This window comes from Burkholderia sp. L27(2015), assembly GCF_009765705.1.
Classification (GTDB): domain Bacteria; phylum Pseudomonadota; class Gammaproteobacteria; order Burkholderiales; family Burkholderiaceae; genus LMUX01.
The window spans coordinates 171,792-229,462 of record NZ_LMUX01000020.1 but is presented as its reverse complement, the minus strand read 5'-3'; the positions used below and the strand labels follow the sequence as shown (position 1 = coordinate 229,462).

The 57,671-nt window shown below is 59.9% G+C and carries 48 protein-coding genes and 1 tRNA gene (2 of these 49 cut by a window edge); 19 read left to right on the top strand and 30 right to left on the bottom strand.

Going from position 1 to position 57,671, the window contains the following annotated elements:
* The 3 genes from GSQ77_RS18005 to GSQ77_RS17995 all read left to right on the top strand — a co-directional run.
* Positions 1-790: the end of a M3 family metallopeptidase gene (locus tag GSQ77_RS18005; protein ID WP_158904143.1), read on the top strand. 1,331 nt of this gene lie to the left of the window's left edge; 790 of the gene's 2,121 nt are visible here — the last part of the coding sequence; the start codon falls outside the window, past its left edge; its stop codon occupies positions 788-790.
* Between the two features lie 387 nt (positions 791-1,177).
* Positions 1,178-2,560 carry an autotransporter strand-loop-strand O-heptosyltransferase gene (locus GSQ77_RS18000; protein ID WP_158904142.1) on the top strand — a complete coding sequence of 461 codons (1,383 nt, stop codon included), beginning with the start codon at positions 1,178-1,180 and terminating at the stop codon, positions 2,558-2,560.
* Between the two features lie 101 nt (positions 2,561-2,661).
* Positions 2,662-5,595, top strand: a complete 2,934-nt coding sequence (locus GSQ77_RS17995; protein ID WP_158904141.1) for an autotransporter outer membrane beta-barrel domain-containing protein — start codon at positions 2,662-2,664, stop codon at positions 5,593-5,595.
* 51 nt (positions 5,596-5,646) lie between these two features.
* Here the strand turns inward: GSQ77_RS17995 and GSQ77_RS17990 are convergent, their stop codons facing one another.
* Positions 5,647-6,531: a sterol desaturase family protein gene (locus GSQ77_RS17990; protein WP_158904140.1), complete on the bottom strand. Its 885-nt coding sequence runs from the start codon at positions 6,529-6,531 to the stop codon at positions 5,647-5,649.
* A gap of 254 nt (positions 6,532-6,785) precedes the next feature.
* On the opposite strand from GSQ77_RS17990, the gene GSQ77_RS17985 reads away from it, so the two are divergent.
* Both GSQ77_RS17985 and xth read left to right on the top strand, forming a co-directional pair.
* Positions 6,786-7,214, top strand: coding sequence for a 2,4'-dihydroxyacetophenone dioxygenase family protein (locus GSQ77_RS17985; protein WP_254067685.1), 429 nt, complete (start codon positions 6,786-6,788; stop codon positions 7,212-7,214).
* A 237-nt stretch (positions 7,215-7,451) separates the two neighbouring features.
* Entirely contained in the window at positions 7,452-8,228 is a 777-nt protein-coding gene (xth, locus tag GSQ77_RS17980; RefSeq protein WP_158904138.1) for an exodeoxyribonuclease III, read from the top strand.
* Positions 8,229-8,313: 85 nt separating this feature from the next.
* On the opposite strand, the gene ntrC is transcribed toward xth, so the two are convergent.
* The 3 genes from ntrC to glnA all read right to left on the bottom strand — a co-directional run bounded on the left by ntrC (position 8,314) and on the right by glnA (position 12,590).
* The gene (ntrC, locus tag GSQ77_RS17975; RefSeq protein ID WP_158904137.1) at positions 8,314-9,822 is read right to left on the bottom strand and encodes a nitrogen regulation protein NR(I); all 1,509 of its coding nucleotides are present in this window, start codon (positions 9,820-9,822) and stop codon (positions 8,314-8,316) included.
* A gap of 63 nt (positions 9,823-9,885) precedes the next feature.
* Positions 9,886-11,019: a nitrogen regulation protein NR(II) gene (glnL, locus tag GSQ77_RS17970; protein ID WP_158904136.1), complete on the bottom strand. Its 1,134-nt coding sequence runs from the start codon at positions 11,017-11,019 to the stop codon at positions 9,886-9,888.
* 155 nt (positions 11,020-11,174) lie between these two features.
* Positions 11,175-12,590, bottom strand: coding sequence for a type I glutamate--ammonia ligase (gene glnA, locus GSQ77_RS17965; RefSeq protein WP_158904135.1), 1,416 nt, complete (start codon positions 12,588-12,590; stop codon positions 11,175-11,177).
* A gap of 401 nt (positions 12,591-12,991) precedes the next feature.
* Here glnA and GSQ77_RS17960 point away from each other — a divergent pair, with 401 nt between their 5' ends.
* A complete protein-coding gene (locus tag GSQ77_RS17960; protein WP_158904134.1) occupies positions 12,992-13,456 on the top strand; it encodes a rhodanese-like domain-containing protein in 465 nt (154 codons plus the stop codon).
* Here GSQ77_RS17960 and GSQ77_RS17955 read toward each other — a convergent pair.
* The 5 genes from GSQ77_RS17955 to hrpA form a co-directional block, all read right to left on the bottom strand.
* Positions 13,453-14,262, bottom strand: coding sequence for a molybdopterin-binding protein (locus GSQ77_RS17955; protein ID WP_158904133.1), 810 nt, complete (start codon positions 14,260-14,262; stop codon positions 13,453-13,455). The two genes, GSQ77_RS17960 and GSQ77_RS17955, sit on opposite strands and share 4 nt — an antisense overlap.
* Before the next feature lie 30 nt (positions 14,263-14,292).
* On the bottom strand, positions 14,293-15,192 hold the full coding sequence (locus GSQ77_RS17950) for an EI24 domain-containing protein (protein ID WP_158904237.1): 900 nt from the start codon (positions 15,190-15,192) through the stop codon (positions 14,293-14,295).
* Between the two features lie 17 nt (positions 15,193-15,209).
* Entirely contained in the window at positions 15,210-16,259 is a 1,050-nt protein-coding gene (locus GSQ77_RS17945; protein ID WP_158904132.1) for a sterol desaturase family protein, read from the bottom strand.
* A 79-nt stretch (positions 16,260-16,338) separates the two neighbouring features.
* Positions 16,339-17,310, bottom strand: a complete 972-nt coding sequence (locus tag GSQ77_RS17940) for a beta-propeller fold lactonase family protein (RefSeq protein ID WP_158904236.1) — start codon at positions 17,308-17,310, stop codon at positions 16,339-16,341.
* Between the two features lie 226 nt (positions 17,311-17,536).
* Positions 17,537-21,871, bottom strand: a complete 4,335-nt coding sequence (hrpA, locus tag GSQ77_RS17935) for an ATP-dependent RNA helicase HrpA (RefSeq protein ID WP_158904131.1) — start codon at positions 21,869-21,871, stop codon at positions 17,537-17,539.
* A gap of 22 nt (positions 21,872-21,893) precedes the next feature.
* Between hrpA and argA the strand changes: the two genes are divergently transcribed.
* Both argA and GSQ77_RS17925 read left to right on the top strand, forming a co-directional pair.
* Positions 21,894-23,240, top strand: coding sequence for an amino-acid N-acetyltransferase (argA, locus tag GSQ77_RS17930; protein ID WP_158904130.1), 1,347 nt, complete (start codon positions 21,894-21,896; stop codon positions 23,238-23,240).
* A gap of 81 nt (positions 23,241-23,321) precedes the next feature.
* Positions 23,322-23,597, top strand: coding sequence for an oxidative damage protection protein (locus GSQ77_RS17925; protein ID WP_158904129.1), 276 nt, complete (start codon positions 23,322-23,324; stop codon positions 23,595-23,597).
* Positions 23,598-23,691: 94 nt separating this feature from the next.
* Here the strand turns inward: GSQ77_RS17925 and rpiA are convergent, their stop codons facing one another.
* Entirely contained in the window at positions 23,692-24,387 is a 696-nt protein-coding gene (rpiA, locus tag GSQ77_RS17920; protein WP_158904128.1) for a ribose-5-phosphate isomerase RpiA, read from the bottom strand.
* 123 nt (positions 24,388-24,510) lie between these two features.
* A complete protein-coding gene (locus GSQ77_RS17915; protein WP_158904127.1) occupies positions 24,511-27,267 on the bottom strand; it encodes a UPF0182 family protein in 2,757 nt (918 codons plus the stop codon).
* 254 nt (positions 27,268-27,521) lie between these two features.
* Between GSQ77_RS17915 and GSQ77_RS17910 the strand changes: the two genes are divergently transcribed.
* Entirely contained in the window at positions 27,522-27,755 is a 234-nt protein-coding gene (locus GSQ77_RS17910) for a hypothetical protein (RefSeq protein WP_158904126.1), read from the top strand.
* Between the two features lie 153 nt (positions 27,756-27,908).
* Here GSQ77_RS17910 and rlmB read toward each other — a convergent pair whose 3' ends face one another.
* On the bottom strand, positions 27,909-28,658 hold the full coding sequence (gene rlmB, locus GSQ77_RS17905; RefSeq protein ID WP_158904125.1) for a 23S rRNA (guanosine(2251)-2'-O)-methyltransferase RlmB: 750 nt from the start codon (positions 28,656-28,658) through the stop codon (positions 27,909-27,911).
* A 197-nt stretch (positions 28,659-28,855) separates the two neighbouring features.
* Entirely contained in the window at positions 28,856-31,330 is a 2,475-nt protein-coding gene (rnr, locus tag GSQ77_RS17900; RefSeq protein ID WP_158904124.1) for a ribonuclease R, read from the bottom strand.
* Positions 31,331-31,615: 285 nt separating this feature from the next.
* On the opposite strand from rnr, the gene GSQ77_RS17895 reads away from it, so the two are divergent.
* Positions 31,616-31,700, top strand: a tRNA-Leu gene (locus tag GSQ77_RS17895).
* A 112-nt stretch (positions 31,701-31,812) separates the two neighbouring features.
* Here the strand turns inward: GSQ77_RS17895 and GSQ77_RS17890 are convergent.
* From GSQ77_RS17890 to GSQ77_RS17875, 4 genes are all read right to left on the bottom strand, one after another.
* Positions 31,813-32,424, bottom strand: coding sequence for a PolC-type DNA polymerase III (locus tag GSQ77_RS17890; RefSeq protein WP_158904123.1), 612 nt, complete (start codon positions 32,422-32,424; stop codon positions 31,813-31,815).
* A 93-nt stretch (positions 32,425-32,517) separates the two neighbouring features.
* On the bottom strand, positions 32,518-32,934 hold the full coding sequence (locus GSQ77_RS17885; RefSeq protein ID WP_158904122.1) for a type II toxin-antitoxin system VapC family toxin: 417 nt from the start codon (positions 32,932-32,934) through the stop codon (positions 32,518-32,520).
* Entirely contained in the window at positions 32,921-33,157 is a 237-nt protein-coding gene (locus GSQ77_RS17880; protein ID WP_158904121.1) for a DNA-binding protein, read from the bottom strand. The genes GSQ77_RS17885 and GSQ77_RS17880 overlap by 14 nt, the downstream gene beginning before the upstream one ends.
* A gap of 199 nt (positions 33,158-33,356) precedes the next feature.
* A complete protein-coding gene (locus tag GSQ77_RS17875) occupies positions 33,357-33,998 on the bottom strand; it encodes a thiol:disulfide interchange protein DsbA/DsbL (protein WP_158904120.1) in 642 nt (213 codons plus the stop codon).
* Between the two features lie 478 nt (positions 33,999-34,476).
* Here GSQ77_RS17875 and GSQ77_RS29590 point away from each other — a divergent pair, with 478 nt between their 5' ends.
* The gene (locus tag GSQ77_RS29590; protein WP_367889680.1) at positions 34,477-34,695 is read left to right on the top strand and encodes an IclR family transcriptional regulator C-terminal domain-containing protein; all 219 of its coding nucleotides are present in this window, start codon (positions 34,477-34,479) and stop codon (positions 34,693-34,695) included.
* A gap of 278 nt (positions 34,696-34,973) precedes the next feature.
* Positions 34,974-35,990 (top strand): LacI family DNA-binding transcriptional regulator, encoded by a 1,017-nt coding sequence (locus GSQ77_RS17865; protein WP_158904119.1) that lies wholly within the window; start codon positions 34,974-34,976, stop codon positions 35,988-35,990.
* A 29-nt stretch (positions 35,991-36,019) separates the two neighbouring features.
* Here GSQ77_RS17865 and GSQ77_RS17860 read toward each other — a convergent pair whose 3' ends face one another.
* A complete protein-coding gene (locus GSQ77_RS17860) occupies positions 36,020-36,757 on the bottom strand; it encodes an enoyl-CoA hydratase/isomerase family protein (RefSeq protein ID WP_158904118.1) in 738 nt (245 codons plus the stop codon).
* Between the two features lie 15 nt (positions 36,758-36,772).
* Positions 36,773-38,104 carry an MFS transporter gene (locus tag GSQ77_RS17855; protein ID WP_158904117.1) on the bottom strand — a complete coding sequence of 444 codons (1,332 nt, stop codon included), beginning with the start codon at positions 38,102-38,104 and terminating at the stop codon, positions 36,773-36,775.
* A 301-nt stretch (positions 38,105-38,405) separates the two neighbouring features.
* Here GSQ77_RS17855 and GSQ77_RS17850 point away from each other — a divergent pair, with 301 nt between their 5' ends.
* Positions 38,406-39,275 (top strand): oxaloacetate decarboxylase, encoded by an 870-nt coding sequence (locus GSQ77_RS17850; protein WP_158904116.1) that lies wholly within the window; start codon positions 38,406-38,408, stop codon positions 39,273-39,275.
* Between the two features lie 137 nt (positions 39,276-39,412).
* Positions 39,413-40,447: a TRAP transporter substrate-binding protein gene (locus GSQ77_RS17845; protein WP_158904115.1), complete on the top strand. Its 1,035-nt coding sequence runs from the start codon at positions 39,413-39,415 to the stop codon at positions 40,445-40,447.
* Between the two features lie 170 nt (positions 40,448-40,617).
* Here the strand turns inward: GSQ77_RS17845 and GSQ77_RS17840 are convergent, their stop codons facing one another.
* Positions 40,618-41,460 (bottom strand): DMT family transporter, encoded by an 843-nt coding sequence (locus GSQ77_RS17840; RefSeq protein WP_158904114.1) that lies wholly within the window; start codon positions 41,458-41,460, stop codon positions 40,618-40,620.
* 99 nt (positions 41,461-41,559) lie between these two features.
* Between GSQ77_RS17840 and gcvA the strand changes: the two genes are divergently transcribed.
* Positions 41,560-42,468 (top strand): transcriptional regulator GcvA, encoded by a 909-nt coding sequence (gene gcvA, locus GSQ77_RS17835; RefSeq protein ID WP_158904113.1) that lies wholly within the window; start codon positions 41,560-41,562, stop codon positions 42,466-42,468.
* Between the two features lie 180 nt (positions 42,469-42,648).
* Here gcvA and msrA read toward each other — a convergent pair whose 3' ends face one another.
* Entirely contained in the window at positions 42,649-43,158 is a 510-nt protein-coding gene (gene msrA / locus GSQ77_RS17830) for a peptide-methionine (S)-S-oxide reductase MsrA (RefSeq protein ID WP_158904112.1), read from the bottom strand.
* Positions 43,159-43,232: 74 nt separating this feature from the next.
* Entirely contained in the window at positions 43,233-44,822 is a 1,590-nt protein-coding gene (locus tag GSQ77_RS17825) for a GNAT family N-acetyltransferase (protein ID WP_158904111.1), read from the bottom strand.
* 172 nt (positions 44,823-44,994) lie between these two features.
* Between GSQ77_RS17825 and GSQ77_RS17820 the strand changes: the two genes are divergently transcribed.
* The 3 genes from GSQ77_RS17820 to GSQ77_RS17810 all read left to right on the top strand — a co-directional run bounded on the left by GSQ77_RS17820 (position 44,995) and on the right by GSQ77_RS17810 (position 47,866).
* Positions 44,995-45,618 (top strand): LysE family translocator, encoded by a 624-nt coding sequence (locus GSQ77_RS17820; protein ID WP_158904110.1) that lies wholly within the window; start codon positions 44,995-44,997, stop codon positions 45,616-45,618.
* Complete coding sequence (locus GSQ77_RS17815) at positions 45,615-46,481, top strand: intradiol ring-cleavage dioxygenase (protein WP_158904109.1); 867 nt, start codon at positions 45,615-45,617, stop codon at positions 46,479-46,481. The genes GSQ77_RS17820 and GSQ77_RS17815 overlap by 4 nt, the downstream gene beginning before the upstream one ends.
* 209 nt (positions 46,482-46,690) lie before the next feature.
* Complete coding sequence (locus tag GSQ77_RS17810) at positions 46,691-47,866, top strand: flippase-like domain-containing protein (RefSeq protein WP_158904108.1); 1,176 nt, start codon at positions 46,691-46,693, stop codon at positions 47,864-47,866.
* Here the strand turns inward: GSQ77_RS17810 and GSQ77_RS17805 are convergent.
* The 4 genes from GSQ77_RS17805 to GSQ77_RS17790 are packed head-to-tail and all read right to left on the bottom strand — an operon-like array spanning position 47,863 to position 52,018.
* Complete coding sequence (locus GSQ77_RS17805; RefSeq protein WP_158904107.1) at positions 47,863-48,228, bottom strand: response regulator; 366 nt, start codon at positions 48,226-48,228, stop codon at positions 47,863-47,865. The genes GSQ77_RS17810 and GSQ77_RS17805 overlap by 4 nt on opposite strands.
* A gap of 32 nt (positions 48,229-48,260) precedes the next feature.
* The gene (locus GSQ77_RS17800; RefSeq protein ID WP_158904106.1) at positions 48,261-48,884 is read right to left on the bottom strand and encodes a hypothetical protein; all 624 of its coding nucleotides are present in this window, start codon (positions 48,882-48,884) and stop codon (positions 48,261-48,263) included.
* Positions 48,885-48,892: 8 nt separating this feature from the next.
* The gene (locus tag GSQ77_RS17795) at positions 48,893-49,615 is read right to left on the bottom strand and encodes a methyl-accepting chemotaxis protein (protein WP_158904105.1); all 723 of its coding nucleotides are present in this window, start codon (positions 49,613-49,615) and stop codon (positions 48,893-48,895) included.
* Positions 49,616-49,633: 18 nt separating this feature from the next.
* On the bottom strand, positions 49,634-52,018 hold the full coding sequence (locus GSQ77_RS17790; RefSeq protein ID WP_158904104.1) for an MCP four helix bundle domain-containing protein: 2,385 nt from the start codon (positions 52,016-52,018) through the stop codon (positions 49,634-49,636).
* Positions 52,019-52,388: 370 nt separating this feature from the next.
* Between GSQ77_RS17790 and GSQ77_RS17785 the strand changes: the two genes are divergently transcribed.
* Entirely contained in the window at positions 52,389-53,192 is an 804-nt protein-coding gene (locus tag GSQ77_RS17785; RefSeq protein WP_158904103.1) for a class I SAM-dependent methyltransferase, read from the top strand.
* Between the two features lie 22 nt (positions 53,193-53,214).
* Here GSQ77_RS17785 and GSQ77_RS17780 read toward each other — a convergent pair whose 3' ends face one another.
* The 4 genes from GSQ77_RS17780 to GSQ77_RS17765 all read right to left on the bottom strand — a co-directional run.
* Entirely contained in the window at positions 53,215-55,410 is a 2,196-nt protein-coding gene (locus GSQ77_RS17780; RefSeq protein ID WP_158904102.1) for a xanthine dehydrogenase family protein molybdopterin-binding subunit, read from the bottom strand.
* Positions 55,411-55,485: 75 nt separating this feature from the next.
* Positions 55,486-56,490, bottom strand: a complete 1,005-nt coding sequence (locus tag GSQ77_RS17775) for a xanthine dehydrogenase family protein subunit M (protein WP_158904101.1) — start codon at positions 56,488-56,490, stop codon at positions 55,486-55,488.
* A gap of 61 nt (positions 56,491-56,551) precedes the next feature.
* Positions 56,552-57,226 (bottom strand): (2Fe-2S)-binding protein, encoded by a 675-nt coding sequence (locus GSQ77_RS17770; RefSeq protein WP_158904100.1) that lies wholly within the window; start codon positions 57,224-57,226, stop codon positions 56,552-56,554.
* Positions 57,227-57,569: 343 nt separating this feature from the next.
* A protein-coding gene (locus tag GSQ77_RS17765) for a YXWGXW repeat-containing protein (RefSeq protein ID WP_158904099.1) crosses the window boundary here: on the bottom strand, positions 57,570-57,671 show its 3' end. It continues 1,143 nt past the right edge of the window; the window shows 102 of its 1,245 coding nt (coding positions 1,144-1,245); its start codon lies off the right edge, out of view; the stop codon is at positions 57,570-57,572.

Genomic DNA, 57,671 nt, shown 5'->3' with positions numbered 1-57,671 from the left:
CTCGCGTCACAAACATAGCGATGGCCGCGTGCAAACGCCGGTGGCTTATCTGACCTGCAACTTCTCCGCACCGATGAACGGCAAGCCGGCATGCTTCACGCATGATGAAGTCATCACGCTGTTTCACGAGACCGGGCATGGCTTGCACCACATGCTGACCCGCGTCGATGATATGGGCGTATCGGGCATCAATGGCGTGGAGTGGGACGCTGTCGAACTGCCATCGCAATTCATGGAGAATTTCTGCTGGGAGTGGGATGTGCTCAGCGCGATGACGGCTCATGCCGAGACCGGCGCGCCTATGCCACGTGAGCTGTTCGACAAGATGATCGCCGCCAAGAACTTCCAGAGCGGCTTGGCCACGTTGCGCCAAGTCGTCCTTTCCAGTTTCGATATGCGCTTGCATACCGATTTCGATCCGAGCGGTGCGCTCAGCGTGAATGACCTGGCGCGTGAGATCAACGAGCATTACCACGTGATTACGCAAGCGCCGTTTTCGCGTTGGCCAAACACGTTCTCGCATATTTTTGCGGGCGGCTATGCAGCCGGGTACTACAGCTACAAATGGGCTGAGGTGTTGTCGGCCGATGCCTACGCGGCCTTCGAGGAGGCCGCCTTATCTGGTGCCGGTACCGGCAGCGTGCTGGATGCCGAGATCGGCGCGCACTACCGGCGCGAGATTCTCGAAGTAGGCGGTAGTCGTCCAGCGATGGACTCGTTCAAAGCGTTCCGGGGCCGCGAGCCCAGCATCGACGCGTTGTTACGCCATAACGGCATGACTCAAACGTAATAACTCAGACGTAATGACCCAGCGGTAGGGCCTGAAAAACTTCTGATTCAATCACAAGCATCGCACGCTCCACTGTGCGCAACCGTACGAAGCGGCGCTACCGAAAGGTGCGCCGCTTTTTTGTATGGTGCGATCGCCATGCTGCGCTTGCCGTTCGTGCAGCCGTTCGACAAGGACCCTGGCGGTCATAACGCCAGCATGGGCTCAGGCGATGTTTTTCGGGAAAACTATTGAGACAATGAAGGAGTCCGTAGGTTGTTGCGAAATCCACAAAATCATACTAAATAATGATTTGTATAACGAATAAATACCTAGAATTAACCTAGACAAAACTCGAACCGCCCATTTTCTCAAGTTGGCATCTGGGCGGTAACGGAGCGAACTCAGATGACTCAACTCGTCGCTACCGACACAGCACCGGCCGATTTACCGTGTCCGCCGGCCATGCCGCAACCGCCAGTCCAACCCCGGCTCCACTCCTCCGCAACAGCATGTGCCTGTGGTTCGTCCGAGCCTGACACCACCGTCGCGCTCGGCGGCACCGACGCCCAAGACAAACCTGTACCCGCTGTTTCTCATGGCTACCGCATCGATCCGGGGCCGGTCGAGTTCCCCGTACCGGGAACTCAAATTCGCTACGACTTCCACTACGGCGCACGCGTTCAGGTTGGCAGCGATCTCGTGCGCGTCAGGCTGATCGATCTCGATGACGATGTCACGCTATACGACGACGAAGGGCAAAACGTGCTCGTCACCAGCACCAAACGCTACTACGTCCGTTTTCGCATCGAGGTGCTACGCGAGGGCAAGTTGTTGTTCGAACACAATTACGATGCGCGGCACCGCAATGTGTTGATCAAGCTGCCGGTCGGCACCCTGGGCGACGCGTTGGCATGGTTTCCTTATGCCGAAGAGTTTCGCCGCAAACATGCTTGCAAGTTGTATTGTGCCGTTGCGCCCGAGATCGCCGAGCTGTTCAAAGAGTCCTATCCGCAAATTAACTTTGTGCTGCCCGATGCCCAGGTAGCCGAATGTTATGCAACCTATCACCTAGGCATCTTCTTTCCTTGCGACGACCGCGCGCACCAACCGGTCGACTTCCGGGTGGTGGGTTTGCACAAGACGGTCGGCTATCTCTTGGGTGTGACGCCGGCCGAGGTCAAGCCCATCGCCAAGGTATCGGATCCGCGCCGTCGTATTGCCGAGCCCTACGTGTGCATCGCGGCACAAGCTTCTACCCAGTGCAAATACTGGAACCATCCGACCGGCTGGCTCGAAACCGTTAAATTCCTCAAGCAACTCGGCTACCGCGTGCTGTGCATCGACAAGCAGCCGGCGCATGGCCACGGTCTGTCGTGGAATCTGATTCCCTACGGCACGGAAGATTTCACCGGCGACTTGTCGTTGCAGGAGCGCGCCAGCGTGCTGCTGCATGCCGACTTCTTCGTTGGACTGTCCAGCGGCTTGTCATGGCTGGCTTGGGCGGTGGGTACGCCGGTCGTGATGATCAGTGGTTTTACGCATCCCATCAACGAATTCGCTACGCCTTACCGCGTGATCAACTACCACGTGTGCAATAGCTGCTGGAACGATACGCGCATCGAGTTCGTCCACGACGACTTCATGTGGTGCCCGCGCCATAAGGGCACCGAGCGGCAATTCGAATGCTCGCGCTATATCACCCCAGGTCAGGTCAAAGCCGCCATTCAACAACTGCTCGCCGATCGCCGCGATCGGTTGGCACCCCAAGAGGCGCGACCGAGCCGATAGCCAGCATGAACCGCACGAGCGGAAATTAGACCGATCGCATTACCGCGCTAAACAGACACAGCGCAATGTCGTAACTTTCTCCATCTTTGGGGGACCTAGTCATGCCCACGCAACCTGTAAGTTCGCAGCTCGACGGCTCGCCGAATTGTTGGGTCTGTTTCGGCAGCGACAATAACGGGGCGTTTCCGACTCGACCCGTGGCTGCTGCGGTCTTGATGACGATACCGTTGTGTACGCAACAGGCATGGGCTCAGGACGTGGTTTCCGGTCAGGTCGCCATCAGCGCGATCGTTAGCAATAACATGTTTCAAAACGTGCTCAGTGGCGGCACGGCTTTCTTCACATCGACGTTCAATCTTGGCCGTCAGCAGATATCGTTGGGTGGGCTAGCGAGCGGCACGGTAATTTTTAGCGGGGGCGCTCAAAGTAATGGCGGACTTGCGATGGCCACGACGGTATTCCTTGGCGGGCAACAAGCTATTTTGTCGGGCGGCGTGGCAAGTACTACGGTGCTCAACGGCGGAGCGTTGGTTATTCTTGCCGGTGGCGTGGCGAGCGGCACGATAGTCAATAGCGGTGGCGGTATCGCGGTATCTTCCGGTGCGACGGTAATTGGCACTGCAGTGAATAGTGGGGTGCAGATCGTCGTGAACGGAGGTAGCTCAATCAGCACGACCATTCTTCGCCAGGGTAGCGAACTTGTCAGGGGGGTGGCTAGTGCGACGGTGCTCAATGGCGGTTCGCAATTTATTTCGTCAGGTGGTGTGGCGAGAGGCACAGTCGCCGATGGCATTTTTAGCTTTCAGGATGTGGGTCCATCTGGAACTGCAATTGGCACCCTAATTGCCAACACCGGTCAACAGACTGTCGAGTCTGGCGGTTTGGCCATCAGCTCAACCGTCTCCAATGGTGGCGTCCAAAGCGTGGCGGGGCTCGCGAGTGCGACACTCGTCGATAGTGGCGGCCTCCAGGTAGTGGTCAATGGGACTGCCGTATCGACTACCGTTGTCAATGGTGGTCAGCAATTCGTCGGATTCGGAGGCGAGATCGCGATCGCGAGCGCGACGCTCGTGACTGGGAATGCAGAGCAGTTCGTTGTTTTCAACGGCGTTGCGGTATCGACCACGGTAGGCGGCGGTGCGGCAGGGAGTCTACAATCGGTGACGCCTGACGGAGTGGCTGTCTCGACCACGTTGCTCAACAATGGCCTGCAGGACGTGGAGGGTGGTATAGCGTCAAACACCGTCATTTCTGCGGGTGGTATTCAAGTTGTTCGAGGCATCGGGGGAACCGCTGGCATTGCCGTCTCAACAACGATCGGTGCGCTCGGGGAAGAACGTATTAGCGCAGGCGGCTCAGCAAGCGACACAGTCGTGGGTAGCGGTGGTCTGCAGACCGTCTCGTCCGGCGGTCTCGCGACCAGCACGACAATTTCTGGCGGTGGGCAGCAAACTGTATCGGCAGGCGGCATCGCTAATCTGACTACGGTCAATAGTGGCGGCGCGGAAATCGTGTCCACAGGCGCTGTGGCCAATAACACGGTGGTTAATAGCGGCGGCGGGTTGATGGTTGCATCGGGCGGCACAGCCAACCGAGCCGTGATTGGCGCGCAAGTCGATGCGGTCAACGGGGCGATCTTCTCCGATACGCAAATCGCGGCGGGCGGCCAACTGAACACCTACACCGGTTCGCTCATCGGCGGCATCACGACCATTGCCGGCACACTCGCGATCCAGGACACCAACGAGCAATTCGGCACCCTCACGCTTGCCGGGGGCACCCTTCAGTTCGGCATGGCGAACACCCAGCCTGCCTCGTTCATTTCCGCTACCGTCAATACCTTGGACGGCAGCGGCGTGGTTTCGATGAGAACGGACGTGGCCGCACAGACCGGCGACTTCCTCACCGTGAACAATGCGCAAACCGGTCAGCAGGTTGACGTGCATGACTATTACGACGGCCGCGCCCTCGATCCCACGCAGCGCCTAAGGCTCATCAGCGCCGCCGGTCCCGGCGTGTTCACCCTGGTGAACGGCGCCACCGATGTCGGTGCTTATCAATACGGGCTCGTTAATCAAGGGGGCGATTGGTTTTTGTTCAATCTCGGCACGCGCACCGAGACCGCCGACTCCGCGCAAGCCGCAGCACAGGCCGCCAGTTTGGTCTGGTACGGCGAACTGCAGCCGCTCTATCGGCGCCTGGGCGAGTTACGGCTCAATCCCGCCGGCGACGGCGTGTGGGCGCGTACCTACGGCGATTCAGTGCACGTCACGCCGACCAACGCGGTCGGTGTCAACATCACCCAATACGGCGTGGAGGCCGGCGTCGATCACCGCTTCGCCACGGATTTAGGCGCGTGGTACCTCGGCATGGTGGCCGGTACCGGCTGGGTCAACCAGACCTTTGCCAACAATACCGGCACCGGTAGTGCCACACCGTGGACCATAGGCACCTATGCGACTTGGCTGTCCAACGCCGGCTGGTACGGCGACTTCGTCGTCAAATACAACAACATCGATCAGAAGATCAGTACCACCGCCGCGGACGGCCAAGGCGTGAGCGCGAGCTATCGGCAAAACGGCTACACGTTGTCGGCGGAAGGCGGACGCCGCTTCGAGCTTGCGCAGCGCTGGTTTGTCGAGCCGCAGGTCGAGCTGACGACCATCCATTACGGTGGCGCCTCCTACACGACCAGCTATGACGGCACGCTCGTTCACGTCGACAGCGGCAACGCTTCGCTCGGGCGCGTCACGCTGCGCGTGGGGCGGCAGTTCGAGACGCAGTGGCAAGCCAGCCCGCTCAAGCTCGAGCCCTATGGCGAGGTGTCGTTCATCCGGCAGTTTCAAGGCGGATCGGATGTCTCGGTCGACGGCACCACCCTGAACAGTACTGCGCCGGGCGACCGCGGCCAGCTTACACTGGGCGTCACTGCACAGTCGCGCAACCTGCAGCTCTATACCGCGTTTTCGTATGCTCGAGGCCAGCATTACGAGCAACCCTGGTCGTTCGATATCGGTCTGCGCAAGACCTGGTAACCAGCGAACGAGTATGACTCACTGGTGGTTACCTGATCGAGACGGCCCGAATCAAGTCTCCGGGGATTGCGTCAACACGTTGACCTCGTCGGCCGGTTCGCGATCTCTTGCGGACCGGCGGCGCGCAAACGGCCACGACAACGCCTGCCACAGCGTCGCCGGCTTACGGCTGGGCATCAGGCCTATTTCGCAAAACTCGCCCGGTTCGGGCCTTAAAGCGGTGCCGAATAGCAGATCCCATAGCGGCAGCATGTCGCAAAAATTCTTGTCGTAATGACGCGGATCGCGCGAGTGGTGAAGCCGGTGAAACTGCGGCGTGCTAAGCCACGCCCAGCCGCGTCCCAAAGAGAGCGGTACGTTCATGTGGGCGATCATGTGATTGAGAAAAAACACCAACGCGACCACGCCTGTCGCCGCGGGTGGCACTTTCAGCAAGATGCCCGCGACCGGATAGACAAACAGCGCCTTGAGCACGAATTCGAACCAGTAGTGCCGGTAGGTCAGCGTGACGTTGTAGGTTTCCTCGCTGTGATGCAGCTCGTGCATCGCCCACATCCACGGCAGCGCGTGCTGAACCCGATGGAATAAATATTCGAGCAAATCGGTCACTATCCACAGGGTGAGCACGGCCGCCGCGAAACCCAAGCCAGTCGGGGCAAAGTGGATCCAGCCGCCGCCAAAATACTGAACCGCCGAAAGCGAACCCGCGTAAGTCAGAGGTTTCAGCAACGTCAGACACGCGCCGGCGAGCAGCGCATACATCACGTTAAATCGAGTCGCGGCTTTCGGTTGCGATTTTTCCAAACGCCCTAAGCGCTCGATCGCCATCCCAAGCGCAATCCCTACTAGCGAAACGAGTGCGTAATCCCCGAAGTCATGGGCATACGTATTCAGATAAGCGAAAAAGCGATGCGCAAGGTCACCCCACGGCAGCATATCGAGTCCTCGCTCATTGATAGCAACACTGCATTACGGCAGGGATACGGCCTCTAATGCACCTCGCCGCCCTCGCCCCTCTTGATCAACGACTGTATCATCCCGGAAAGCAGGATGCCTATGTGACGTATTTTCGCGATCGCACACCGACAGTCACGCGAGCCATCCGCAGTTAGCCGGGGGACATATCAATGTACAGTTTTTCAGAGATAGAAACGACCTGTCTTGACGACAATGCAACACCCTGGATCCCTATGTCGCGCAACCAACCCGGGATCGAAATCAAATATTTCCGCATCGATCCCGTGCGCGGCGAATTTATCTGTGCCTTGAGGATGCAGCCCGGCGTCAGCCTGCCCGCCCACCATCATACCGGCACGGTCATCGTCTATACGCTACAAGGCGAGTGGAAATACCGCGAGCATGATTGGGTCGCGAGAGCGGGCAGCGTTGTATTCGAAACGGCGGCATCGCGTCATTCGCCTGAGACCCTGCCTGACTCGGGTGTCGTCGTTACCTTCAATGTGGTGAGCGGCGAGTTGCTATTCCTTGGCTCGGAAGGCCAACTGATAGGTACGGAGAACTGGCGGACCTCCGCGCATCGCTATTTGAAATTTTGCGAGCGCAACGGCGTGGCGACGCGCGATTTGAGCGGTCTGAGCCTGTCCCGCCCGTTTGCCTGAGCCGTGCCTGACCTGTGCCTGACCTGTGCCTAAAGCCGCGACCGCCCTCGGCGCCGCACCGCGGTGCGGTATCATGCACGCCAATAGCCAGCCGGGGTGCAGGCAATCGGCAATACGGTGCGGTGGCACCGCGCAATACAGTGCCGCGACGCCGTGCCATATACAGGGCGCCCTAAGGCTTTTCTCTTAACGCGCAGCCAGCTAAGCTAGACGCGCTTCAACCGGGTTTTGCATCGCATGAAAATCGCTACGTGGAACGTAAACTCTCTAAAGGTGCGCCTGGGCCATGTGCTGGACTGGCTGGCGCAAAGCGGCGTTGACGTCGTGTGTCTGCAAGAACTGAAGCTGACCGACGATAAATTTCCGATCGCCGAACTGGCTGCTGCCGGCTTCGCCAGCGTGTTCACCGGCCAGAAAACCTACAACGGCGTCGCTATCCTGGTACGCGACACACTACCGATCGATAACGCCACCGTTTCCAAGAACATTCCCGGTTTCGAAGACCCGCAGCAAAGAGTGATTGCTGCAACCGTAGCCGGTCGGCGCATCATCTCCGCTTATTTTCCGAACGGCCAGGCGCCCGGTACTGATAAATTCGCCTACAAACTGCAATGGCTGGCGGCGCTTCAAGTCTGGATCACCGCCGAGCTCGAACGCCATCCCGAATTGGCGCTATTGGGCGACTTCAATATTGCGCCCGAAGACCGTGATGTACACGATCCCAAAGCATGGGAAGGCCAGAACCTGGTGTCGCCCGAAGAGCGTGCGGCGTTTGCCGGGCTGATCGCACTCGGTTTCACCGACACCTTCCGCCTGTTCGAACAACCCGAGCGTGCTTTCAGTTGGTGGGATTACCGTATGCTCGGGTTCCGCCGCAACGCGGGCATGCGCATCGACCACATCCTGACTTCGCCGGCGCTCACACCTGCCGTGCTCAGTTGCCATATCGACAAAGTGCCGCGCGGATGGGAGCAGCCATCGGATCACGCACCGGTGACGGTGGAATTGAAATGACGCGCTGAAATAAAAACGCCGAACCTCGTTGCAGAGGTCCGGCGTTTCAAAAGTCGAGCTCACCCGTCGAGCCAACATCACGTTCTCACGGCTCCAGATCCAGCTCCTGAATTTTGCGTGTAATCGTGTTGCGGCCGATACCAAGCCGTTCGGCCGCTTCCACCTTACGGCCGCGCGTGAAGTCGAGCGCCTCGCGTATCACGGCGGCCTCGAAACGCCGTGTCATCAGATCCATGACCTCAGGCGAGCCGTCGCGCAGCAGCTTGCCCACTTCGCTGCGTAAAATCGCCTCCCAACCGCCGGCGGCACCGGGCGCACGAACCTCGCCAGCCGACGCGGCAATCGCCGCACCACCCTGCGCGCTGTCTGCCAAGCGCACGACATCGCCACTTGCGCCTGGTAATTCGTTGGTCGTCATCGACAGGTTTGCGCCCGCCGAAGCGTCACGCAAATCGGGCGGCAAATCCTTCACTTCGACCGTTTGCGCCGGTGCCATCACGGTCAACCAGTTGCACAGGTTTTCCAACTGGCGCACGTTGCCGGGGAATGACAGCGACGACAGGTAAGCCAACGTGTCGTCCGTCACCCGCTTGGGCTCAACGCCCAGTTCACGCGCGCTTTTTTGCAGGAAGTGCCGCGTCAGCAAAGGGATGTCTTCACTGCGCTCGCGCAATGCAGGCAGACGCAGCCGTATCACGTTAAGCCGGTGGTACAAGTCTTCGCGAAACAGGCCCTGGCGCACGCGGTGCTCGAGGTTTTGATGCGTCGCGGCGATGACCCGCACATTCACGCGCAGCGGGTTGTGACCGCCCACGCGATAGAACTGACCGTCTGACAGCACGCGCAACAACCGCGTTTGCAGATCGAACGGCATATCGCCGATTTCGTCGAGAAACAGCGTGCCGTTTTCCGCCTGCTCAAACCGCCCTTGACGCATCGCTTGCGCGCCGGTGAAGGCACCGCGCTCATGACCGAACAGCTCCGACTCGAGCAAATCTTTCGGAATGGCCGCGGTATTGAGCGCGATGAACGGCCCGCTCGCGCGCGGGCTATGCCGGTGCAAGGCGCGCGCCACGAGCTCCTTACCGGTGCCCGATTCCCCGGTAATCATCACGGTGGCGCTGGAGTTCGAGAGGCGTCCAATCGCGCGAAACATATCCTGCATGGCCGATGCCTGACCGAGCATCTCCGGTGTTTCGTTGACGCGCTCTTCGTACGCATGCTCGCCGCGCAAACTTTCCTCGACCGCGCGCCGGATCAACTCGACCGCCTTGTCGATATCGAACGGCTTGGCCAGGTATTCGAACGCCCCGCCCTGGAACGCCGCAACCGCGCTATCGAGGTCCGAGAACGCTGTCATGATGATCACGGGCAGCCCGGGAAACTGCTCGCGCATATGTTGGAGCAGATCGAGTCCTGAGCCGCCTGGCATTCGGATATCGGATACCAGTACTTGCGGGCTATCGAACTCCAATGCCGCCATCGCGTCGCGGACATTGGCGAAACTGCGCGTCGCAAAATTCTCGCGGGCCAGGGCTTTTTCAAGCACCCAGCGTATGGATTGATCGTCGTCTACTATCCAGATAGGCTTCATAAATTGTCAGGTGAGATCTCGGTCAGCCGGGCGCGGATGAAGTATTCACACGCACCCGGTTGCTCATCCATTGAGCGGCAGCAATATCTGAAACTCGGTGTGGCCCGGCCGGCTGTCACATTCGATTAATCCCCCATGCTGCTGGACAAAAGTTTGAGCCAGCGTCAAACCTAAACCGCTACCGTCTTCGCGTCCCGATACCAGCGGATAGAAGATCCGATCGCGGATCAACTCCGGAATTCCGGGGCCGTTATCAATCACACGCAAGTCCAATGCCAGCTTGCATAACTTCTTCGAGATTGTCACTTTACGCGCCACGCGCGTGCGTATTTCGATGCGCGCATCGCCTTGTGCGATACGTTCGCGCAGCGCTTCAGCCGCATTGCGCACGATATTCAGAAGCGCCTGGATCAACTGCTCCTTGTCGCCGCGCAGATCGGGCACGCTGACATCGTAGTTGCGCTCGATCTCGAGCCCGCGCGGGAATTCGGCGAGGATCACCGCGCGCACGCGCTCGCATACCTCATGGATGTTCACGTCACCGACGATATGCGGATGCCGGTGCGGTTCGAGCAACCGGTCCACCAGCGTTTGCAGGCGATCCGATTCCTTGATGATGACTTGGGTGTATTCGCGCAATTCGGGTTGCTCGAGTTCGAACTCGAGCAATTGCGCGGCGCCCCGTATGCCGCCCAACGGGTTCTTGATCTCGTGCGCGAGATTGCGGATCAATTGTTTGTTGACCGAGCTCAAATCGAGGATGCGTTCCTCGCGGTCGGTGCGCAGCTTCTGCTGATTTTCAAATAGCTCGATGAGCACGTAATCGGGCTGCACCTCGAAAAAGCCCACCACCACATGCACATGCAAAGGCTCGTGCCCGGGGCGTTCTAGCGCCGCATCGAGATGAGTGGCCTGAAAGCGGTTGTCCGCGATCGCGTCGATGGTCGCGACCAGGTCATCGGCATTGGTGAAGAGATCTTCCCACCGCAATAATTGGAGTTGCTTGCGCGAAAGCTCCAGCATGCTTTCTGCCGCAGCGTTGGCAAACGCCACGCGCAGCGTACGCTTGTCGAGTACAAGCACCACCGTGGGCAACACTTCGAGCCCAGGGAACAAACCGGACGCCGAGAGCTGCTCGATCGATTGCAAGTGGTTCGCATCGTCATCGATTTGCTTATTGAGTTTTTTCGGCGCCATTCGAGGCCCCCCTTATTCGAGCCTGCCCAAATTCCAACAAAAAGGGACGGCAGCGCCGTCCCTTTCGATACTGCGAATTACCGACTACCGCTACTGCAGGTCAAGCACGCCGCGCCTTGCGCCGTGGACTACAGCGCAGCGCGGCGCAACCTGATTTACAGCGAGTAGTACATGTCGAATTCGACCGGATGCGTGGTCATGCGGAAACGCGTGACTTCAGCCATCTTCAGTTCGATATACGCATCGATCATGCCGTCGGTATACACACCACCGCGCGTCAGGAACTCGCGATCCTTGTCCAGGTACTCAAGCGCCTGATCGAGGCTCGAACACACGGTCGGGATCTTTGCATCTTCTTCCGGCGGCAAATCGTACAGATTCTTGTCCGCGGCTTCGCCCGGATGAATCTTGTTCTGCACGCCGTCCAGGCCGGCCATCAGCATTGCCGAGAACGCCAGGTACGGGTTGGCCATCGGATCCGGGAAACGCGCTTCGATGCGGCGGCCCTTCGGGTTCGGTACGTGCGGAATGCGGATCGACGCCGAACGGTTGCGAGCCGAGTAAGCCAGCTTGACCGGTGCTTCGAAGCCCGGCACCAAACGCTTGTAGGAGTTGGTGGTCGGGTTGGTGATCGCGTTCAAGGCACGGGCGTGCTTGATAATGCCGCCGATGTAATACAACGCGAATTCCGACAGACCGGCATAGCCGTTACCGGCGAACAGGTTCACGCCATCTTTCCACACCGATTGGTGGATGTGCATGCCCGAACCGTTGTCGCCCACGACCGGCTTCGGCATGAACGTTGCCGTCTTGCCGTAGGTATGCGCAACGTTTTGCACCACGTACTTCAGGATCTGGGTCCAGTCGGCGCGCTGTACCAGCGTCGAGAACTTGGTGCCCAGTTCGTTCTGGCCTTGACCTGCCACTTCATGGTGATGCACTTCAACCGGCACGCCCAGTTGTTCGAGCAGCAGACACATTTCCGAACGCATGTCCTGGAACGAGTCGACCGGCGAAACCGGGAAATAGCCGCCCTTGGTGCCCGGACGATGGCCGGTGTTGCCGTGTTCGAATTCCTTGCTCGACGACCATGGCGCTTCTTCCGAGTCGATCTTCACAAAGCTGCCCGACATATCGACGCCCCAACGCACGGAGTCGAAAATGAAGAATTCGGGTTCCGGACCGAAGTAGGCGGTGTCGCCCAGGCCGGTGCTCTTCAGGTACGCTTCTGCGCGTTTGGCCAGCGAGCGCGGATCGCGTTCATAGCCTTTGCCGTCCGACGGCTCGATCACGTCACACGTCAGAACCACGGTCGACTCTTCGTAGAACGGGTCGACATAAGCCGTATTCGGATCCGGGATCAACAGCATGTCCGATGCCTCGATGCCTTTCCAGCCAGCGATCGACGAGCCATCAAACGCGTGACCGCTTTCGAACTTGTCTTCGTCGAACGCCGAAACCGGAACGGAAACGTGTTGCTCTTTGCCGCGCGTGTCGGTAAACCGGAAATCAACGAATTTGACGTCCTCGTCTTTGACGAGCTGCATGACGTCGGCCACGGATTTACTCATTCCTTCTCTCCCCTGAAAGCTACGAACATTGGCAGCAGATGCCGCCGCTTTTATCAAAGCCGCCGGCCTTGTTGCTCCGGCGCCAGAAAATCAATGCCACTAAATAAGCACTTTTCGTGCCAAAACCCAAAACCGCCGCGCAAAAATAAGGCGAGGTTGCGCGAGCAGATTGCATACGTGTTCGAGCGAGGTGCGCACCGTAATCTGGCGCACCGTGGGGGCGCACCATCGACCGCCAAACGCACCACATTTGTGCATACATGCCACACAAAGGTTAGTCGCATCTTTATGGTGCATGATGTGGCTTTACTCGCCACTTCCACGTCACTTAGTCGCCGTTTACCCTCTCCCCGAGCGGGGGCAAGCTAGAATACAACATCTACTTTAAAGCGCACATCCCTATGAGCCGCCTCGCAGAACTTTATCTTCAAGCCGAACAGTACGGCGCGGAAAAACAACTCCCCTATGCAGGCGCACTGCCGCCCGCCGACGCATTCCTATTGCTCGAACTGGACCCCAGCGCGCGGCTCGTCGACGTACGTACCCGCGCCGAACTCGACTGGGTTGGGCGCCCCCGGATCGCCGACGCGCAATACATCCATCTCGAATGGACCCGCTATCCTGGCAGCGTGCCGAACCCGGATTTCATCGAGAAAATGCAAGAACTTGTGCAGCCCGACACCCCCGTGCTGTTCCTGTGCCGCAGCGCGGTGCGCTCCAAGGCCTCGGCGATAGCGGTCACGAAGGCCGGCTTCAGTCGCGCTTTTGATCTGCTCGAAGGGTTTGAAGGCGACCGCGACGCGAACGGTCATAGGAAGACTGTCGGCGGCTGGTGCTTGCGCGGTTTGCCGTGGATAGGCGCCTAAGCGAGTGGCGGCTGCGCCTCGATAATTTCACCGCCCAGCGCCAGCACACCATCGCGTAGTTTCGGGTAAGCGCGATCCACGGATGCCGGATCGCCCTTCACACCCAGTTCGATATGCCGCCGCGCATACACGCCGCCGCGTTCCGAATCGCCCACGCTCGGCAGGCTGAACACGCGCACACCGGGGAATTGCGTCTCGATGTGCTCCATCAGCGGCGTAACCGTCGATTCGGGCATCTCAAACACGAGGAACGAGCGCTCTTCATGCGGATTGCTGTGATGCAGATGCACGTACTTGTTGTCCAACACCCATTCCAGCATCGGCCACGCCATCACCGGGAAGCCCGGCACAAAATGGTGGTGCTCCACCGAGAAGCCGGGAATCTTGTTGTAGCTGTTCGGGATAATCGAACTGCCGACGGGAAACTCCCCCATCTTCAATCGATGCTGGTTTTCGGGCAGGCTTAGCACGGCCGGCGCACCCGGATTCATGTCGAGGATGCGCTGCAGAATCAGTTCACGGGCCTCCGGGTGCAATTCCAGCGGCACACCCAGCGCTTGTGCGGCACATAGCCGCGTGTGGTCATCCGGCGTAGCGCCGATGCCACCCGTCGAAAACACGATGTCCTCGCTGGCGAGCGTACGCTTGAATGTCGCCGTGATCCGCGCGGGATCGTCGCCGATGTATTCGGCCCAGCCCAGCGATAAGCCGCGGGCAGCAAGAATTTCAATGATTTTCGGCAGGTGTTTGTCGATCCGTCGTCCGGACAAAATCTCATCGCCAATCACGATCAAGCCAAAGCCCATGTACTACTCCGGTGAGGATCAACACTACCTTCAGGCGGGGATTCCCGGTACGCCACCACGCTGGCTATCGCGATCAAGGCGATCAACCCCGGGATCCATTCCGCGATCATTGTCACGAGAGTCACGCGCGGTTTCTTCCTCGCGTCGCAACCGATCCAGCGCGTCCAGACAGAAATACCCGAACCACAAAGCGGAAAAAATAAAAATCACCACGTATAGCCAGATCGAGGCCAGCGCCACTATCGGAAAAAGCACGATCAGCAGCGCCGACGATACCCAGATCAAGGCCGGCAGCGCCCCAAGTACGCCGGTGGCGACGCCGATCGCCAGCAGCGGCCAGCGATAGCGTCGCTGCAAGGCTTGCCGTTCCGTCGAACTCGCGTGGGCCGCCAGCGCATCGTAACTCATCACGCGATACGTCAACCACCCCCACAATACGGGCGGAATCACCGCGAAAAGCGGCGGTATCAGCCACAAAGGCAGGCTCAGCAGCGCCAGTATCAAGAATACCGCGCTTGCCAGCAAAGCCTGTCCTACCCCGCCAAACCAGCTGCCGCCGTGCCGGCGCTCCAGATGCGCGTAACGGCGCTTGGCCAAATGACGCACCACCACCGGCATCGACCAGCCCGCGATCAGCATCAGCACGGTTACGGCGATCAATGGCACCAGCAGAACAATCGCGATGAACGGCGCGACCACCAAGTGCAAACCGTACCAACCCAGCACGGTCAATATCTGTAAGGCAGGCGCCGCAATGTCCAATTGTTCCAGGCCCGCATGCACCAGCGCGAGCAATGCGGACCAGCTATACCAAAGCACCGCACCCCATAACACCCCGGCCACCAGAAAAGGCAGCACTGTCAGCGACAAGATGCGCGGATGCAGCAAGCTGCCTGCGGCGCGCATGAAAGAGCTTATCAGCAACTGCAGCGGGGTATCCATGGCCGTCAGGAGTGAGGGGCGGACTGCCCAAGGGAGGCACCCGGGGGGGCGCCATGCTGGTCCGGCCCCTGCGGTTTGGCCCGGGTGCAGCGAGCGGCCGCGCGCACCAGACCCAGCCACTGCTGCGACCAGAAGCCGTTACCGTAATTGCGCCCGCCACCCAAGGGGGTGGGCAACTGATCGCGTATCCCCGTCGGTTCGATCGCGCGACTCCACGACGCGGTGCGAAACAGCATGTCCCACCACGGGAAAAGCACGCCGAAATTGCAGCCGTAGGTGGTTCCCTCGTGCCCATAGCCCACCGCATGATGGCGGCGATGGAAAATCGGGCTGACCACCAATCGTTCGCCCAACCAACCGTAATACAAACGCGCATTGACGTGCTGGATGCTCTGCGCCAGATTCGTCACCGCTACCAGAACCACGTATTGGGCCGGCGGCACCCCGATCAGCAGCGCCAGCACGGCGAAAAACGAGGCCTGGATCACGTCGTCGAGCAAATGATTCCTGTCGTCGCTCCACAGCGACATTTGCTGCTGACTATGGTGAACCGCATGCAGCTCCCACCAGACGCCGAAACGATGCTGCCAGCGGTGATACCAATAGCCGGCAAAGTCCAGCACTACCAGGTACACGATAAACGCCACGAGCGGTTGCGACGTGACACCCGGAATCAGATTGTCGAGATCGATGTTGGCCACGCCTTTGAGCCGCAGCCATCCCTGCATGCTATCGAAATACGGTTGCAAGACCACGAAGAAAAACAGATTCAGCACGCCGAGCTTGATCACCCAGGTGTAGATCACATCGACACGCACGGCACGCCGGGTCGTCCAGTTTTCGACCGGACGCAGCATTTCCAGCGGTCGCAGCAACGCATACATAACCGCTATTTCCAGCACGCCCACGATCACCCAGTACAACGCGTCGTAAGTGTCCTCGTCGTAGCCCATGAAGCCGAAACGATAGAAGAATGGCTGGACCACATCGATATAGACCGCGGTCTGAGCCGCGGAGATCGCACTGTCCAGGTGGGCATACAGCATTTGCAACATGGCTGTTATCACAATCCGTTAGGTCGCTTGCTTAGGTAACTTGCTCAGGTAACTCGGTCAGGTACATTAGCCAGGTCGATCAGGCACCATTAGGCGCGGTTACCGGCGCCCGGTCGAAGAAATAAATGCCGTGCGGCGAGCGGCCCACCGCAATCGTCTTGATCAGTTTATGCGTACTCATGTCGATGATCCCGACGTGTTTGGCAAAACGGAACGTTACCCACAAAAAGCGGCGATCGGCGCTCAGTTCCATATCGTCGGGTCCCGGCAGCAAACCGGTGATGTCGCCCACATTGGTCAGCGTATTCTCATCGATGATGCTGATCGTGCTCGCCACCCGATTCGACACCACCACATGCGTGCCGTCGTCGAGCGAACGGAAGTTGTGCGCGCCCTTGCCCGTAACGATCTTCTTGACCACCGTGCGATTGCGCCAATCCACCACGGCCACATAGTCGGCGCCGGTTATGCCGACCAACAGGTATTTTTCATTCGGGGTCATCCACAGGCCCGCGGGCACCGGACCTACCTTCATCTTCCACAGCACGGTCTGGCTGGCCAGATCGATCGCTGCCAACTCGCCGGAAATCTGCAAGGTTACGAAGACCGTTTTGCCGTCGTTGGAAAACGCCAGATGGCTAGGCATCACGGCGAGCGGCACGCGTTTGGCCAGCGTCAGGTTGTCGCCATCCGCGTGATAGATATCGACGCGATCGAGCCGCAACCCCGCCGTCACGAACCATTTTTTATCCGGCGAAAAACCGATCTGATACGGATCTTCTATGCCTTCGACCCAACGCTGCACCTTTCCCGTTTTGGGGTCCAGATAAACGAGATTGTTCGAGACCGAATTCGCGACGATCAGCGACGATTTGTCCGGGGTCGCCATCAAGTGATGCGGCTCTTTGCCCACCGGAAACGTGTCCGTGACTTGCTGGGTCGCTTCGTCGATCAGGCTGATCGTAGCTTCCCCGGAATTGAGTACCACCACATTGCCCGCGTGTGCCACGCCTGCTACGGCCATGACGCCCGCGCCGAGCGCGGCTGCCATCAGCGTAAGTAGTGTGCCTGGCGTACCCGCGACAGGACGGCCCAGCAGGCGTTCCACGATGAGGCGGCAAGCGCCTTTGAAGGCGCTCAAAGCTGCCAGTCCCGTCGTTACAATTTTATGCATATGCTTTCATTTCAAGATAGTGATCCATTGTAAGTGTTTTAACGCATCAGATGCTCGACGGTGCACGCACACATCAAGTGTTTTCTGCACATTCCCCGATATCTCATCGCTGCAGCGCATCCCAGATTTTTTGCAGACGCTTCACGGAGACTGGCATCGGCGTGCGTAGTTCCTGCGCGAACAGCGATACGCGCAATTCTTCCAATAACCAGCGAAATTCGCTCATACGCGGGTCCGCGATGTCTCGGCGCTGCACCGCCAAGCGCTGGTAGCTTTGCGCGAGCGGCTGCAGTTCGGCCTGTGCGCGCTGATCGCGAGCGGGATCCGCCTTCAGCTTGTCGATTCGCAAGCCAATTGCCTTCAGATAACGTGGAAAATGCGTCAGTTGCGCGTATGGGGTCTCGATCAAAAAGCGTCGCGTCATCAATTGCGCGATTTGCTGCTGCATATCGGCGTACGCGGTCGAAAACGTTTTGGCCTGGGCGATCTTTTTGCCCACGCTCGCGTATTCGCTCAGTATGGTGGTGGCCAGACGCGCAATTTCCTGTGCCAGCAGGCTCAAGCGAGCGCGCCCTTCGTCGCGCCGCAGTAGAAAACTCGCTTCGTCCACTGGCAATGGATCTTGCAGGCAAGCGCGGTCCAGTGTGGTCGCCACGATTTGGTCGCGCAGTTCCTCTTGCGTGCCAAGTGCCATGAAATGCAGCACCATCTGCTGCAGGCCGGGAATATTCTTCTCCAGAAAACGGATCGGCTCGCGCAACTGCAGTGCAAACAAACGCCGTAGCCCTGCCCGATGAATGCGTGCGGCCTCTTCCGGCGAATCGAATACTTCAACGTCGCAATGGGTGTTGCGGTCAACCAGGGCCGGATAGCCGAACAACGTCTGGTCGCCGCGTCGGATTTCCAGCAATTCGGGCAGTTTGCCGAAACTCCAGTTGGTGAGTTGCTGATAGAGCGCGGTTGACGAGGCATTAGCCCCGTCCACGATGCCGGCAGACGCACTCGTCGACGTGGCAGGGTTACGTCCCGCGACGCCCGCAGGCTTGCCGTGACGACCGTTTGAGGTTGTAGTGGCGGATCCTGTCTGTGCGGCTGTTTGTGCGGCCGCGGATCCCAGCGCGCCCGACAGCGCCGACGCGGCTGCCGATGCCGCGTCGTTTTCGCGTCCCACTGCGCCTGCAGCCAGTTTCTGAAATACCTGCTGCGCCTGGCCGCCGAGTTCACTGCGCAATTGGGCCAGATTACGCCCCATCGCCAATTGCCGGCCATGCTCGTCCACCACTTTGAAATTCATGAAGAGGTGTGCAGGCAAGGCTTCGAGCTTGAAATCCGAACTCTTGACCGCGAGCTGGGTTTCACTGCGAATATCGGCGATCAGCGCTTCGATCAAGCCGCCGCGCACGGCCGGTCCGCTCGCTTGTGCGGCCGAAGCCCGCACGGCAAAACCCGCTGCGTAATCGGGCAAAGGCACGCAATGACGACGCAGTTTTTGCGGCAAGGTCTTGAGCAGCAATTGCGCTTTTTCTTTCAGCATGCCCGGCACCAGCCACTCGCTGCGCCGCGCGTCGATCTGATTGAGCGAGAACAGGGGCACTGAAAGCGTGACCCCGTCACGTGGCGAACCGGGTTCGAAGTGATACGCCAGTGCCATTTCGACGCCAGCCAGCGTCACTTTCTTCGGGAACAGGTCCGTGGTAATCCCGGCCGCTTCGTGTCGCATCAGGTCGTCGCGGTTCAAGAACAGCAGGCGCGTCCCCTGCTGCCGCGACGCCGGCCGCCCGTTCCCGGAGCTTGCAGCGGCGGGCTTTTCCTGCTGGTTTTCCGCAAGCCGCGACGCCGACTCGTACCATTTATGAAAATCGACGCCCGTGTGTATGCCTGCCGGCACACCTTGATCGTAAAAGGCAAAGATCAGTTCGTCGTCAACCAACACGTCCTGCCGCCGCGATTTGTGTTCGAGCTGCTCGATATCGGCCACCAGCTTGCGGTTGTGCGCGAAAAACGGCAAACGCGTCTCGAACTCGCCCTCCACCAGCGCGCTGCGTATAAAAATCTCGCGCGCCCGCGCCGGATCCTGTTCGCCAAAACTCACCCGTCGACGTTGGTACACGGGCAGACCGTGCAGCACGGCCCGTTCGAACGCCACCACCTGCGACGATTTTTTTTCCCAATGCGGCTCGGACAACGACTTACGCAGCAGATGCGCGCCGACGCGCTCCAACCACTGCGGCTCGATGCGCGCCAAACACCGTGCAAACAGCCGGCTCGTCTCGACCAGCTCGGCAGCCATCACCCATTTGCCGGCTTTTTTCACCAGCGTCGAGCCAGGCCAGATATAAAACTTGATGTTGCGCGCGCCCAGATAGTGCGGATCGTCCTCTGCCTTCAGGCCGATATTGCCGAGCAAGCCTGCCAGCAGGGACATATGGATCTGCTCGAAGGTGGCCTCGCTTTCGCCCAGGCGCCAGCCCATTTCGCGCACCACGGTCAGCAACTGGCTATGCACGTCGCGCCATTCGCGCAAGCGTGTGGGCGAGAGGAAATGCGCGCGGCACTGTTCCGCCAGCAGGCGATTCGATTTCTTGTGCGTCAGCGCCTCCTCGAACCAGGCCCAGATTTTCAGCCATGCGAGGAATTCCGAGCGTTCGTCGGCGAATTGCTTGTGCGCCTGATCGGCCGCTTGCTGCGCTTCGGCGGGGCGATCGCGCGGGTCCTGCACAGACAAAGCGCTCGCAATGATCAGCATTTCCTTGAGCGCGCCCTGCTCGCGTGCGGCCAGGATCATGCGGCCGATACGCGGGTCCAACGGCAAGCGCGCCAGCTCGCGGCCGGTCGGCGTGAGCTGGTTGTTGTCGTCGACGGCGCCCAGCTCGTTGAGCAATTGATAGCCATCTGCGATCGCGCGGCCCGGCGGCGGCTCGATAAAAGGAAACGTCTCGATCTCGGTCAGGCGCAGCGACTTCATACGCAGAATCACCGCCGCGAGTGAGGAGCGCAGGATCTCAGGATCGGTGAACCGCACGCGGCTCTGGAAATCGCTTTCTTCGTAGAGGCGTATGCAAATACCGTCGGCAACGCGACCGCATCGCCCCGCGCGCTGATTGGCCGCAGCCTGCGAAATCGGTTCGATTTGCAGTTGCTCGACCTTGTTGCGATACGAGTAGCGTTTCACGCGCGCCAGCCCGCTATCGACCACATAGCGGATCCCAGGCACGGTCAGCGACGTCTCCGCGACGTTGGTGGCCAGGACGATGCGACGTGTATTCGACGTTTTGAACACGCGTTCTTGTTCCGTGGCGGAAAGGCGCGCGAATAGCGGCAGGATTTCGGTATGCGGCGGATGGTGCTTGCGCAGCGCTTCTGCCGCCTCACGAATTTCGCGTTCGCCGGGGAGAAAGACCAGCACGTCGCCCGGGCCTTCGCGACTGAGTTCGTCGACCGCGTCGGTGATCGCGTTGATCAGATCACGATCGCCGTCTCGCGAACTGCGCGGCGCGCCGTCGCTTTCGCGCGCGGTGCGTGTGCCATCCGGCTTGGCTTTTGTGCCATCGGCCGTTTTCTGCGGCGGTTGGCTTAGTGGCTGCATGACTGGCCGATAGCGCTGCTCCACCGGAAACAGACGGCCGCTCACCTCGATGACGGGTGCCGGCTTATCGGCGCTGCCGAAATGGCGCGCGAAACGATCGGCATCGATGGTTGCCGAGGTGATAATCAGCTTTAAATCAGGCCGACGCGGCAGAATTTCCTTCAGATAGCCGAGCAGGAAATCGATATTCAGGCTGCGCTCATGCGCCTCGTCGATGATCAGCGTGTCGTAGGCGCGCAGCAGCGGGTCCGAGGTGGTCTCGGCGAGCAGAATACCGTCCGTCATGAGTTTGACTGACGCACCGGCGGCCAGATTGTCGTTGAAACGGACTTTGTAGCCGACCACTTCGCCAAATGGCGTACCGAGCTCCTCGGCGATGCGTCGCGCGGTCGCGCTTGCGGCAATTCGTCGCGGCTGCGTATGGCCGATCAGACCCTTGCCGCCGACCCCTATGCCACGCCCCAGGGTCAGGCAGATTTTCGGCAACTGGGTGGTCTTGCCCGAACCGGTTTCTCCGCTGACGATGACCACTTGATGGCCCGCAATCGCGCGCGCGATCTCCTCACGGCGCGCGGAAACCGGCAGCGCTTCCGGAAAAGTGATGGTGGGTACTGGATTGGGCGCCGCCGGCGGCCCACGTCGACCGCCTTCGGATCGCTCGCGTGCGGGGCGTTCGGGCTTGGGCGCGCTCTGCGCACCGGCGGCTGAAAGCTCGGCACGGCCGCCGGACGGCGTGTGAGCGGCCTCGGGCAAGTCGTCGGACGGTTGCGGCGCGCTCGGCGCGCCGTCTTCGCGTTGCTGTATCGCGTCAGGCAAATTATCAGGAATAGTGGGTTTGGCTACATTCGGCATGGGGGCGCATTATAATCCGGCCATGAATTCACAAATTGACCTTGTTCCCGACACCGAGTCATTTCAGCAGGCTCAGTTCGTCGAGTGGTTGCGCTCGGTAGCGCCGTATATCCATGCCTTCCGCAATAAAACCTTTGTCGTCGCGTTCGGCGGCGAACTGGTGCAGGACGGCATGCTGAATCTATTGGTGCAGGATATCGCGCTCTTGCATGCCATGGGGATGCAAATTGTCCTCGTGCATGGCTCCCGACCGCAAGTCGAGGAGCAAATGCGGCTGCGCCAAGTGGAATCCGAGTTTTCGCATGGTATGCGCATTACCGATGCCAGCGCGCTCGAATCGTCCAAGGAAGCTGCCGGCGAAGTGCGTCTCGATATCGAAGCGGCGATTAGCCAAGGCTTGCCCAATACGCCCATGGCGCATGCGCGCATGAGCATGGTATCGGGCAACTTCGTCACGGCTCGCCCAGTGGGCATACTCGACGGCATCGATTTCCAGCACACCGGCGTGGTGCGCAAGATCGACGCCGAATCGATTCGTCACTCGCTATCCAGCCGCAAGATCGTGCTGCTCTCGCCGCTGGGATTTTCGCCGACCGGCGAAGCATTCAACTTGTCCATGGAAGATGTCGCTTCGTCCGCCGCGATTGCCTTGCGCGCCGACAAATTGATTTTCATTACCGAGACGCCGGGTATCGTGGACACCAGCGGCGAACTGCTGCACGAACTGTCGCTCGATGAAGCCCAGCGCATTCACGATTCGAGCTCGCTCGAGGACGATGCCGGCTTTTATCTCAAACATGCGATCCGTGCCGCGCGCGGTGGTGTGCCGCGTGCGCACATTATCCCGTTCTCGCTGGACGGCAGCATTTTGCTCGAACTGTTTTCGCATGACGGGGTCGGCACCATGATCTCGTACGAAAACCTGGAAAGCTTGCGCGAAGCCACGCCCGACGACGTCGGCGGTATCCTGATGTTGATTGAGCCGCTGGAAATGGACGGCACGTTGGTGCGGCGCGATCGCCATCAGATCGAACGCGATATCGATCATTTCTCCGTAATCGAGCACGATGGCGTGTTGTTCGGTTGTGCCGCACTCTATCCCTACCCGCAGGAAAAACTGGGCGAAATGGCTTGCCTGACGGTGTCGCCCGATGCCCAAGGCGCCGGCGACGGCGAGCGACTGCTCAAGCGCATCGAGCAACGCGCCCGCGCGCGCGGCCTGACGCGTATTTTCGTGCTGACCACCCGCACCGAGCACTGGTTCCTCAAGCGCGGTTTTGTCAAAGCCACCGTGGACGATTTGCCCGAAGACCGTCGCCGTCTTTATAACTGGCAACGCAAATCGCTGGTGCTGATGAAAGCCCTGTAAATTTCACTGGTCCGACCGGACCCGCAAGTCGGGTTCGGCCTGTGCCGCTTAATTATCAAGTTAAACAAAGAGAGGTCAAAAATGGCGCGTATCGTTCATTGCGCAAAGCTGGATAAAGACGCAGAAGGCCTGGATTTCCCACCGGTGCCGGGCGCACTCGGTCAGCGCATTTATGAAAGTGTATCGAAGGAAGCCTGGCAGGAATGGCTCAAGCAGCAGACGATGCTGATCAATGAAAACCGTTTGAATATGGCCGATCCGCGCGCTCGCCAGTACTTGATCAAGCAGACCGAAAAGTTCTTCTTCGGCGAAGGCGCCGATACCGCACAAGGTTATGTGCCGCCGTCGCCTAACTGATTGCGACTGGAGCTGGTGTTAGGTCGGCTCGGGCTTTAATGCAAGCGCTTGTTGCGCGAAAAAACGCCGGCTAGATGCCGGCGTTTTGCTAACCTCAAGCCCTCGGATAATCGATACGCGCGACGCCATGCTCGGTGCCAAGCAAGCACAGATCAGCACCGCGCTGGGCGAACAGCCCTACCGTCACGACGCCGGGCCAACTATTGACCTGCACTTCCAGCGCCACTGGATCGGTGATTTGCAAACCCTTGACGTCCAGGATCTCGTTACCGTTATCGGTAATGTACACGGCGCCATCGGCATGCACACGTAGCACCGGCTCGCCGCCCAACGCCTTCAGGCGACGCAGGACGGCCGCGCGCGCCATCGGCACCACTTCGACCGGCAACGGGAACCGCCCCATCACTTCGACCTGCTTGGATGCATCGGCGATGCAGACAAATTGCTTGGCGACCGACGCCACGATTTTCTCGCGCGTGAGTGCCCCGCCGCCGCCCTTGATCATGTGACCGGCATGGTTGATTTCATCGGCACCGTCCACGTACATGCTGAGTTCATCGACATCGTTCAAATCGAAAACCGTAATGCCATGTCGATGCAGGCGCAGCGTGGTGGCTTCGGAGCTCGATACTGCGCCGCGATAATGTGATTTGTCGAGCGCCAGCGCGTCGATAAAGCAGTTCGCGGTAGAGCCGGTGCCCACGCCTATGATGCTGCCGGCAGCCACATGGGCGCGCACGAGGTCGGCTGCGGCGCGGCCGACCAGTTGTTTGAGTTCGTCTTGAGTCATGAGTGCAACCTACGTGTCGTGAATGGATCGGGCATAGCATCCTACGAACCGCAATGCCGAAAAGACCCTATTGGCCGACATTTTAGCCCAGTGCCGAGAGGAAGTAACGCCGACCCACTCGAGTCACTTCTGATTCTCGGGGCGGCCAGCGCCGAGTGCCTCCAGCAGTGGCCGCAGAGCATCGAGTTCCGAGCCGAAACCGCTCCAATCCCCCGCCTTCAATCGCTCGATGGCCCGCTCATAATGAGCCAGTGCCTCGCGGGCACGCGCGTCTGCCGTGCCCGGGGACAGCGATGCCACCGGGGTGGCCTCCTCAAAGAGTGCCGCCAAGGCTGCGCCCAAGGTCTCCTTCATCACCACGCGGTCACCATAGGCGGCGATTACCCGCTTCAACTCGGGCAACTGACCGGACGCCGCGCGCAAGTAGAGCGGCGAAACGTAAAGGATCGAGTTCTCGATCGGCACGACCAGGAGATTGCCGCGAATGACGCGCGAGCCCATCTGGTTCCACAGCGAGATCTGCTGCGAGATCTCGGTATTCTGCTGGATGCGCGCCTCGATCTGGAACGGCCCATAGACCAGCTTATCCTTGGGGAAGGCGTAGACAATGAGCTTGCCGTACTCAGGCGAATCGCAACGCGCCGCCAGCCAGGCGATCATATTTTCGCGCTGGCTGGGCACCATCGGCAGCATGAGCACGAACTCGGCGCGCGGCTCCCCAGGCAGCCGCATGATCATGTAGTACGGCGTCATCGGCGTGCCGGGAGTATTCCCACCATCGATGCCGGCCAACCCTCGGGGGAACTGCCAGAGATCCTCACGGTTATAGAAGACTTCCGGCGCTTCCATATGGTACGCGCGGTAGAGTCGCGCCTGGATCAAGAACAGATCTTCTGGATAGCGGATATGCTGCCGCAGGTCTTGTGGCATCGCCTGCAAAGGCTTGAATAGCCCAGGGAAAATGCGCTGGTACGTCCGCAGGATAGGATCGGCAGGATCGCTGACATAGAAGTCGACCGTGCCGCTATACGCATCGATCACCACCTTGACCGCGTTGCGGATGTAATTGGTGCCGTCGCCGTTACCCGGCTGGGCATAGGGGAACCAGCCGCTGGTGGTATAGGCGTCCTGCATCCAGAAAAGGCGCCCGTCGCTCACGACGATATAGGGGTCGTGGTCTAGGCTAAGGAACGGGGCAATCGTGCGCACGCGGTCCTGAATGTTACGGTGCAGCAGGATCCGGCTCTTGTCCGTGATGTAGCCAGTCAGCAGGATGTTGGGGTCGTCAAGCTGCCAGGCGAAGAGGCCGCGTCGCGCCATGCTGCCGATGGCGATACCGTCGCGCCCGCTGTAAGTGGTGTAGGCGTTGTCCTCTCCCTTCGGGTAGTCGAATTCGGGTACGCTGCCGTTCACGATGACGTAGCCAGGATCGCCTCCACCGAAATAGATGCGCGGTTCCTGGATGGCCGGCCCACCGTTGGCGACGGGCGGGATATCCTTCAGATACAGGAAAGGTAAGCCCTCAGTGGATTTCTCGGTGACCGGCGACATCACCACGCCGTTGCCGTGAGTGAATAGGAGATGCTGATTCACCCAGGTCTGGGCGTTCTCCGCAAGCATCGTCGGTTCCAGCTCGCGCGCCGACAGCATCACCTGCCGGTAACCGGCGTCAAGCGGGTAGCGGTCGATGTCCACGGCGAGGAATTTGTAGTAAGTCCTGATTTCCTGCAACTGCGCGTAGGTATCCATCAGCGGCTGCACATCCCACAGGCGGATGTTGTCGATCGTCGCGCGATTGGCCTGCAGCGAGGCGAGATTCAGCCCCTGCTCGGCCGGAAACGGTTTTACCGCGATCCGCTCCAGACCGTAGGCCTGCCGTGTCAGCGCGATATTGTGCTCGATATAGGGCGTCTCCAACTGTAGCTCGCTCGGCTTGACATAGAAGCGCTGGAACAGCGCCGGATAGATCAGGCCGAACGCTAACGAGCTGCCGAACACGAGCAGCACCGAGCCGACAGAAATTCCGTAGCTGCGCCAGCGCATATTGGCCCACGAGGTGACGGATGCGGCAATGGCGAGTGCGGCGAGTAGCCACAGGACCGGCAGCTCGACATGGATATCGGTATAGCCGGCGCCGACCACGACACCGTTGTCGCCATAGAGCAGCAGAAAGCGGTCCAGCCCATAAGACCAAGCCTTCAGCACAAAGAACAAACCGAGCAGTGCCGAAGCATGAGCGGTAGCGGCGGGCGAGAGTCGCCGCGACGACCGCTCTAGCAGGATGTCGCCGCGCAGCCCGTAGACCACGGCCGCAATGACCGCGCTGCAGAAAAGCAGTTGCAGCAGCCAATTCTTGAGTGCAACGTAGGCGGGCAGCGAGAAGAGATAAAAGCCGATGTCCTTGCCGAAGATCGGATCGCGTTCGCCAAAGGGCACCTGATGAAGAAAGCGAAGCGCCACGTCCCAATTCGAGATTTCGCCCACGGCGATAAGCAGCCCAAGGAAAACGGCGGCGCCAGCGATGCTGGAGCGCCACGGAATGCGCGGCGCAACCTGCTCCCCCAGCTCGCTTACGACCCGCAGCGTGCCCGACGAACGGACTGCCCGCGCTGGCCAAGCACCGCGGCTCCTCGCGCAGCGATGCGCCAGGAATCCCGACACCCACATGGTGCCCGCCGAGGCGGCGAACACGGCGACAAACAGGAGCGCTTGGGTGGAAAGGATTGTCCAAAAGACGTCGACATAGCCGATCGAAGAAAACCACAGCCAGTCGACCACGACGCCGGTGAGCCGCCCGACGACGATCAGGCCGGCGATGACGACCGCCACCGTGATTGCAACGCGTCTCCAGCGCATGCCGGACCTCATTCGCGACCACATCGACCATGCTCCTTTGCTGGCCCGTCACCCCATGGCCGGCGCTAATTCGCACCCGATGGATGATTGTAGCCCTGCAAACCCACCGGCCGGAACGGTATGGCCGCCGCTCCGACATACCACTTCACTGTGACAGCCGGCGGTGCAAGGCACAGCCGATCTCGCGCGTCGGCCTATCGTTATCCCTAACTTGCCTAAAGTTTCTCGCTCAACAGCCGAAAGTCTGATTAGTGAGTTCGCTAACGGTAAAAGTCGCCATGAACCAAATTAGAATCGAGATCGCGCAACTAGAGAGGGTTCGTACCGTTCTCAATTGCCATCCGTGGCTGATGCACCGAGACTATTGGGTAGAAAGCATAGACTCCCTGCTACAGCGCACCGATCTGAGCGTACCGGACCGCCAGCGATTGGAGGCTTTGCAGAATCTGCTCGACACCACCGTGACTTCGCCGGCAACGAGAAGCGCTGAGCGAGAGTCGCAGGAAGTGTGACATTGTTATCAATCTTATTCGGCTGACTTTGCCTTGCTCGCTTGCACAAAACGTGCGGGAGCGAGCAGGTTCAGCAGATTCCAACGCCATTCGTTGCGAAGACCGAAGACGTCGAGAAAGAGCTGAAATCTACTGGCGATCGATGCTCTTTTATTAGCCCTTGATCGGCCCCAACCGCTGCCGCACCGCTTCGAACAGGCATACCCCGCTCGCCACCGACACGTTCAGGCTTTCGACACTGCCCTGCATGGGGATATGCATCAGGTTATCGCAAGTATCGCGCGTCAAACGACGCATCCCCTCGCCTTCCGCGCCCATCACGATAGCCACCGGGCCGTCGAGTTTGGTTTGGAACAGGCTAGCCGGCGCCTGGTCGTCGGTGCCTATCACCCAGACTCCCGCTTCCTGAATCTCGCGCAAGGCGCGGGCCAGATTGGTCACCGTGATATAGGGCATGGTTTCAGCGGCTCCGCTGGCCACCTTGGCCGCGGTCGCGTTGAGCCCCACGGCGCGATCGCGCGGCGCGATCACCGCGTGCGCGCCAGCCGCGTCGGCCACGCGCAGGCATGCGCCGAGATTATGCGGATCGGTCACACCGTCCAGCACCAGCAGCAATGCCGGCCCACTGAGTGAATCGAGCAACTCAGCCAGATTCATCGCCAACGGTACGTCGGCCGCCCGCGCCACCACACCCTGGTGGCGGTCGTTGCCGGTAAGCCCCTGGAGCCGCGCCGGGTCGGCTGCCATGAGCCGCACGCCGGCCGCCTTGGCCGTTGCCAGGAAGTCGACCATGCGGCGGTCGCGCCTCGTCGGATCGTACAGAATCTCTTCAATGCCACTGGCGTCGTGGCGCAAACGTGCGGTGACGGCATGAAAACCGTATAAAACTTTGAGATGTGCCATGACCTACTTCCTTCAGGAATACGATAAAAATGAATGTCGCGCGCCGCCCTAGCCCGACGCAGCGCACCGTAGCGATATAGCGCCATGATAGGCAACGCCATGAGTGAGGGCACGCGTTGCAGCACAATATGCCGCACCAAATGGCAGAAACCCGGGATCTCGCCCGGGTCCGCCTTACGCGTGCAACGTCAAGCCGCTTAGAACTTTTTGCGTGAGCGCTTTTTAGCCGCGGTTGCCGCGCCACCACTTGGCGCAGTACGTCCCGAGCGCTTCTGCCCGGTAGACCGCGGTTCACGGGCCGCCTTGACGTCGGCGCTGGGCGCCGCAGCCGCTTTCTTGCGTGCGTGGCGCGGTGCCTCGTTAGCCCCCGCCTCACGCAACGACGCGCCTTCAACTGCCGGGGCAGCCGCGTTCTTCTCGCCACCTCGTGCGAGCGCTTTTACCGGCGCATCGCGCACCAATCGGAAATCGATCTTGCGGGCGTCGAGATCGACCCGGCTGACCTGAACCCGCACGCGATCCGACAAACGATAGCGTATGCCGGTACGTTCACCGCGCAACTCGTTCTTGATCTCGTCGTACACGAAATAGTCGGAGCCCAACTCGGTCACATGCACCAAGCCCTCGATAAAAAGCGCGTCGAGTTGCACGAAAATGCCGAAGGTCGTCACGCCGCTGACTCGGCCGCCATATTCCTCGCCGAGTTTGTCGCGCATGAAGTAGCACTTCAACCACGCCTCGACATCGCGCGACGCTTCGTCGGCACGGCGTTCGTTGGCCGAACAGTGCATGCCAAGCTCTTCCCAGATCGCCGTATTCGAGCGTGCTCGGCCACGCGACTCATCGTCGCTGCGTTGCGCGCGCCGCGCGCTCGGCGAGATCATCGTGTTGAGCTCGGCGTTCTGGCTCAGTTCGGGCTGGTATTTACGACCGGCCAGCACAGCGCGTATCGCGCGGTGCGTGAGCAAGTCGGGATAGCGGCGAATCGGGCTCGTGAAGTGGGCATAGGCTTCATAGGCCAGCCCGAAGTGACCGATGTTATCGGGGCTGTACACGGCCTGCTGCATCGAGCGCAGCATCATGGTCTGCAACATCGGCGCATCGGGGCGAGTACGGATTTGCGCCATCAACGCCGCGTAATCGCTCGCGTGAGGCTTCTCGTTGCCGCCTAGCGTGAGTCCGATACCACGCAGGAAACTGCGCAAGTTCGCCAGCTTTTCCTCAGTCGGGCCCGCATGCACACGATAGAGGCCAGGATGCTTGTGGCGCTTGAGCAGGTCGGCCGCGCACACATTGGCGGCCAGCATGCACTCCTCGATCAGCTTGTGCGCGTCGTTGCGCTGACGCGGCACGATCTGTTCGATCTTGCCCTGTGCATTGCAGACGATATAGGTTTCGGTCGTTTCAAAATCGATGGCGCCGCGCTTCTGCCGCGATTGCAGCAGCGATTTATAAACCCCATAGAGGTTTTGCAGATGCGGCAGCAAAGCCGCACGCTTCGCCGCTTCCGGACCCTTGGTATTGCCGAGCATTGCAGCCACTTCGGTGTAGGTCATGCGCGCGACGGAATGCATTACCGCCGAATAAAACTGATAAGCCTTGATCTCGCCGCGCCCGGAAATCACCATGTCGGCCACTAGCACGCAGCGATCTACCTCGGGGTTGAGCGAGCAAAGTCCATTCGACAGTTTTTCCGGCAGCATCGGAATCACGCGGCGCGGAAAGTACACCGAGGTACTGCGTTCGAGTGCGCCGATATCGAGTGCATCGTTCGGCTTGACGTAGTGCGACACGTCCGCGATGGCGACGATCAAACGGAAGCCATCGCCGCGCCCGACCTTGATCGGCTCGCAGTAAACGGCGTCATCGAAATCTCGCGCGTCTTCGCCGTCGATCGTGACCAGCGGCACGTCACGCAAATCGACCCGATCGCGCAGGTCGACTGCGCGAACTTCATCGGGCAATTGCGAGGCCTGTTGAATCGCGGCCATGCTGAACTCGTGCGGCACGCCATATTTGCGCACGGCAATTTCGATTTCCATGCCCGGATCGTCGATCTCGCCGAGCACTTCGACGACCTTGCCCAGCGGCTGCGAATGCCGGCTCGGAAAATCGGTCAATTCGACGCTGACCACTTGGCCCACGCGCGCCTTGCCTTTGGAGCTTTGCGGAATCAGGATGTCGTGGCCGATGCGCTTGTCTTCGGGTGCAACCAGCAGCACGCCGTTTTCGTTGAGCAAACGCCCGATCACCTGTTTATTGGCGCGATCGGTGACCTCGACAATGTGGCCTTCCGGACGGCCGCGTCGGTCGTAACCGATGGTGCGCGCGAGCACGCGGTCGTTATGCATGACCTTTTGCATCTCGCCGCTGGCGAGAAACAGGTCATCCTGGCCGTCGTCACGAATCAGGAAACCGAATCCATCGCGATGCCCCTGCACTCGGCCGGCGACAAAATTAGACGGATGCGTGAGCTGGAAATAGCCTTTTTTGTCGACACGGACCTGCCCGTCTCGCTCCATCGCCGCGAGCCGCTTGAAGAATCCTTCACGCTCTTGACGCTTGATCGATAACGCTTCGGCTATGTCACTACCAGAGAGCGGGGTTTCAGTGGTGCGCAGCACGCCGAGGATTTCTTCCCGGCTCGGAATCGGGTACGGATATTTGCTCAAGGGCTTATCGATGATTTTCTCGTATCTATGCGAAGCGGGCCAGATTCGACTGGCCTCGCGCCAGTTACCCGGCTAGCAGGTTCGCCTGATTCTATCACCCGCATATATAAATAGACCGGGATCCTGTGATTTAACTGTGCGGGTGAGTTGTTATCGCGTTGGATTCGATAGCGTGAGTTATGCGAGTGCCGCGTATTAAAGAAGAGAAATCGATGAGACTGTTGACAGCGCGATTCAGCTCGCTATAATTACGTTCTCAGCAGTTGAGCAGCAGCAAGAAGCAGTGCCCAGATGGCGGAATTGGTAGACGCACATGGTTCAGGTCCATGCGCCGCAAGGTGTGGAGGTTCGAGTCCTCTTCTGGGCACCAAGTAACACAAGAAGTTGTTCCGGGTAAGTCCTGAAAGCCGCATAACCATTAGGTTTGCGGCTTTTTTGTTGCCCGCTTTTTTCGTTGCCCGAATAAGCCGGAGCCAACAACCCTAGCTGTCAGCCAGCGAGCGCAGCAGTGTCGCAACCTTAGCCTTGCTGGTAGTCTGCACACGTGCCATTAGAGCGTGATCGACTTGGCCCAGTCCGTAAGTTCGGGCGATATCGTCTTTTAGTCGATGCCATAGGTGGCTCGTCATCTCAGCATCGACCATGGCCCTGTGTGCCCGCCCGGTCTTGGGCAGTCGCAGCATCTCCGCAAGGCTTGATAACCGGTGGCTTTGAGCGTGCGGGTAGATACGCCTCGACGTGAGCATCGTACATGCGAAGGAATGCTCTGCGGACATCCCGAGAAGTGCCAGCTCAGCCGCCCAAAATCTTTTATCGAAGCCCGCGTTATGGGCCACGACCGGATATTTGCCTACGAACTGAGTCGCTTCACGCATTACCTTCGACGCCGAGGGCGCCGATGCGATCATGTCGTTCGTGATGCCCGTCAGGCTCACGACATCGGACGGGATGCGCCGGCCCGCATTCATCAAGCTCTGAAAGCGATCGACGATTTGCCCGTCACGCAGAAGAATGACGGCAATTTCCGTGGCTCGGTCACCCTGATTCGGCGACAACCCGGTCGTTTCAAAGTCCAGAACCGCTACGGTCTGCATGCAAATTTCCTTTTTTATTCGACAGCCCGACCGGCGGCGATCAGTAGGTGAACAAATCACCCGTGCATCTTTTCTGTGAGCTAAATCTGCGGATCAAATAAATGGGTTCAGCAGACGAACACCCGTCGAGGAGAAATCATCGACGTTTCGTGTCACGACAATCAGATCGTGAATCAGCGCCGTCGCGGCGATCAGCTTGTCCAGTGCATGCTCCGCATGCGGCACGCGTAGACGCCCCCACAACTGCCCAATGTCTTCGTCGACAGGCAGGATGTTTTGCGCGAACTCGTCAAGTATCGCTGTCAGCCACGCGTCGAGAATGCCCGTTTGCGCCACGTCGCCACGATGCCGGATTATCTCTACGCCGCGTCGCAGTTCGCCCACAGTGACTACCGACACGTACAAATCTCTGTTCTCTTTGACCGCTCTCCGGAAGAAGGCACGAACCCCTTTATTGGCTCGCTCCTTCTTCCTGATCTCGCTGACAACGTTGGTATCAACCAAATACACGCGCGGCCCCGTCCGAATCATCGACTCGTTCAAAGTCCGCGTCTTCCCCCACCTCGGGCATACTCATCAGCGCCTCGGCAAACGATCGCTTTTTAGGATGGCGAAGCGCACGGGCAAGAATTTCCCGATGCTCTGCCTCAGCACTGCGACCATGCGCAGCGGCCTGCTCGCGCAAGCTTTGTACCAAGGCATCATCAATTCCACGAACCAAGAGATTTGCCATTTTTGCCCCTCCGCACTAATTGATATCAATGATATCAATTGCACAAAAAAATGCAATCATTGATAGCACTCGGAATAATGGGCTTGCTGCAGGTTTCTTGGTTCCCGGACGTCCGATGGATTCCATCAAGAGCGCGGGCATCAATCGCCTTTTGCTTTATTGGCGACGTACCCGAACGGAGCAACGTCGCACCTCAGCGTCACATCTTCTTGGCTCGAACAGAACCAACGAGATAGTCGAGCACTTGTATGGTCCCCGGCAGGCTCTCCGTGTCGCCCGGACCGGTTTCATACTTCCCTTGCACTGCAAGCGTCGGTGTCGCGTTGATGTTGTAATTCTTTATCAACAGCGCATCGCGTTGCAGCCCGTTCTGCGTAGCGAATGAGTTATACGCCTGCAAATATTGGGTCTTGTCGACGCCCAGCGTTGCGAAAAAGGCGGCCTGCGAATCGGGCGTGAGTAGATAGTTCTTCTTTACGTTGATCTCGTTAAAGACTGCAGGTGTCAGTTTGGAGACCACGCCCAGTTGGTCGAGCGCGTGGAACATGCGCGAATGCGGTACAAAATCGTCCCTGAAAGCCACAGGAACCCGCTCGAACACCACGTCCGGCCCCTGCTTCTTGATCCATGCCTCAAGGTAAGGATCGAATTCCGCGCAGTGCGGGCAGCCGTACCACATGTATTCCGTGACCACGATCTTGCCGGGTACATCGACAGGTTGCGCCGAGGTAAGAACCGTATAGTCCTTACCTGCGACCGGCGACGCAGGAGACGCAAAAGATGCGTTCGCGACCACAGCCAGGAGCATAGCGAGCAGCGAGGAACAAAGTAGACGTTTCATGGCAGAGGTCATGTAGTTTTAGTGCCGCTAAGCATTCCATCGAATGATTAAACGATACTTAAAATCACGCACGGGCCCAGCATGTCGATGCAGTTGTCCAACAGGCGATCAAACCGCGGTTCGCAACGACCGTCGCGTGCCTGCAGGAATGTAAGCCAGTAGCGCCAGCATCCCAAATTACCAACAGAATCGCGATCACGTCCAGTCCAAAATATAGGCTACCTGTGTGCATCTTTACGGCGCCGATCATCGCAGGACTGACCGCGCCGCCAAACGAGCCGATCGAACTGATCAGGGCAAGGCCACCCGCTGCTGCGGATCGACTCAAGTAGGCACTGGGAATAGTCCAGAACAGGCTAAGCACACTGAAAATACCGACCGATGCCAATGCCAATAGGACGACCGTCATCGCCAAACTACCGACCGCCAACGGCAACAAAAGAAAACACGCCGCGGCCACGAACCCGCACAACGCGACATGCCACCGCCGTTCAAGATACTTGTCCGAGCTATGGGTCGACGGGGAACTCGACGACTCAATTTGTGGCTTGCTGTTCCTGTGCGGGATAAGGACGGGTTGATCGTAGCGTCGGTCAATGTGAGCCTTCCGACAGGGCAAATCGACCAAAAAGGCGCGGTTCAGTTGTATCTTGCCGAACTGCGCCATGCGGCGTCCCAGCTAAGAGCTGCCAGCTAACGTTCAAAAGGGGCTCTTCACACGATGTTCGTGCAGGAGGACTTCCGCGGAACCGCACATAGCGCTGCACGACGGCTATTGGAAACCCTTGTTTGTAAAGCTCAGGGATCGCACCTGGACGCGTAGCACCCTAGGCCGTGTGATAATGCATCGCACGCGCGCATATGCAGGTTGCGCTGGATGCGTCGCACGCCGCACAGCGCCAAACAGCCCCCCCCCCGCAAACCCGCGGCACGGTTTATACCTTCACTATCAAAGCAACAACCAAGGAGTCATCGGTGGGCAAGAAAGGAGCGACTCAGGCCACGTCAATGAAGGACGTCGCCAGCCTGGCGGGCGTCTCGACAATGACCGTCTCGCGTGCCATGCGCGCGCCCGATAGGGTCTCCCCCGCCATCCTTGAAGCCGTGCGCCATGCCATCGCGCAAAGCGGCTATGTGCCGAACCGTATCGCGGCCAGCCTCTCCTCCAATCGTACCGCCGTGGTGGCGCTGATCGTACCGAGCCTGCGCAACGCCCTATACGCGGAGATGATCAAAGGCATCTCCGATGTGCTGATGCGCAATAGCTTGCACCTGATGATTTCCGACAGTGGGGTCGATCTGACCGAGGAAGAAATGCTGGTCAGCGAGTATGTCGCACAGCGCGTGTGCGGCGTCGTGTTGCACAACACCAAACACACGGCTCGCACGATCGAATTGCTGCGCGCGAGCGGCACGGTCTGCATCGAAACGGGCAACCTGACTTCCAGCCCGATCGACACGGTAGTGAGCTACTCGAACTACGCCGCGGGCAAGGCGATGGCACAACATCTGCTCGAGCGGGGCTATCGCCGCTTCGCCTTCGCCAGTCTCCCGGTTGCCACCAGTGATCGCTTGCGCCAGCGGCGCAACGGTTTTCTAGCCGGCTTGCGCAAGGCCGGCATTAGCGTGGATCCTCGGTTGATTCTCGAAGTGGACGCAGGCCTGGAAAGCGGTTCGCGCGCCTTGGGGCATATCGTCGACATCGACCCGCGCGTGGACGCAGTGTTCTTCGCCGGTGATGTGCTGGCCGCAGGCGCCATCTTCGAATGCCAGCGCAGGGGCCTTGCCGTGCCATCACGGATCGCCGTGGCCGCCTCGGACGACAACGAACTGATGCAAAACATCATCCCGCCCATCACGACAGTGGCGTTCCCGCGCTACGAAATCGGCGTGCGCAGCGCCGAGATTATCGTGGCGCGTACCAAAGGCCTCGCATTGCCGGATAGCGCTGTGGACTTAGGGTTCACGGTGATCCAGCGCGGCAGCACTTGAGGCGTCGGCGCCGCTTCTACCGCTGTGCCCTACCGCTGACTTTCCTCCATCGCCTTGAGTGCGGCAACCAGCGCGAAGCGCGACTGCTCGACCGCTTCGGACGGGTTCGAGCAGCGCGTGTTGTAGTAGAGATCGCGGCCCAGGCTGACGATATCGCAGTTGAATTCCGCAGTGCAGCCAGCCAGTTCGATGGCGCGCTTCAACACATCGGCCTGCGGCACAACTTCATTGACCAGATGTAATTGCTGCGATTCCACCGCACCAAGCATACGCGCGCGATACACCATGTCGAACAACACCTTCTTGGGCAGCGTGTCCTTTACGATCGCCAGAGCCAGGAAGGGAAACAGGCCGTGCGCAATTTCCGGCAAACCCAGCGTGGCGCAATCCGCTGCTACCGCGAGATCGCATGCCGCGAGCAGACTGAAGCCGCCCGCGTGGGCATCCCCGTTGATGGCCGCCACCAGCGGTTTGCCCAGCCGGTTCATCGCGCGTTCCAGATCTGCAAAGGCGCGTGCAAACGCGAGGCGCCCCTCGCTGGTGCTACCGCCACTCAGATAATCGCCGCCGGTGCAAAACACCGTGCCTTTCCCGGTCAGTACGCAGCCCGACACCGACGGGTTGATACGCGCCGCCTCGAACGCCCGCACTGCTTGTTCCGACATCGCTTGCGTGACGCGGTTATTGTTTTCGGTGCGCGCCAAGGTCAATACCTGTACGCTGCCGCTCATCGTAATTTCTATGCTGCCTTCATCGCGTGCACTCATGGGCGTCCTTTTCGGTTAGTGGCTGCCAGCCTGTCTGGTCTCGCCGTCCAGTGCCACCTGCTGCGGTATCCGACGGCTATAGGCACCGGTGATGCAGGCCAGTATGGCAAACGCCACGCAGCCGTAAATGGCAATTGCCATCAGCCCACCGCCGGTGCTGCCCGTAGCGTCGGCGATCACGCCCACCACATAAGGCGCTGCAAACCCGGACAAATTGCCGATCGAATTGACCACTGCAAAGCCCACCGCTGCAACAGCCGGTCCCAACAAGCCGGGCATGACGGCCCAGAATATAGGCAGCGCCGAGAACACGCCAAACGATGCCACGCACAACAACGCCAGCTTGAGCACGGGCAGGCTGACCAGCGTAGAGCCGCCCAGGCCGATAATGGCCAGCGCAATGGGCACCAGCAAATGAAAGCGGCGCTCGTTATGCCGATCCGAATGCCGCCCCCACACGATCATGCCGACACCGCCCACCGCAAAGGGAATCGCAGCAACCCAGCCCACCATGGCCAGGCTCAGATGAAACTGTCGGACGATCTGCGGCAGGAAGAAGCTCAGCCCAAAATTGAAACCGACGATGCCGAAATAGGCCGCGCCCAGCAGCAGCACGACGGGCCGCTTCACGATATTAAAGAAACCATGCGTCATCACGCTGACCTTGCGCTGTTGCTCCAGCGCGATCGTCTGCGTCAGCCAATCGCGCTCATCGGGCGCCAACCATTCGGCCTGAGCGGGACTATCACGCAGCACCTTGAGCACGACCACCGCCAGCACCAATGAAGGCAGCGCTTCAGCGATGAACAGCAGTTGCCATCCCTTCAGTCCGAACACGTGGTCCAGGCCGAGCAGGTAGCCGGAGACGGGCGAGCCAAACACACTGGCGAACGGCATGGCTGCCATGAAGCTCGCCACCACGCGGCCGCGATAGGCACTGGGCACCCACATCGTCAGGAACAGGATCACGCCTGGAAAGAAACCCGCTTCCGCCACACCGAGCAAGATGCGGACGAAATAAAAACCGTAAGCGCCCGTGACAAATGCGGTAGCCGCCGAAAGGATTGCCCAGGTGAACATGATGCGCGCAATCCAGCGGCGCGCGCCAAAGCGCACCAGCGCAAGGTTGGACGGTACCTCGAAGAAGAAGTAGCCGATGAAGAACAGCCCTGCCCCCAGACCGAACACCGTGTTGGTGAAACCGAGATCGCGGCTCATCGTAAGTGCCGCGAAGCCGACATTGACGCGATCCAGGAACGAGGCGATGAAGCAGATGATCAGCAACGGCACGAAGCGCCGTAGCACCTTGCGCATCGTTCGTGCTTCCACATTTTGCGGGGTGTTCATGCTGGTCTCCTGACGCAAGAAATTGCAGGGATAGGTCTGTGCAGGGATGCATTATCGCGCCCGCGCCTGCCACGTCTGGTATAGGTACAAACCCTCCGAAGGAGGGTATTTCGGGCCTACACGCGGCACTCATAATTCCCTGAAAGGCTTATTAAATAAGGCTGTTGGCTCCGTTACGAAATAGAGTCACATTGCCATGAAAATTTGTTATCGATAACAAAATAGCTTGCGCCGATGCATTTGTTATCGATATCATGAGTCATGCCTCTATCAATTCCCGACGACCTAACCGGAGCCCGTCATGAGCCGATCAGCACAATTCCGCGAGTTATTGAAATCCCCACCTTTCGTTTGCCTCGGGGCGCACGATGCGGTCACCGCCATGCTGGCGGAACAAGCCGGCGCCAAGGCCCTTTACGTGAGCGGCTTCGCCGCCTCGGCCATCGTGGCCGGCAAGCCCGACGTCGGCTTGCTCACGCAAACGGAAATGTTCGATCACATCCGGCGCATCTGCCGCGTCACCAAGCTGCCGGTGTTCGCCGATGCCGACACCGGCTACGGCGGTGTGCTGGATGCTCAGCGCACCATCGAGTTGTGGGAAGAAGCCGGCGCCTCGGTACTGCATCTGGAAGACCAGGCCGTGCCGAAGAAATGTGGGCACTTTGCCGGCAAGCAGTTGGTGCCGAAGGAAGAAATGCAGCAGAAGCTGCGCGCCATGCTGGCCGCGCGCAAGGATCCCGACTTTTTCGTGGTGGCACGCACTGATGCCATTGCCGTGACCGGGATCAACGATGCCATCGAGCGGCTCGAAGCCTATGCGGCAGTGGGTGTGGATGGGCTGTATGCCGATGCACCCGAAAGCGTAGACCAGATGCGCGAGCTGATCCGGCGTCTCAAACCGCTGGGCAAACCCATCCTGTTCAACATGGTGCGCTCGGGCAAAAGCCCCTATCTGTCGATCAAGGAAGTCTACGAACTGGGCTTCGACTATGCGCTGTGCCCGGTCGAACCGATGTTAGCCATGCATAAGGCGGTCAAGGAAATGATGGAGGTCTTCATGCGCGAAGGCTCGACCAATGCGGTCGCCGACAGCCTGACATCGTTCGAGGACTTCAACCGCTTCGTCGGCCTGGATGAGGCGGTCGCCGAGGAGGCACGCTACAACCGCTAGCGCGTGCAGGCATGGCACCTCGGGGCGCCCCGGCCCGGTGTGACGTGCGTGGCTAGCCGTGGATTGATGAAGCGTAACGGGTACCGTCGCGGTACCCGATGGGCCAGATAAAAACTATAGAGAAAACGGAGACGCATATGGAACACAACGACCACCGTGCCACGCGCGGGCTGAACCGGCGCGCATTTATCGCGGCCGGTGCCGCCCTGCCCTTGATGGGCATCCTCTCCCGGCGCGCCGACGCCGCGGAGTTCACCTACAAGCTGGCCACCGCACAAGACCCGACGCATCCGGTCAACACCCGAGCCCAGCAAGCCGCCGACCGCATTCGCGAAGCCACTCACGGCCGCCTTGAGATCCGCGTGTTCCCCGCCAGCCAGTTGGGCTCCGATAGCGACCAGTTGTCCCAGGTGCGCAACGGCAGCATCGAATTCTGCAACCAGGCCGGGTCCACGCTCTCCGTGCTCGCGCCGATCGCTGGCATTGCCAACACCGGATTTGCCTTCAACAGCTACGACGACGTTTGGAAAGCGATGGACGGCGGCTTGGGCAACTACATCCGCGCGCAGATCGAGAAGACCGGTGTGGTGTCCGTATCGCAAGCCTGGGATAACGGCTTCCGACAGATCAGCACCTCCTCGCGGCCGATTCACGCTCCGGAGGATCTTCGAGGACTGAAGATACGCGTACCCGTGTCACCGATGCTGACGTCGATTTTCCAATCGCTGGGCGCGGGGCCCACGCCGTTGAATTTCAATGAACTGTATTCGGCTCTACAGACCAAGCTCGTGGACGGCGAGGAAAATGCGCTGCCGACCATCGCTACGTCCAAGATTTATGAAGTGCAAAAATATATCAGCATGACCAGCCACGTCTGGGACAACTATTGGATACTCGGCAACCCCGCGGCATTCCAGCGCCTGCCCGAAGACATACGGCAAATCGTGAAACGCGAGTTCGATCGCTCGGGCCTGGATGAACGCGCCGACATCGCGCGGCAGAGCGAATCGCTGCGTACAGAGCTCGGCAGCAAGGGCATCCAGTTCACAACCGTCGATCGCTCGGCATTCCGAGCGACGCTCAGTAAAGCGGGTTTCTATGGCAAGTGGCGTGAGAAGTTCGGCCATGAGGCATGGGCGCTGCTGGAGCAAACGGCCGGCAAGCTCGCTTGAATCTGCTACGCTCAGCTACCCGGCGCGATACAGGCCTCGGGGAAGAAGTCATCCTTCCACGATGCCGCTTTTTCTTCAATACCCCTAATTGATTGAGTTCGCTGGCGTAGTAACAGCCGCAGCATTCTTGTCCGTTTTGCCATTTCTGGACGCCCGCACCAAAATAAAAATCAAACCCCCAGACAAACTGCCCCGGCCGCGACGATCACGCACGCGAGCCACCGCTTGCCACTTACTGCTTCCCGCAGAAACATTCGCCCGATCAGCACCGCGAACACCACGCTGGTCTCGCGCAACGCCGACACCGCGCCCATCGCGCCCGACTGCAGCGCCCATATCACGATGCCATACGCCGCGATCGACACGAGGCCGCCGACGAGCGACGAGCCGACCGCCATCGGCGCCGTCCGTACCGGTGTCCAAAGCGGCGCGAGCCCACGCGTGGCGATGAACAGCACCGGCATCAACCAATAGAACAGGAACATCCACGCGGTGTAGGCTAGCGCTTGGCCGCCGGACAAGCGCACGCCGATGCCGTCGATCACGGTATAGACGGCGATCGTCACACCGGTCATCAGCGCAGCCAGTGCACCCGCAAGCGACACACGCCCCCCCTCCAGCGCGATTGCGATGATGCCGCCCGATATCATCGCGATCCCAAGAATGTGCAAGGGGCCGATCGCCTCATGCGCGAAGAGCGCCGCGCCGAGCGTGACGAGCAGCGGCGACGAACCGCGCGCGATCGGATACGCCTGTGCCAGATCGTTGCGACGGTACGATCGCACGAGGGTCACGTTGTAGACGATATGCACGAGGCCCGATGCCACGATATACGGCCAGGCCGCGTCGGCTGGCCACGGCGTGAACAGGACTACAAACGTGGAAACCGCCGCAATGGCGATGCTCATCCACGTCATGGACAGCAACCGGTCGTCGTTGCCGTGCAGCATCGCATTCCAGCTCGCGTGGAGCAGCGCTGCAAGGAGGACAAAACCGCCGGTATAACTGAGCATGCGAATCTCGGAGAAAAGGTGTACTAAGCAGGATATCTATCTTGCGGCACACTAACAAACCAGATAAATTGGGCAGTCGCGTTAAATAAACTCTCCCGAATGAAACGGGTATTGCCCCCACTCAATGCATTGCGTGCCTTCGAGGCCGCAGGCCGGCTTGGTAGCTTCAAGGAAGCCGCCGCGGAATTGCACGTGACTCACGGCGCGGTGAGCCAGCATGTGCGTCTGCTTGAGGAGTGGCTTGACGCACCGCTGTTTGAACGGCACAACCGGCGCGTGGTGCTGACTGCGGCGGCCAAGGACTACCTGGCGGAAATCGGCCCCTTGTTCGAGCAGCTCTCGCAGGCAACCGCGAGATATGGCGTCGCGAAAGCGATGTCTCGGACACTGTACGTGAATGCACCCGCGACATTCACGTTGCGCTGGCTGGTGCCGCGACTGGCGAAGTTCCGTGTCGAGCATCCCGACGTGGACGTCAAAGTGGACACGTCGAACGAGTCGGTGGAAAGTCTGAAAGAGACCTATGACGTCATCATCCGGGGTGGACCAGATACGTTCTATGGCTACTCGATGCGGCTTTTCCTGTCCGAGGAAAGGCTTCCGGTCTGTAGTCCGGCGCTTTTGCAGCGGCTGCCGCTCCGGGTGCTGGACGATATCCGGCAGCATACGTTGCTGCACACATCGAGTCTTCCTCGACTTTGGCCGGACTGGTTGGCGAAGGCACAGATTCCTGCACTCAGGCCCGCTGCCGCCCTGACCTTTGACCACTTCTATCTGACGTTGCAAGCCGCCATCGACGCAGTAGGCATCGCGATGGGACCGACTGCACTGGTATCCGACGATCTTGCTGCTGGCCGGCTTGTCGCGCCGTTCGCCGGCCCTCGTCTGCCGTCGCGCAGCTATTGCACTTACGTTCCAGATGGGAAGTCTGGCGATGAGTTGGTCGTTCTATTCCGTTCATGGCTCGAGCGCGAGGGGATGCGTATGCCAACGCAGACGGCCCCTTAGATGTGAGCTCACCGAGCGCTATCGGACCAATGCGTTCGCCGCGATGCGATCCGATCCCCTTGCCGCGCGATGGAACGCACGAAACTCGCTTGTGGGCGGCACAGTCGGCATGTCAGGCTGACGGCCGTTTTCGGGCATCATCTTGAGGGCTTCGTGAGCAGCTCACGAAGCCCTCGCAGTTCATCCGCCACGTTTGGGAAGTCGCCAGTCCTTACGGATGAAATGGCACGTGTATCCGCCAGGATGGCGTTCCAGATAGTCTTGATGCTCCGGCTCCGCTTGCCAAAACGGGCCGACCGGTACGACTTCGGTGACAACCTTGCCAGGCCAGAGCCCTGAAGCCTCGACGTCGGCGATGGTGTCCTGCGCGATCTGCTTCTGCTGTTCGTTCGTGTAGAAGATCGCCGAGCGATAACTCGCCCCGGTATCGTTACCTTGACGGTTCAGCGTAGTGGGGTCATGAACCTGAAAAAAGAATTCCAGAATCTGTCGATAGCTGATGATCTGCGGATCGAAGATGATTTCGATAGCCTCGGCGTGTGATCCATGGTTTCGATAGGTCGCATTGGGCACTTCGCCGCCGGTATAGCCTACCCGTGTCGATACCACGCCCGGATAACGACGCAAAAGATCCTGCATGCCCCAAAAACACCCGCCTGCAAGGACGGCTTTGTCAGTCACTGTAGTCATTTCGGTATTTCTCCTTCTGGAGGCTCGACTATATCCTCGATGCGCGCGACACGTATCGGCAGCGCCGGATTTGCTCAGGCGTTGAGTACCCGTCTGACAGACACCACTGCAAAATCCTCGCTCGGTTGCACCACAAAGCCGCAATCCAACGCCAGCTTCAGCATGCGCGTGTTTTCTCTCAGTATTTCACCTGTCAGCACGCGCGTTCCGCGTGCGCGGCAGTACGCGATGATCCGCTCCATCAGCATGCGGCCGAGGTGGTGGCCCGTTTCGTCAGAGCGCACCGCCGCTGCAAACTCGGCCGTCTCGTTGTGCGAGTCGCACACCGCCCTGACGACGCCGTGGATGACGGTCGAGCCGCCCTCTTCCGTACATGCGACGAATGCCATCTCCCGGTCGTAATCGATCTGGACATAACGCGCGAGTTGCGTGTGGTCAGGCTGGCGCACCATGGCGAAAAATCGCATTCGCACATCTTCCGGCGTCATGGCGCGAAAAAGTTCTGCATGAGCGTGTTCGTCTTCGGGCCGGATCGGCCGGATCGTCAAGCAACGTCCGTCCCATTCGATACGTTCTTCCAGTTCGACCGGATAAGGACGGATGGCCAATGGCCGGCGCGTACCCGGTGCGTTTAACTGAATCGCGATCGGGTGCAACACGGCGCGTCCCTGCACGACGCAAAGCTGCGCACTGAAGGCACAAATGGCCTCGACGCTGCATAGGCACAGCGATACGGCGGCGAGCGTTTCGATCCACGCCGCGAATTCACCGGCAGACGATGCCGTCAGTTGCGCGAGTCGTTCGAGCGCCGTACACGCCAAGGCGGCATTGATCGGTAACAACGCGCTGCTTGCTTGTCCATCGGGCGTGGTGAATTCGAGGAAGGGGCCGAATGTTCGATCGTCGCGCAGGGTCACGGTCAGCGACGGTGCGTTCGCGGCCTCGCACGGCGCTGTGCCCGTCGTGCCTGCTGCACGCGGCTGCACGGGAATCCCGAACTGAGCGAGCAGGCTTACCGCCTCGTCCTCATGCAGAATGTGCCCCCCGGGGCTAGTCGTGTCCAAGAGCCGTTGCTGCACCCATGCCAAGGCATCGCGCAATTCAGCATGATGCACCGGCAAGGAAGGTGGCGTCTGGGCCAGCCGTACCCGCGCGATCCGATAGCGCTTCATCAAGTCGCGACCCGAAACCTGCGGTGACTGCAGCGTGGCCACCGCCTCCAGCAGCGTATCGATATCGGCCAAGCGTATGAACCCGGCACGCTCAAACGCGGCATCGTAAGCCAAGTGATTCTCGCCTGCGGCGGGATCGCAGCAGATAAACACCGGTTTGCAGCGCACGCAGGCTCTGGCAGCGGACATGAATTTGCGCGCCGCCCGCACATGATCGATGCAGACCATCACCGCCAGAGTAGCCGCGTCGCTTGCCAAGTAGTCCAGCAGGTCGCCGCAATCGATGTCGGCTTGTTCCCCGAGCGCCACGACCCGCGACAGCCGCAGTCCGCGTGCGCTCGCGAACTCCATCGCCTGCTGCGCGATTCGCCCCGATTGACACACCCAAGCGACACCGCTGGGCGCATCCTTGGCCGACGACGCGACCATCAAACCTCCGATCTCCCGCACCGATCCGGGCACGAACAAGGCATCGAGATTGCGCACTGTCATCTGGGATTCCCTTCTGGCATCGAGGAACGAAAAAGGCCCAACTGTAATACACTGGAACGATACAGCGAATCGGCAAGAATATGCACCCCTCGCTTAACGTGCGGCTGCATCCAGGTCATCGGAGCGCCCCATACACCGACACACCGACTACGTACACGACATTGGAGTCGCCATGCCATCACTGACGCCGCTACTCATGGTCGCCGCTATCTGGACCGTCGCCGCGATAACACCCGGTCCCAATTTCCTGATGACGGTGCGCATCTCGGCCACGCAATCGCGCGCAACAGGATTAATGGCGGTAGCGGGCATCGCCGTGGGCACAACAGTCTGGGGCTGCGCCGGGTTCTTCGGCATACACGCCCTGTTCATTACCGCGCCTTGGCTGTATCTCGGCTTCAAGATTGTCGGCGGCATTTACCTGATCTTCCTCGGATCCCGCTTGCTAATGCGCAGTCGCAATCCGTCGGCATCCGCGCGCGCAGAATCGGCTTCCCATCTGTCGAACATGGCTGCGTTCCGACTGGGCTTGATGACCAACCTGGCCAATCCCAAGTCGGCGCTTTTCATGGCCAGCGTATTTGCCACCGCCATGCCGGCAGGTCCCTCGCTGGTGCTCGGCGCATTGGCTATCGCGCTGATGACGACGATCTCCATCACCTGGTATGTTTTCGTCACCAGCCTCTTTACCCTGCCCTGGATGTCGCGCGCGTTTGAGCGCGCACGACACGGGATCGATCGCGTGGCAGGCACTCTGTTCATCCTCTTTGGCGTACGCTTGGTGCTCAAATCATGATTAATCTCGACGAAAACACGATCACGCAGGCGGTACTTGAGCGATACGTGGATTGCCCGAATCCGCGTTTGGCCGAAATCATGAGCAGCCTGACCCGGCACTTGCATGCGTTCGCCCGTGAAGTCCGGTTGACCGAAGACGAATGGACGGCAGGCATCGCGTTCCTGACCGAAACCGGCCATATCACGGACGACAAGCGGCAGGAATTTATCCTGCTGTCGGACACGCTGGGCTTGTCGATGCTGGTGATCGCGATGAACAATGCGAAACCGCAGGGATGTACGGAGTCGACCGTCTTCGGACCGTTCTATGTTTCCGACGCCCCAGCCTATGATAACGGTGCGGATATCGCAAACGGCGCGTCGGGCGCGCCCTGTTTTGTGCACGGCACCGTGCGGGGTCTCGATGGTGCTGTCGTACCGGACGCTGAAATCCACGTCTGGCAGGCCGACGACCAAGGCTTCTACGATGTTCAACGTACGGATCTCGTCGGCGCGCAAGCGCGAGGCGTCATACGCAGCCGCAATGACGGCAGCTTCGACTTCAAGTCCGTGCTGGCCGAGGACTATCCGATTCCGCACGACGGACCGGTGGGCAAAATGCTGAACGGCCTCGGGCGACATCCGTGGCGCCCCGCTCATTTGCACTTCATGATCAAGGCGCCGGGCTTCGAGACCTTGATCACGCACGTCTTCCGCAAAGAAAGCCAGTACTTGGAGTCCGATGTGGTGTTCGGTGTACGTTCATCGTTGGTTGCCGACTGGGTACGGCACGAAAGTGGACCCATGCCCGATGGGCAACTTTCCTCGAGCCCTTTCTATACGCTGGACTATGACTTTGTGATTAACCCCGCGCGCCCGTAATATCGGGTATCGGGACTACGCATCATCCGGCAAGCTGCAATGCGTGAAAGGGTGCGAGGTAGAAGCCGGTCGGCGATTTTTTGGCCTCCCGCTTGGCCCCGGCCGCAAGCCAGTCAACATATGAATCGACACGTCGGTAGCACCGTGCCATGTGCGCGTGGTATGTTGATTCGCATTCTGCCTAGCCGACTTATTCACGCCTTTATTTCATGCCTTTACCCACAGGACGTTTTGATCGCGCCGATCGGCAACGCATTCTTGCGTCCTCGACCATCGAGCATGCAGAGCTCACACCCGAGCAAACACCGCCTAAGACTGAGGATCGCGCTGCGCTCCTGCACCGTCGGTTCGCGCCACGGCGGCTCATACGCCATGCCGCCACATGGCTGGCCCTGGCCGGAGTCGGCCTCGCGATCGGCGCGCCATTTCTACTGAATGCGCACGTTGTGCTCACCGGCGTACTGCAGGTCCCGTTGCGGGTGTTTTTCGCGCTGGCCGCAAGCGCCATCATCAGCGCCGCTGCGAAGGCAGGCAAACTGCAACTGCTGCAGACTCAGCTTGGCATACGTCTACGCTACGGACACACGCTCGCGATCACACTGGTCAGCGATTTTGCATTTCTGGTTTCTCCGCTCGGAGCCGCGGGCTACGGTGTCAATATCGCGTTGCTACGACGCACCGGCGCATCGTGGGCGAGCGCGGCTACCGTCGTCGGAGCCGATCAGGCGCTCGATCTGACATTCTTCGCCCTAGCCGTTCCTATCGCGCTTGCACTGGCGCTCGGGCCCCTCGCTCGGATCCTGCCGCCGATCAGTGAACCACGAATCGAAACCGTACTGCTGGGCGCCTTGGCCCTGCTGTGTGTGCTATGGGTGGGTCGCCGCCAATTGGCATCGGTGCTCAGCAGGACAATCCACCGCTTCGCCAGTCTCGATTCATGGCTAGGTTCATGGCTCAATTCGCGACGTTCGCATTGGCGTCGATTTCATCTGAACATGACACGCCAGATCGCCTCACTTGCCGCAGCGGGCTGCGCACGTTTCATTGCGTTGCTGTTGCTAACCACGTTGCAATGGCTGCTACGCTACGGTGCACTATGGTTCGCCTTGCTTGAACTCGGATGCCGCTTGTCGCCGGCATTTGTTCTTGCCGTGCAAGCCGTCGTGTTGCACGTGGCGCTCTGGACTGGCGTTCCCGCAGGAGGTGGCGGTGGCGATCTTGCGCTCGCGGCGGCGTTCGCGCCCTGGGTGCCGCGAGCGGTCATGGCGATCGCGCTGGTGTTGTGGCGTTTCGCCACGCTCTATTGTCCGTTGATGGCGGGCGCAGCCGGTTTTGCCGCCTTGGCCTGGCGACGACGCGTGCACCGGCTGGCGCGCCACACCTAGCTTGACAGCTTCCTGAACGTTTCCAACACGGCATCACCCTTGAACGGCTTGACGATCCAGCCTTTGACGCCGGCGGCCTTGCCGCGCTCCTTCATCGCAGGGCTGCTTTCGGTGGTCAGCATGATGATATTCACTGCGCTGTTCGCCAGTTCGCCGCGGATCTTCTCGGCCATCGTCAAGCCGTCCATATTGGGCATGTTGACGTCGCTGACCACCAGCTTGATCCCGGGGCTGGCTTTCAGCTTGACCAGTCCATCCTTACCATCGACTGCAGTGTCTACGTCCAGGCCGTTCTTTCTCAAGAAGCCGGCGACCTCGTCGCGTACCGTGCTTGAATCGTCTACAACCAGAATTTTCGCCATGATTTTTCCTTTGATGTTTCCTGCGACAGCTATCAAAACAATTCGAGTTCGCCGCTGCTTTCTTCAACGGCATTAACATCGGCCACAAAATCGATCGGCCCATCTGCGCATACGCAAAGCGTCGCGACAACATGAACAGAATCGCCGAGCTGAATCGCATACGACGACAGATAGCTCGGCTTCAGATCCTCCAGATGGGGAACACACTGAGCGCTAAGCATGTACGGCGTCGACATGCCAAGATCGGGGAAATATCGGAGCAGCTCCTGATTCATTGCGCCACAACACAGGTTGGAGATCTCCGCGATAATCTCCTCGAACGTGCTCTGCGCGTCATCCTTCACAAGATAATCGCGCGTGCTGTCATCCTCATTGAAATGCAGGAGCAACATGAGCCTGAACAGAATGCCCGATATGGTCAGCACGACGACCTGGCCCGTTTGCGCTTGGGGCCTGCGAGTTCGGCTTGCGCCATCCTCCCCGGCTCGACCGTCCGTTAGGCCTTCGGTTTGGTCTTCGGGTCGGTCTTTCCTGCCGGCACCACTTGGCTTGATCGCAACGATGTCGCACACGTCGCCTGGTGTCATTGGCAGCCGCGCTTGTGCCGCCTTGTAGAAAATCCGCTCGATGCTGTCCTTCGCCTGGCTGCTGATCACTTTGATGCCTAATGAAGCTTCGATTGCAATTGATGGGCAAGCGCCTCGACACTGCCCAGCGATGCGGTAATCATCTTGCCGCCGGCCTGAATATCCTGAAACGTCGTGGTGGTGGTCAAGTCGTTGCGGTGCAGGCTGTTACGATAACTTTTCGACAACTCCTCCGAGCGTGCCGCGAGTTCCCTGACCTCGCTGGCGACGACCGCGAATCCGCGGCCGGCCGGCCCCGCCCGAGCCGCTTCGATCGACGCGTTGAGCGAGACGATCACCACATGCCTGACGATAGCGGAGAGCTCGTGATTCTTTGCGTGCATATCCTGGTTCTGCGTCATCAGCGAAATCATCTGCTCATGCCAACGCTCGAAGGTTGCGGCCAGGCTCTTCAAGCGCGACGCTTCGTCGGCGATCTGCTTGGCCTGCTGTACCCATTGCTCTTTCTCTTCAACGGCTGTCTTAAGCGCCACGCGAACTTCGTCGGTAGTCGCGATTTGCTTGGCCAGGTCGTCACGCAAGTCGGCAATCGCGGCTTCCAACTCCTGCCTCGCTTGCTCTTCCTGGCCGGTTTCCTCGGTCTGCCGCGCATGCGTTTGCGCGAGCGCATCGGTGTGGACATCCGCCTGCGCTCGAAGTCGAGTCGCGGCTCTGGCGGCGTAAAACCGATGCATGAAGTAGGCGAGGATGGCGGTCACCACACTGCTCATTGGTGCCGCTACGAGATACGATTGAGTCACAACTATCCTTCCAAAATTTTAACCAACCGCCAGCGCATCGTGCGACATGCTGCCACCCAGGTTCGGAGCATGCTTGCCTACACCTTCTACCGCAAACCCGTCCGGCAGAACAACGACCACCTGGAACTGGCGGAATTGCGCACCCTGTCGGTCGTCCGTGAACTGCAATTCGATGTTGCCGTTTTCGCGCTTGAGAAAATCCTGTACTGCATCCATACCGACGCCGCGGCCGGATACCTCGGTGACTGTCTCTGCGGTCGAAAAGCCGGGACGGAAAATCAGGTGAGCAATCTCTTCGTCACCGAGTGTCGCGTCGGGCGCGATCCAGCCCTTCTCGACGGCGATCGCGCGGATCCGACCCAAGGCCAAGCCGCGGCCATCGTCGCTGAGTGCGATCTGCACCGCGCCTTTGACAGCGCCCACTTCGATGTTGATCGTGCCGGCCGGGGCCTTGCCTTGAGCGCTACGCTCCTCGGCCGTTTCGATCCCGTGATCCATGGAATTGCGCATCAGGTGCATGAACACGTTTTTCAATACGTCGCCGGCTTCGCTGCGCAACGAGTAGCCGCTGTCGTGGATGTGCACAGCGGGCGCGATTTTACCCAGCTCGCTGGCCAGCGAAGGCAGCGATTTGACGATGCCGGACAGCGCCTCGCCAACACTTTCCGTGCCCAGCAAACGCAAGGTTTGGTGGACCGCATCGCGCATCGACACTAGGTCGCGCAGGCTATCGGCATTGGCCGTCTCCAGCAAACGCAAGCTCTCGCGGATATGCACGCGGTCGACCATCAAGTACTGGTCCACTCCGCTGCGGCGGCCCGGCCCCGTGCGGCCCAGGCTCACCTCGTTGATCTCGGCGTAACTCTCGACGGCGTCCCTCACCTGTTCGAGCTCCAGCATCAAGCCATCCTGATCCCAGACCCTGCCGGCATCCGGGCGGCGCAGTTCGTCGTAGCTCTGCTCCATCTCATGCACGATGTTGGTCAGGTGCTGGAGGTTATAGGTACGCGCATTGCCCTTGATGGTGTGCATATTGCGGAACAGCTCGGCGATGGCGACACTGTCGGCCTGCGGGTGCTGGCGGATAATGCGCTCGTTCTCGCTGATGAACTGCGTCGAGCCTTCGATGAATTGGTGGAACTTGTCCTGGCTGACCGCGAGTATCTCGCCGATCATCTCCAACTTGCGCCGCTGTTCGCTCGCTTGCGCGGCCAGTTCACGCAGTTCGGTGACGTCGCGCACGCACAGCATCAAGCGCACGATGGTGTCGTTGTCGTCAGTGATGGCTGACCAGCTCAGGTCTAGCGTTTTTACCCGGCCGTCCGCCATGCGTTTCGCAATTTCGCCCACCAGCAGGTGCTGATTGAACTCGAAGTTGATGCTGTCCTCGCCCAGGCACGCGTGGCTGGCCGCATCGACTTGGGATAGCGCGTCAGCGCCGAGATCGGTATCGGCGAAAATAAGATCCATCAAACCACGCCCGGCGATGTCCTGGGTCTCGAAGATGGCTTCAAGATAAGCCGAATACTCGGCGTGGATCACGGCACCGTCGACGACGGTCAAGATACCTTGCTGCATGTTCTGCAGCATGGCCTGGATGTCGGCGGTTTTTTGCTTGAGCAGCAAGGAGTTTTCCTGGATCTTTTCGATCATCCCGTTGAACGCCACGATGGAGTGACCCAGTTCGTCCATTCTGCCCACCGGCACGCGACGCGAAAAATCCTGGCTCGCCGCGATCTCGCTCATCATGGCCTGCATGCGGCTCAGCGGACGCGTGATTTGGCGGTAGAGCAGCGAGCCGATGATCGTCAACAACAAGATCGCCGCGCCCGTGGCGATGGCAATCGCGACTGTCGTCGTCGACAGGGTCGTGTTCAACGCGCTGATCGCTGCATCCTTCTCGCGGATCTTCTCGATGCGCAGCGTCTCGACGATGCCTTCCAGTTCATCGCGGTACTGAGCCACGTTGGCGAACAGATACGCTTGAGCGAGATCGTTCTTGCCGGCCGCTTTCATCTTTGCCGTGTCGTCGATCGCCGAGAAATAATTGTCTAGACTGTCCTTCGCTTCCGCCACCAGGCCAATCTGCGCGTGACTGTCCGCACTTTTGGCCTGCAGCGCCAGCGCTTGTTGCAGCGACGCCTTTTTCGCTTTGAGCTGATCTTGCGCCTGCGCTACGAGATTGCCGTCCGCCGCATAGACCATCTCCATCGTCGCCAACTGCACGTCCTTGACTTGCGACACGAGATCGGAAGAGGCCAGTGCGCTGGGCACTACGCCTTCGGTTACCTGCTTGACCTGGGATGCGCTGCCTCGAGTTTGATAAACGGCGTAGCCGCCTATTGCCATTAAGGCGGTGAACATCAGGAGAATCAGCAACGTGATGCGATGACGAATAGTCATGGACAAGCCTTCTGATGAAACTAGTGAACCAGCCTTGGATGCGGGCGGTCGCCTTGTGGGGTCAGCTGGGCTGATGAGAGGCGTACATTATTAGGAAATGAGTGTTACCGAGAGATGACAACAGCGGGAATGTAATAATTCCGCTGGCTACGCGTTTGTGCTACGGGCCGCTATGACGAAGAGCCTGCACCTCATGACCGACGGAACGCTCGCAATCGTGATATGAGCGCTGGTCGTCGCTTAGTCGCTTAGTGCTCACGCGCTACCGCATTAGCGCAAACCCGCTCGGTAGACATGATTTCCACGCGCCTGCATAATCGCGATAGAAAGATAACAATGCCCGTCTCTACTCTTATCGCATGAGGCCACGATGTCAGCGCCGACCCCAGCTCCAACACCTGTCGCCTCCGAACGATTCCAACGCGCAGCCGCCAATTATTTGTCGGGCCGCTCAGCCTATTCGCCCGCGTTGATCAGGCAAGTGGCCACCTCATGTCGACTCGACGGCACGCACCGACTGCTCGATCTTGGCTGCGGTCCGGGTCAATTGTCGCTGGTGCTGTCGTCTTGGGTCGGCACGGCATTGGCGCTCGATCCCGAGCCGGAGATGCTGCGCATCGCGGCCGAGCTGGGCGAAGGAATCGCGCCTAATGTCGAGTATCGTCGGGCCAGCTCATCCGAACTTTCGCCCGAGCTTGGACAATTCAGGGCCGCCGTGATCGGCCGAGCGTTTCATTGGATGGACCGGGAAGACACGCTGCTGCGGCTCGATAAGCTGATCGAACCGGGAGGTACGGTGGTGCTGTTCGGCACCTCCGTGCGTAAAGATGTTTGCAGCCCTTGGCTCGCGCAATACAAAGCGTTGCTCGACGACTATTCCAAGGACGATGCGGCGCGCAGTCAGCGCAAGTCGGATAGTTGGGAAAGTCACGAGTCGATATTATTGAACTCGCCGTTTTCGTCGCTGGAGCGTATCTCGACGATCGAGTTGCGCCGCGTGTCTGTCGAGCGGCTCATGATGCGCCCGCTCTCGATGTCCAGCGTGATGCAACGCGGTGAGGGCCCTGACCTCGATAAGCTGCTGGGCGAGATCGAGCAGCTACTGAACGCACATGCGAACGGCGGAGATTTGAGCGAACGTGTAGAGAGCACCGCACTGATCGCGCGAAGATAGCGGTACTCAATCGCGGCAACGCTCAAACGCTTTTCTGAGCACCCAACAAATCCTCGATACGAATCGGCAGATCGCGCACGCGCACGCCCGTCGCATGATAGGTCGCGGCGGTCACCGCCGGCGCGAAACCCGCCAGCCCTATCTCTCCAATGCCGCGCGCGCCTAGCTCGTTGAGCGCCAGGTCGGGGTAATCGAGAAAGCTGACGTCGATTTCCGGCGCGTCCGCATTGGTGGTCACCATATAGTCGGCGAGGTTGCTGTTAATCGGCGCCCCATTGCGCGGATCGTATTCCGTTTGCTCCAGCATCGCCATGCCGACGCCCATGATGATCGCGCCTTCGATCTGATGGCTACCGGTAAGTGGATTGATGATGCGTCCGGCATCGATCACGGTCACGACGCGGCTCACACGCAAACGTGCCAGTTCCGGTTGCCACGTCACTTCGACAAAATGCGCGCCGTAGGAATGGATGGATGTTTTCTTGGCATCGGCATCCGCCGAACTCCCTTCCGAATGACCGGCGCCGCTCACATAACCGAGGCGCGCTGCCTGCAACACTTTTTCGAATGGCACCCCGGCTCCCGCGGCGTCGCCCTTGCGACGCACGCGCGCGCCGCTGAATTCCAGCGCCTGCGGTGCCACGCCCGCAAACGGCGACTGCTTTGCTTGGCCGACCGTTTGCAAGGTCTGGTCCATGGCCGCGCGCGTCGCTTGAGCCACGGCAGGAATCAACGATGCCGTCGCGGTCGATCCGCCCGAAGCCGGTCCTGGCGGCAACTTCGTATCGCCGAGCACCACTTCGATTTTCGACATCTCGATGCCGGTCAGTTGCGCGACGATTTGCGCGAGCACCGTGTAGGTGCCTGTGCCGATATCCTGCGTGGCGCTCGATACCCGAGCCGATCCATCGGCCTTCAATTGCACCGAGGCGCTGGCCGGGCGACGTGCCGCCTCCCAGGTGGCAGACGCCATGCCCCAGCCCAGGATCAGCCCGTCGCGCCGCATCGATCCAGGCTGCGGATTGCGCCGCGACCAGCCGAATTTTTGCGCGCCCAATGTCAAGCATTCCTTCAGATGCCGCGACGAGAACGGTACCTTGCGGCCCTCGTCCAGTGCCGGTTCATTGCGCAAGCGCAGCTCGACCGGGTCCATGTTGAGCTTGACCGCGAGTTCGTCCATCGACGATTCGATCGCGAATAGCCCCGGCACCGCGCCAGGACCGCGCATCGAAGTGTTCGGGCCGATGTCACCGCGCATCAGCGCGGAGGTGACCCGCAGGTTCGCCGAGCTGTACAGATACGGCGTCGCCACGCCGCAATTTTCCTTGCGCGTATCCAAGCGCGACGTTTGCCAGGCGTAGTCGTGCTGCATCGACGTAAGCCGTCCATCGCTCGTAGCGCTCAAACGCATGCGCTGTCGTGTGTTGGCACGGTGCCCGACGTTCTGGAACATCATCTTGCGGCTGAGCACCAGCTTGACGGGGCGCAGCAACTTGCGAGCCGCAGCGGCGGCCAGCAATGAGTGGGTCCAGGGGCTGCCCTTGCCGCCAAAACCCGCGCCCAGGTATTCGGTGATCACTCGGACGTTTTCCGTCTCAACCCCCAGCATTTGCGCCAGCACGGCCCGCAGGTTGACGATCGCCTGCGAGGTTTCATACAGCGTGAACGCTTCACCATCCCAGACCGCCACGCTCGCATGCAGTTCGATCGGATTGTGCGTTTCCGCGGGCGTCGTGTAAGTCTCATCCACCACGATGCCGCCAGCGGCGAATGTGGCATTGGCGTCGCCACGTTCCGAGTCGACCTTGGGCTCGTCGCCGTGTATCAGCGCGGTGTTGATGTCGGGCGCCTGTGTGTCGTACCTGACCTTGACGGCCGCCGTGGCAGCATCCGCTTGCTCGAAGGTGTCCGCTACGACCAGCGCGATGTACTGGCCGTAATACAGTATGGTGTCATCGTCCAGCGGCGGTCGTTTCTCATCCAGGCGCAGGTTCGACGCTTCATTGGTCCGGTAGAAGCCGCCGATGTTGTCGCGCGTGAGGACGGCCTTGACGCCCGGCATGTTGGCCGCAACGCTCGTATCGATCTGTGCGATGCGTCCGTGCGCAATGGTGGCGCACACCGGTACCGCATAGAGCAAGCCGGCGAAGTGCCGGTCGGAAGCGTACTTCGCCCCGCCGCTCACTTTGAGTGGACCGTCCGTGCGCGTATGGGACATACCTACGGACCCACCTACGGCAGACGATGCATCGGATAGCGCAGTCGGCGTCATGGTCGTGTCGTTCCTGATCGATTAGAGAGTTTGGGTGGCGGTGCGCAGCGCGGACATCAGGCACCGTCTAGCCAGTTCCACCTTGAAGCCGTTGCCGCTTTGCGGTCTGGCCTCGCGCAACACGGCGTCGGCGGCACGCTGAAATGCGCTGTCGCTTGGGCTAGATTGCTCGAGCACTTGCTCGGCCTCGAGGGCTCGCCATGGACGTGTGCCCACGCCGCCCAACGCGATACGTGCGTGCTGGATCGTGCCGCTCTTCACGGTGACGACCACCGCAGCCGAGGCCAACGCGAACTCATACGAAGCGCGGTCACGCAGCTTCAGATAAGTGGAGCGGCTGCCTGCTGCCGGCGCAGGCAGGCTGACGTGGGTCACCAGATCGCCCGGCTCGAGCACGGTTTCCTTCTCGGGTGTGCTGCCGGGCAGCAAATAGAAATCACGAATCGGTATGACGCGCGCACCATGAACGCCTTCGATATGGATGCTGGCTTCAAGCGCGGTCAACGCGACATTCATGTCGGAGGGGTTGCTCGCGATGCAGTGTTCGCTGGTGCCGAGTATCGCCAGGTTACGGTTGGCGCCGCCGATGGCGGAACAGCCCGAACCAGGCTCGCGCTTGTTGCACGCCATCGCGGTGTCGCGAAAGTACATGCACCGCGTGCGTTGCAGCAGGTTGCCGCTGGTGGTCGCCATGTTGCGCAATTGCGCCGACGCGCCGGAAAGCAGCGCCTGCGACAACACCGGGTAATTCTTTTGGACGAGCGGGTGATGCGCCAGATCGGCATTGCGCACGAGTGCGCCTATTTTCAGGCCACCGTCGCTCATGGCGTCCACGCTGTCGAATGGCAGGTGATTGATGTCGACGATTTGCTGCGGGTACTCGACATTCAATTTCATCAAATCGAGCAGCGTGGTGCCGCCCGCCATGAATCGCACTTGCGCGCCTTGTTGCGCGGTAGACGCCTGTGCCGCAACGCCGATCGCCTGTGCGGCGCTGGTCGCGCGCGTGAACCCGAACATTTCCATATGTCGCCCTCTACGCTTGTTTGGCGCTTGCTTCGCGCTTGTGTCACTTAAGGCCCGGTCTTCAGGTCTTGCGCACTTGCTGGATCGCGGCAACGATGTTCGAGTAGGCCCCGCAGCGGCAGATGTTGCCGCTCATCGCTTCCTTGACGTCCGCGTTGGCCGGCCCACACGGTTCCTTCAGGAGTGCCACCGCCGACATGATTTGCCCTGAGGTGCAGTAGCCGCATTGAAAGCCATCGTGCTCGACGAACGCTGCTTGCATCGGATGCAGGCGGCCGGGCTGGCCAAGCCCTTCGATCGTCGTGACGTCGTCGCCGTCGTGCAGCAATGCCAGGCTCAGGCAAGAGTTGATGCGTCGGCCGTTGACGTGGACAGTGCATGCCCCGCACTGTCCATGGTCGCAGCCTTTCTTGGTGCCGGTCAGTTGCACGGTCTCGCGCAGGTAATCGAGTAAGGTCGTGCGCGGATCGACATCTGTTTCATACACAGTGCCATTGATGCGCAGCTTGATGTGGGTGGTCGTGCTCGCGCCGGCAGGTGCCATCGCGCCATCCGGGCTAAGAGCGCCAGCAGCGGGCGCATCGATCGTTGCCGCTTCGGCACCGGCTTTCCAACTGACGGTGGACGCGACGCCGGCGCTACTCAACCATGAGAGAAATGTGCGGCGATTGACCGGCAGCACTTCGATAGGGTCGGGCAGATCGGCGCCTTCGTCAGCGTTATCGTGATTCGCCATGGTGTCTCCCTTACGGCATTGGCTTGGTAGCGATCAATCCATAGTAGAGCGTTTCGAGCAGCGGCGCTTCGTGTCCGATGGCGAGCGAAGTTACCGATGTTTACGCTTCTTGGCACAAGATTACTACGGTTGCGCCGTCACGAGCGATGAATTCGCAGGCTTACAATTCTTCTTACTTTTCTTACGGTAGAGGCCTGTGAATCGGGTCGCCGTCGCTACATTGTTCGGCTGTACAGGCGCCGCTAAGCACCGCCAAGTCGGTCGGGTTCTCGTGACGAGCGACGCCGGGGCGTCGCTCGTCTATACGCGCAGACACACACAACGCGAACTGAATGTGTGTCGCTTACTCGCGTTTCCTGTCGTCATGTTGCGGTTCCGCATGTGCGGCGGGGGCGGCTCGTTCCGCTTGAGGACGCGGCCCTTCCTGTGCGCGCTGCATTCCTGG

Excerpts from the sequence above, each read along its gene's own strand:
- ntrC (WP_158904137.1), bottom strand. The coding sequence starts at position 9,822 with ATGAAGCCTATCTGGATAGTAGACGACGATCAATCCATACGCTGGGTG.
- GSQ77_RS17880 (WP_158904121.1), bottom strand. The coding sequence starts at position 33,157 with ATGGCAAATCTCTTGGTTCGTGGAATTGATGATGCCTTGGTACAAAGC.
- argA (WP_158904130.1), top strand. The coding sequence starts at position 21,894 with ATGAATTCACAAATTGACCTTGTTCCCGACACCGAGTCATTTCAGCAG.
- GSQ77_RS17820 (WP_158904110.1), top strand. The coding sequence starts at position 44,995 with ATGCCATCACTGACGCCGCTACTCATGGTCGCCGCTATCTGGACCGTC.
- GSQ77_RS17945 (WP_158904132.1), bottom strand. The coding sequence starts at position 16,259 with ATGTTGCAAATGCTGTATGCCCACCTGGACAGTGCGATCTCCGCGGCT.
- GSQ77_RS17785 (WP_158904103.1), top strand. The coding sequence starts at position 52,389 with ATGTCAGCGCCGACCCCAGCTCCAACACCTGTCGCCTCCGAACGATTC.
- GSQ77_RS17915 (WP_158904127.1), bottom strand. The coding sequence starts at position 27,267 with ATGTGGTCGCGAATGAGGTCCGGCATGCGCTGGAGACGCGTTGCAATC.
- GSQ77_RS17860 (WP_158904118.1), bottom strand. The coding sequence starts at position 36,757 with ATGAGTGCACGCGATGAAGGCAGCATAGAAATTACGATGAGCGGCAGC.
- GSQ77_RS17940 (WP_158904236.1), bottom strand. The coding sequence starts at position 17,310 with ATGGCAGCCGCGCTCGGCGCGGGCGTCATGGCCGTAGCAGGCGTGGCA.
- msrA (WP_158904112.1), bottom strand. The coding sequence starts at position 43,158 with ATGACTACAGTGACTGACAAAGCCGTCCTTGCAGGCGGGTGTTTTTGG.
- GSQ77_RS17910 (WP_158904126.1), top strand. The coding sequence starts at position 27,522 with ATGAACCAAATTAGAATCGAGATCGCGCAACTAGAGAGGGTTCGTACC.
- GSQ77_RS17845 (WP_158904115.1), top strand. The coding sequence starts at position 39,413 with ATGGAACACAACGACCACCGTGCCACGCGCGGGCTGAACCGGCGCGCA.
- GSQ77_RS17855 (WP_158904117.1), bottom strand. The coding sequence starts at position 38,104 with ATGAACACCCCGCAAAATGTGGAAGCACGAACGATGCGCAAGGTGCTA.
- hrpA (WP_158904131.1), bottom strand. The coding sequence starts at position 21,871 with ATGCCGAATGTAGCCAAACCCACTATTCCTGATAATTTGCCTGACGCG.
- glnL (WP_158904136.1), bottom strand. The coding sequence starts at position 11,019 with ATGGCGCCGAAAAAACTCAATAAGCAAATCGATGACGATGCGAACCAC.
- GSQ77_RS17815 (WP_158904109.1), top strand. The coding sequence starts at position 45,615 with ATGATTAATCTCGACGAAAACACGATCACGCAGGCGGTACTTGAGCGA.
- GSQ77_RS17780 (WP_158904102.1), bottom strand. The coding sequence starts at position 55,410 with ATGTCCCATACGCGCACGGACGGTCCACTCAAAGTGAGCGGCGGGGCG.
- GSQ77_RS17995 (WP_158904141.1), top strand. The coding sequence starts at position 2,662 with ATGCCCACGCAACCTGTAAGTTCGCAGCTCGACGGCTCGCCGAATTGT.
- GSQ77_RS18000 (WP_158904142.1), top strand. The coding sequence starts at position 1,178 with ATGACTCAACTCGTCGCTACCGACACAGCACCGGCCGATTTACCGTGT.
- GSQ77_RS17955 (WP_158904133.1), bottom strand. The coding sequence starts at position 14,262 with ATGGGCTTTGGCTTGATCGTGATTGGCGATGAGATTTTGTCCGGACGA.
- GSQ77_RS17985 (WP_254067685.1), top strand. The coding sequence starts at position 6,786 with ATGTCGCGCAACCAACCCGGGATCGAAATCAAATATTTCCGCATCGAT.
- rpiA (WP_158904128.1), bottom strand. The coding sequence starts at position 24,387 with ATGACTCAAGACGAACTCAAACAACTGGTCGGCCGCGCCGCAGCCGAC.
- GSQ77_RS17770 (WP_158904100.1), bottom strand. The coding sequence starts at position 57,226 with ATGGCGAATCACGATAACGCTGACGAAGGCGCCGATCTGCCCGACCCT.
- GSQ77_RS17805 (WP_158904107.1), bottom strand. The coding sequence starts at position 48,228 with ATGGCGAAAATTCTGGTTGTAGACGATTCAAGCACGGTACGCGACGAG.
- GSQ77_RS17925 (WP_158904129.1), top strand. The coding sequence starts at position 23,322 with ATGGCGCGTATCGTTCATTGCGCAAAGCTGGATAAAGACGCAGAAGGC.
- GSQ77_RS17810 (WP_158904108.1), top strand. The coding sequence starts at position 46,691 with ATGCCTTTACCCACAGGACGTTTTGATCGCGCCGATCGGCAACGCATT.
- GSQ77_RS17890 (WP_158904123.1), bottom strand. The coding sequence starts at position 32,424 with ATGCAGACCGTAGCGGTTCTGGACTTTGAAACGACCGGGTTGTCGCCG.
- GSQ77_RS17775 (WP_158904101.1), bottom strand. The coding sequence starts at position 56,490 with ATGGAAATGTTCGGGTTCACGCGCGCGACCAGCGCCGCACAGGCGATC.
- GSQ77_RS29590 (WP_367889680.1), top strand. The coding sequence starts at position 34,477 with ATGCCACCGCCGTTCAAGATACTTGTCCGAGCTATGGGTCGACGGGGA.
- GSQ77_RS17790 (WP_158904104.1), bottom strand. The coding sequence starts at position 52,018 with ATGACTATTCGTCATCGCATCACGTTGCTGATTCTCCTGATGTTCACC.
- rlmB (WP_158904125.1), bottom strand. The coding sequence starts at position 28,658 with ATGGCACATCTCAAAGTTTTATACGGTTTTCATGCCGTCACCGCACGT.
- GSQ77_RS17840 (WP_158904114.1), bottom strand. The coding sequence starts at position 41,460 with ATGCTCAGTTATACCGGCGGTTTTGTCCTCCTTGCAGCGCTGCTCCAC.
- GSQ77_RS17960 (WP_158904134.1), top strand. The coding sequence starts at position 12,992 with ATGAGCCGCCTCGCAGAACTTTATCTTCAAGCCGAACAGTACGGCGCG.
- gcvA (WP_158904113.1), top strand. The coding sequence starts at position 41,560 with ATGAAACGGGTATTGCCCCCACTCAATGCATTGCGTGCCTTCGAGGCC.
- GSQ77_RS17990 (WP_158904140.1), bottom strand. The coding sequence starts at position 6,531 with ATGCTGCCGTGGGGTGACCTTGCGCATCGCTTTTTCGCTTATCTGAAT.
- xth (WP_158904138.1), top strand. The coding sequence starts at position 7,452 with ATGAAAATCGCTACGTGGAACGTAAACTCTCTAAAGGTGCGCCTGGGC.
- GSQ77_RS17875 (WP_158904120.1), bottom strand. The coding sequence starts at position 33,998 with ATGAAACGTCTACTTTGTTCCTCGCTGCTCGCTATGCTCCTGGCTGTG.
- GSQ77_RS17825 (WP_158904111.1), bottom strand. The coding sequence starts at position 44,822 with ATGACAGTGCGCAATCTCGATGCCTTGTTCGTGCCCGGATCGGTGCGG.
- GSQ77_RS17850 (WP_158904116.1), top strand. The coding sequence starts at position 38,406 with ATGAGCCGATCAGCACAATTCCGCGAGTTATTGAAATCCCCACCTTTC.
- glnA (WP_158904135.1), bottom strand. The coding sequence starts at position 12,590 with ATGAGTAAATCCGTGGCCGACGTCATGCAGCTCGTCAAAGACGAGGAC.